This window comes from Methanoculleus horonobensis (genome assembly GCF_001602375.1).
GTDB classification, from domain to species: Archaea; Halobacteriota; Methanomicrobia; order Methanomicrobiales; family Methanoculleaceae; genus Methanoculleus; species Methanoculleus horonobensis.
Map to the genome: position 1 here is coordinate 1 of NZ_BCNY01000013.1, position 55,678 is coordinate 55,678.

60 protein-coding genes and 1 tRNA gene (1 of these 61 cut by a window edge) are annotated in these 55,678 nt (G+C 62.1%); 45 read left to right on the forward strand and 16 right to left on the reverse strand.

What is annotated here, in order from left to right:
• Positions 1–427: 427 nt before the first annotated feature.
• On the reverse strand, positions 428–1,036 hold the full coding sequence (hisH, locus tag MCUHO_RS03050) for an imidazole glycerol phosphate synthase subunit HisH (RefSeq protein ID WP_067073239.1): 609 nt from the start codon (positions 1,034–1,036) through the stop codon (positions 428–430).
• On the reverse strand, positions 1,011–2,420 hold the full coding sequence (locus MCUHO_RS03055) for a phosphoadenosine phosphosulfate reductase domain-containing protein (protein ID WP_067073241.1): 1,410 nt from the start codon (positions 2,418–2,420) through the stop codon (positions 1,011–1,013). The genes hisH and MCUHO_RS03055 overlap by 26 nt, the downstream gene beginning before the upstream one ends.
• A 413-nt stretch (positions 2,421–2,833) precedes the next feature.
• On the opposite strand from MCUHO_RS03055, the gene MCUHO_RS03060 reads away from it, so the two are divergent.
• Positions 2,834–3,154 (forward strand): hypothetical protein, encoded by a 321-nt coding sequence (locus MCUHO_RS03060; RefSeq protein ID WP_153019994.1) that lies wholly within the window; start codon positions 2,834–2,836, stop codon positions 3,152–3,154.
• Positions 3,155–3,501: 347 nt separating this feature from the next.
• On the opposite strand, the gene MCUHO_RS03065 is transcribed toward MCUHO_RS03060, so the two are convergent.
• Positions 3,502–5,013, reverse strand: a complete 1,512-nt coding sequence (locus MCUHO_RS03065) for a TrkH family potassium uptake protein (RefSeq protein WP_067074425.1) — start codon at positions 5,011–5,013, stop codon at positions 3,502–3,504.
• A 325-nt stretch (positions 5,014–5,338) separates the two neighbouring features.
• On the opposite strand from MCUHO_RS03065, the gene MCUHO_RS03070 reads away from it, so the two are divergent.
• The 9 genes from MCUHO_RS03070 to MCUHO_RS03105 all read left to right on the forward strand — a co-directional run bounded on the left by MCUHO_RS03070 (position 5,339) and on the right by MCUHO_RS03105 (position 9,915).
• The gene (locus tag MCUHO_RS03070) at positions 5,339–7,600 is read left to right on the forward strand and encodes a PAS domain-containing protein (protein WP_067073245.1); all 2,262 of its coding nucleotides are present in this window, start codon (positions 5,339–5,341) and stop codon (positions 7,598–7,600) included.
• 141 nt (positions 7,601–7,741) lie between these two features.
• Positions 7,742–7,906 carry a hypothetical protein gene (locus tag MCUHO_RS03075; protein WP_235808142.1) on the forward strand — a complete coding sequence of 55 codons (165 nt, stop codon included), beginning with the start codon at positions 7,742–7,744 and terminating at the stop codon, positions 7,904–7,906.
• 115 nt (positions 7,907–8,021) lie between these two features.
• Entirely contained in the window at positions 8,022–8,186 is a 165-nt protein-coding gene (locus MCUHO_RS12580; protein WP_235808172.1) for a nucleotidyltransferase family protein, read from the forward strand.
• Entirely contained in the window at positions 8,170–8,346 is a 177-nt protein-coding gene (locus MCUHO_RS12290) for a HepT-like ribonuclease domain-containing protein (protein ID WP_235808143.1), read from the forward strand. The genes MCUHO_RS12580 and MCUHO_RS12290 overlap by 17 nt, the downstream gene beginning before the upstream one ends.
• 69 nt (positions 8,347–8,415) lie before the next feature.
• Positions 8,416–8,733, forward strand: a complete 318-nt coding sequence (gene mntA, locus MCUHO_RS03085; protein ID WP_048063764.1) for a type VII toxin-antitoxin system MntA family adenylyltransferase antitoxin — start codon at positions 8,416–8,418, stop codon at positions 8,731–8,733.
• 23 nt (positions 8,734–8,756) lie between these two features.
• Positions 8,757–9,023, forward strand: a complete 267-nt coding sequence (locus tag MCUHO_RS03090) for a HepT-like ribonuclease domain-containing protein (RefSeq protein WP_235808173.1) — start codon at positions 8,757–8,759, stop codon at positions 9,021–9,023.
• A 36-nt stretch (positions 9,024–9,059) separates the two neighbouring features.
• Positions 9,060–9,242, forward strand: a complete 183-nt coding sequence (locus MCUHO_RS03095; RefSeq protein WP_011844008.1) for a hypothetical protein — start codon at positions 9,060–9,062, stop codon at positions 9,240–9,242.
• A 160-nt stretch (positions 9,243–9,402) separates the two neighbouring features.
• Positions 9,403–9,588, forward strand: coding sequence for a Rossmann-fold NAD(P)-binding domain-containing protein (locus tag MCUHO_RS03100; protein ID WP_048063766.1), 186 nt, complete (start codon positions 9,403–9,405; stop codon positions 9,586–9,588).
• A 24-nt stretch (positions 9,589–9,612) separates the two neighbouring features.
• Positions 9,613–9,915, forward strand: a complete 303-nt coding sequence (locus tag MCUHO_RS03105; RefSeq protein WP_067073253.1) for a nucleotidyltransferase family protein — start codon at positions 9,613–9,615, stop codon at positions 9,913–9,915.
• Between the two features lie 88 nt (positions 9,916–10,003).
• Here MCUHO_RS03105 and MCUHO_RS03110 read toward each other — a convergent pair.
• Positions 10,004–10,088: transfer RNA gene (locus MCUHO_RS03110), tRNA-Leu, on the reverse strand.
• 337 nt (positions 10,089–10,425) lie between these two features.
• Between MCUHO_RS03110 and MCUHO_RS03115 the strand changes: the two genes are divergently transcribed.
• The 18 genes from MCUHO_RS03115 to MCUHO_RS03200 are packed head-to-tail and all read left to right on the forward strand — an operon-like array spanning position 10,426 to position 21,292.
• Positions 10,426–10,911: a hypothetical protein gene (locus tag MCUHO_RS03115; RefSeq protein WP_011844014.1), complete on the forward strand. Its 486-nt coding sequence runs from the start codon at positions 10,426–10,428 to the stop codon at positions 10,909–10,911.
• Positions 10,908–11,150, forward strand: a complete 243-nt coding sequence (locus MCUHO_RS03120; RefSeq protein WP_067073255.1) for a DUF2109 domain-containing protein — start codon at positions 10,908–10,910, stop codon at positions 11,148–11,150. The genes MCUHO_RS03115 and MCUHO_RS03120 overlap by 4 nt, the downstream gene beginning before the upstream one ends.
• Positions 11,143–11,379, forward strand: coding sequence for a DUF2108 domain-containing protein (locus tag MCUHO_RS03125; RefSeq protein ID WP_067073257.1), 237 nt, complete (start codon positions 11,143–11,145; stop codon positions 11,377–11,379). The genes MCUHO_RS03120 and MCUHO_RS03125 overlap by 8 nt, the downstream gene beginning before the upstream one ends.
• Complete coding sequence (locus MCUHO_RS03130; protein WP_067073259.1) at positions 11,369–11,608, forward strand: EhaE family protein; 240 nt, start codon at positions 11,369–11,371, stop codon at positions 11,606–11,608. Before MCUHO_RS03125 ends, MCUHO_RS03130 begins: the two co-directional genes overlap by 11 nt.
• Positions 11,605–12,069, forward strand: coding sequence for a DUF2106 family protein (locus MCUHO_RS03135; protein ID WP_067073273.1), 465 nt, complete (start codon positions 11,605–11,607; stop codon positions 12,067–12,069). Before MCUHO_RS03130 ends, MCUHO_RS03135 begins: the two co-directional genes overlap by 4 nt.
• Positions 12,069–12,671 carry an EhaG family protein gene (locus MCUHO_RS03140; protein ID WP_067073275.1) on the forward strand — a complete coding sequence of 201 codons (603 nt, stop codon included), beginning with the start codon at positions 12,069–12,071 and terminating at the stop codon, positions 12,669–12,671. The genes MCUHO_RS03135 and MCUHO_RS03140 overlap by 1 nt, the downstream gene beginning before the upstream one ends.
• Complete coding sequence (locus tag MCUHO_RS03145) at positions 12,664–13,332, forward strand: hypothetical protein (protein WP_067073277.1); 669 nt, start codon at positions 12,664–12,666, stop codon at positions 13,330–13,332. Before MCUHO_RS03140 ends, MCUHO_RS03145 begins: the two co-directional genes overlap by 8 nt.
• A 5-nt stretch (positions 13,333–13,337) precedes the next feature.
• Complete coding sequence (locus MCUHO_RS03150) at positions 13,338–13,541, forward strand: hypothetical protein (protein ID WP_067074429.1); 204 nt, start codon at positions 13,338–13,340, stop codon at positions 13,539–13,541.
• Position 13,542: 1 nt separating this feature from the next.
• Entirely contained in the window at positions 13,543–14,388 is an 846-nt protein-coding gene (locus MCUHO_RS03155) for a respiratory chain complex I subunit 1 family protein (RefSeq protein ID WP_067073279.1), read from the forward strand.
• Positions 14,385–14,636, forward strand: coding sequence for a hypothetical protein (locus MCUHO_RS03160; RefSeq protein ID WP_067073282.1), 252 nt, complete (start codon positions 14,385–14,387; stop codon positions 14,634–14,636). The genes MCUHO_RS03155 and MCUHO_RS03160 overlap by 4 nt, the downstream gene beginning before the upstream one ends.
• On the forward strand, positions 14,633–15,016 hold the full coding sequence (locus MCUHO_RS03165) for a DUF1959 family protein (protein WP_067073283.1): 384 nt from the start codon (positions 14,633–14,635) through the stop codon (positions 15,014–15,016). Before MCUHO_RS03160 ends, MCUHO_RS03165 begins: the two co-directional genes overlap by 4 nt.
• On the forward strand, positions 15,013–15,468 hold the full coding sequence (locus MCUHO_RS03170; RefSeq protein WP_067073284.1) for an NADH-quinone oxidoreductase subunit B family protein: 456 nt from the start codon (positions 15,013–15,015) through the stop codon (positions 15,466–15,468). The genes MCUHO_RS03165 and MCUHO_RS03170 overlap by 4 nt, the downstream gene beginning before the upstream one ends.
• Entirely contained in the window at positions 15,465–16,553 is a 1,089-nt protein-coding gene (locus MCUHO_RS03175; protein WP_067073287.1) for a hydrogenase large subunit, read from the forward strand. Before MCUHO_RS03170 ends, MCUHO_RS03175 begins: the two co-directional genes overlap by 4 nt.
• 4 nt (positions 16,554–16,557) lie before the next feature.
• A complete protein-coding gene (locus MCUHO_RS03180) occupies positions 16,558–17,166 on the forward strand; it encodes a 4Fe-4S binding protein (RefSeq protein ID WP_067073289.1) in 609 nt (202 codons plus the stop codon).
• The gene (locus MCUHO_RS03185) at positions 17,163–17,552 is read left to right on the forward strand and encodes a molybdopterin dinucleotide binding domain-containing protein (protein ID WP_067073291.1); all 390 of its coding nucleotides are present in this window, start codon (positions 17,163–17,165) and stop codon (positions 17,550–17,552) included. Before MCUHO_RS03180 ends, MCUHO_RS03185 begins: the two co-directional genes overlap by 4 nt.
• Complete coding sequence (locus MCUHO_RS03190) at positions 17,542–18,831, forward strand: formylmethanofuran dehydrogenase subunit B (protein WP_067073292.1); 1,290 nt, start codon at positions 17,542–17,544, stop codon at positions 18,829–18,831. The genes MCUHO_RS03185 and MCUHO_RS03190 overlap by 11 nt, the downstream gene beginning before the upstream one ends.
• Complete coding sequence (locus tag MCUHO_RS03195) at positions 18,828–20,528, forward strand: formylmethanofuran dehydrogenase subunit A (protein ID WP_067073294.1); 1,701 nt, start codon at positions 18,828–18,830, stop codon at positions 20,526–20,528. Before MCUHO_RS03190 ends, MCUHO_RS03195 begins: the two co-directional genes overlap by 4 nt.
• On the forward strand, positions 20,525–21,292 hold the full coding sequence (locus MCUHO_RS03200; protein WP_067073297.1) for a formylmethanofuran dehydrogenase subunit C: 768 nt from the start codon (positions 20,525–20,527) through the stop codon (positions 21,290–21,292). The genes MCUHO_RS03195 and MCUHO_RS03200 overlap by 4 nt, the downstream gene beginning before the upstream one ends.
• 153 nt (positions 21,293–21,445) lie before the next feature.
• Here the strand turns inward: MCUHO_RS03200 and MCUHO_RS03205 are convergent, their stop codons facing one another.
• Positions 21,446–21,712 (reverse strand): DUF1922 domain-containing protein, encoded by a 267-nt coding sequence (locus MCUHO_RS03205; RefSeq protein WP_067073299.1) that lies wholly within the window; start codon positions 21,710–21,712, stop codon positions 21,446–21,448.
• 382 nt (positions 21,713–22,094) lie between these two features.
• A complete protein-coding gene (locus tag MCUHO_RS03210) occupies positions 22,095–23,633 on the reverse strand; it encodes an FAD-dependent oxidoreductase (protein WP_067073300.1) in 1,539 nt (512 codons plus the stop codon).
• Between the two features lie 203 nt (positions 23,634–23,836).
• On the opposite strand from MCUHO_RS03210, the gene MCUHO_RS03215 reads away from it, so the two are divergent.
• Together MCUHO_RS03215 and MCUHO_RS03220 are read left to right on the forward strand one after the other, a co-directional pair.
• Positions 23,837–25,069: a glycosyltransferase gene (locus MCUHO_RS03215; protein ID WP_067074433.1), complete on the forward strand. Its 1,233-nt coding sequence runs from the start codon at positions 23,837–23,839 to the stop codon at positions 25,067–25,069.
• Positions 25,070–25,809: 740 nt separating this feature from the next.
• Positions 25,810–26,559 carry a coenzyme F420-0:L-glutamate ligase gene (locus tag MCUHO_RS03220; RefSeq protein WP_067073301.1) on the forward strand — a complete coding sequence of 250 codons (750 nt, stop codon included), beginning with the start codon at positions 25,810–25,812 and terminating at the stop codon, positions 26,557–26,559.
• Here MCUHO_RS03220 and MCUHO_RS03225 read toward each other — a convergent pair.
• A complete protein-coding gene (locus MCUHO_RS03225) occupies positions 26,556–26,714 on the reverse strand; it encodes a preprotein translocase subunit Sec61beta (protein WP_067073302.1) in 159 nt (52 codons plus the stop codon). The genes MCUHO_RS03220 and MCUHO_RS03225 overlap by 4 nt on opposite strands.
• Positions 26,715–26,758: 44 nt before the next feature.
• On the opposite strand from MCUHO_RS03225, the gene MCUHO_RS03230 reads away from it, so the two are divergent.
• The 9 genes from MCUHO_RS03230 to MCUHO_RS03270 all read left to right on the forward strand — a co-directional run bounded on the left by MCUHO_RS03230 (position 26,759) and on the right by MCUHO_RS03270 (position 38,484).
• On the forward strand, positions 26,759–27,805 hold the full coding sequence (locus MCUHO_RS03230; protein ID WP_067073303.1) for an amidohydrolase family protein: 1,047 nt from the start codon (positions 26,759–26,761) through the stop codon (positions 27,803–27,805).
• A 36-nt stretch (positions 27,806–27,841) separates the two neighbouring features.
• Positions 27,842–28,270 (forward strand): universal stress protein, encoded by a 429-nt coding sequence (locus MCUHO_RS03235; RefSeq protein ID WP_067073304.1) that lies wholly within the window; start codon positions 27,842–27,844, stop codon positions 28,268–28,270.
• A gap of 14 nt (positions 28,271–28,284) precedes the next feature.
• The gene (locus tag MCUHO_RS03240) at positions 28,285–29,145 is read left to right on the forward strand and encodes a CBS domain-containing protein (protein ID WP_067073306.1); all 861 of its coding nucleotides are present in this window, start codon (positions 28,285–28,287) and stop codon (positions 29,143–29,145) included.
• A gap of 145 nt (positions 29,146–29,290) precedes the next feature.
• A complete protein-coding gene (gene psmB, locus MCUHO_RS03245) occupies positions 29,291–29,935 on the forward strand; it encodes an archaeal proteasome endopeptidase complex subunit beta (protein WP_067073309.1) in 645 nt (214 codons plus the stop codon).
• Between the two features lie 20 nt (positions 29,936–29,955).
• Complete coding sequence (locus MCUHO_RS03250) at positions 29,956–31,848, forward strand: beta-CASP ribonuclease aCPSF1 (RefSeq protein ID WP_067073311.1); 1,893 nt, start codon at positions 29,956–29,958, stop codon at positions 31,846–31,848.
• A 2-nt stretch (positions 31,849–31,850) separates the two neighbouring features.
• Positions 31,851–32,918, forward strand: a complete 1,068-nt coding sequence (locus MCUHO_RS03255) for an MFS transporter (RefSeq protein ID WP_067073314.1) — start codon at positions 31,851–31,853, stop codon at positions 32,916–32,918.
• Positions 32,919–32,956: 38 nt separating this feature from the next.
• Positions 32,957–34,387: an aldehyde dehydrogenase family protein gene (locus MCUHO_RS03260; protein WP_067073316.1), complete on the forward strand. Its 1,431-nt coding sequence runs from the start codon at positions 32,957–32,959 to the stop codon at positions 34,385–34,387.
• Between the two features lie 177 nt (positions 34,388–34,564).
• Positions 34,565–35,395: a fasciclin domain-containing protein gene (locus MCUHO_RS03265; RefSeq protein ID WP_067073319.1), complete on the forward strand. Its 831-nt coding sequence runs from the start codon at positions 34,565–34,567 to the stop codon at positions 35,393–35,395.
• Between the two features lie 488 nt (positions 35,396–35,883).
• Positions 35,884–38,484, forward strand: coding sequence for a fasciclin domain-containing protein (locus tag MCUHO_RS03270; RefSeq protein ID WP_161485876.1), 2,601 nt, complete (start codon positions 35,884–35,886; stop codon positions 38,482–38,484).
• 90 nt (positions 38,485–38,574) lie between these two features.
• On the opposite strand, the gene MCUHO_RS03275 is transcribed toward MCUHO_RS03270, so the two are convergent.
• The 4 genes from MCUHO_RS03275 to MCUHO_RS03290 form a co-directional block, all read right to left on the reverse strand.
• Entirely contained in the window at positions 38,575–38,850 is a 276-nt protein-coding gene (locus MCUHO_RS03275; protein ID WP_067073324.1) for an aldolase, read from the reverse strand.
• A gap of 4 nt (positions 38,851–38,854) precedes the next feature.
• Positions 38,855–39,190 carry a cupin domain-containing protein gene (locus tag MCUHO_RS03280; RefSeq protein WP_067073326.1) on the reverse strand — a complete coding sequence of 112 codons (336 nt, stop codon included), beginning with the start codon at positions 39,188–39,190 and terminating at the stop codon, positions 38,855–38,857.
• A gap of 83 nt (positions 39,191–39,273) precedes the next feature.
• Positions 39,274–39,612, reverse strand: a complete 339-nt coding sequence (locus tag MCUHO_RS03285; protein ID WP_067074438.1) for a cupin domain-containing protein — start codon at positions 39,610–39,612, stop codon at positions 39,274–39,276.
• Between the two features lie 30 nt (positions 39,613–39,642).
• The gene (locus MCUHO_RS03290; RefSeq protein ID WP_235808144.1) at positions 39,643–40,425 is read right to left on the reverse strand and encodes a DUF2115 domain-containing protein; all 783 of its coding nucleotides are present in this window, start codon (positions 40,423–40,425) and stop codon (positions 39,643–39,645) included.
• Positions 40,426–40,494: 69 nt separating this feature from the next.
• Here MCUHO_RS03290 and MCUHO_RS03295 point away from each other — a divergent pair, with 69 nt between their 5' ends.
• Positions 40,495–41,298 carry a TrmB family transcriptional regulator gene (locus MCUHO_RS03295; protein WP_067073329.1) on the forward strand — a complete coding sequence of 268 codons (804 nt, stop codon included), beginning with the start codon at positions 40,495–40,497 and terminating at the stop codon, positions 41,296–41,298.
• Between the two features lie 6 nt (positions 41,299–41,304).
• Here the strand turns inward: MCUHO_RS03295 and MCUHO_RS03300 are convergent, their stop codons facing one another.
• The 3 genes from MCUHO_RS03300 to MCUHO_RS03310 all read right to left on the reverse strand — a co-directional run bounded on the left by MCUHO_RS03300 (position 41,305) and on the right by MCUHO_RS03310 (position 44,445).
• Complete coding sequence (locus MCUHO_RS03300; RefSeq protein ID WP_067073331.1) at positions 41,305–41,991, reverse strand: nitrite/sulfite reductase domain-containing protein; 687 nt, start codon at positions 41,989–41,991, stop codon at positions 41,305–41,307.
• A gap of 153 nt (positions 41,992–42,144) precedes the next feature.
• Positions 42,145–44,055, reverse strand: coding sequence for an anaerobic carbon-monoxide dehydrogenase catalytic subunit (cooS, locus tag MCUHO_RS03305; protein WP_201786415.1), 1,911 nt, complete (start codon positions 44,053–44,055; stop codon positions 42,145–42,147).
• A gap of 45 nt (positions 44,056–44,100) precedes the next feature.
• Positions 44,101–44,445 (reverse strand): DUF488 domain-containing protein, encoded by a 345-nt coding sequence (locus MCUHO_RS03310; protein ID WP_067073333.1) that lies wholly within the window; start codon positions 44,443–44,445, stop codon positions 44,101–44,103.
• A 245-nt stretch (positions 44,446–44,690) separates the two neighbouring features.
• On the opposite strand from MCUHO_RS03310, the gene MCUHO_RS12905 reads away from it, so the two are divergent.
• A complete protein-coding gene (locus MCUHO_RS12905; RefSeq protein WP_067073336.1) occupies positions 44,691–45,032 on the forward strand; it encodes a superantigen-like protein SSL4 in 342 nt (113 codons plus the stop codon).
• A gap of 224 nt (positions 45,033–45,256) precedes the next feature.
• Here the strand turns inward: MCUHO_RS12905 and MCUHO_RS03320 are convergent, their stop codons facing one another.
• The gene (locus tag MCUHO_RS03320; protein WP_067073338.1) at positions 45,257–49,606 is read right to left on the reverse strand and encodes an Ig-like domain-containing protein; all 4,350 of its coding nucleotides are present in this window, start codon (positions 49,604–49,606) and stop codon (positions 45,257–45,259) included.
• A gap of 948 nt (positions 49,607–50,554) precedes the next feature.
• On the opposite strand from MCUHO_RS03320, the gene MCUHO_RS03325 reads away from it, so the two are divergent.
• From MCUHO_RS03325 to MCUHO_RS03340, 4 genes are read left to right on the forward strand one after another with little or no spacing between them, the layout of a single operon-like run.
• Positions 50,555–50,905, forward strand: coding sequence for a hypothetical protein (locus MCUHO_RS03325; RefSeq protein ID WP_067073341.1), 351 nt, complete (start codon positions 50,555–50,557; stop codon positions 50,903–50,905).
• Complete coding sequence (locus MCUHO_RS03330) at positions 50,902–52,077, forward strand: glycosyltransferase family 4 protein (protein ID WP_067073343.1); 1,176 nt, start codon at positions 50,902–50,904, stop codon at positions 52,075–52,077. The genes MCUHO_RS03325 and MCUHO_RS03330 overlap by 4 nt, the downstream gene beginning before the upstream one ends.
• Positions 52,074–53,276, forward strand: coding sequence for a glycosyltransferase family 4 protein (locus tag MCUHO_RS03335; RefSeq protein ID WP_067073345.1), 1,203 nt, complete (start codon positions 52,074–52,076; stop codon positions 53,274–53,276). Before MCUHO_RS03330 ends, MCUHO_RS03335 begins: the two co-directional genes overlap by 4 nt.
• A gap of 8 nt (positions 53,277–53,284) precedes the next feature.
• Positions 53,285–55,540 carry a DUF2206 domain-containing protein gene (locus tag MCUHO_RS03340; protein WP_067073347.1) on the forward strand — a complete coding sequence of 752 codons (2,256 nt, stop codon included), beginning with the start codon at positions 53,285–53,287 and terminating at the stop codon, positions 55,538–55,540.
• A gap of 71 nt (positions 55,541–55,611) precedes the next feature.
• Here MCUHO_RS03340 and MCUHO_RS03345 read toward each other — a convergent pair whose 3' ends face one another.
• Positions 55,612–55,678 carry the final stretch of an oligosaccharide flippase family protein gene (locus MCUHO_RS03345; RefSeq protein ID WP_067074449.1) on the reverse strand. It continues 1,169 nt past the right edge of the window, so 67 of the gene's 1,236 nt are visible here — the last part of the coding sequence; the start codon falls outside the window, past its right edge; its stop codon occupies positions 55,612–55,614.

Genomic DNA, 55,678 nt, shown 5'->3' on the forward strand with positions numbered 1-55,678 from the left:
TTTCGTGCGGATATCGCCACGCACTGCCCCCGCCCCCTGGGGCGGGGAACGACTGCCGGGAGCGGAGCGGACGGCGGGAGTTTGAGCACCGCAGGTGCAGAGGAGGGGGCCGGAGGCCGGGCGGGGTGGGGGTTACACGTCAACTTATGGGGTGGGGACAGGGGAGGGGGGAGTATCCCCCCTCCCCGCGAGCCGCCTCCCCAAATGGCGATAGCCACCTGAAAGCCGTGTTAGCGATGCGATCTCCACAGCAAACCTAAGATTATCAAACCTTGGCCCCCCCGTTCGCTGCACCACTCCCTCAAAAAACGCACCGCCCCAAAGGACTAAGAAACCGGGAGCCAGGCCCCCCTCGCTCGAAGAATTTTGTTCTTCTCACGCTCCCGGCGCGAAGGCCTTCGGCCGGTCGCGTTCAGGAGGTCTCAACTCAGCAGATCCGCTCGATAAAATTCTCAAGAATCTTCAGCCCCACCGCCCCGCTCTTCTCGGGGTGGAACTGGACGCCGTAGGTGAGCCCGTTATTGACCGCCGAGGCGAAGGGGTGGACGTAGGTGGTGCTCGCGATGGTGTTCGCCGGTGCGGCCGCCGCGTAGTAGGAGTGGACGAAGTAGACGTACTCCTCCTCGTGGAGCCCGTCAAAGAGCGGGATCCCGGGATCGATAGTGATGGTGTTCCAGCCCATGTGGGGAACCTTCTCCCCGGCGGCCGGGACGAACCTTTTGACGTCGCCCGCAACAAGGCCGAGCCCCCGGTGGATGCCGTGTTCCTCGCTTCTGTCCATGAGCATCTGCATCCCGAGACAGATCCCGAGGAGCGGCGTCTCGTTCGCGGCGGAAAGGACGGTTTCTGCAAGATCGCCGAGCATCTCCATCCCGTCCCGGAACGCCCCTACGCCGGGGAGGACGATCCCGTCGGCGGACGCTATCGCCTCCGGATCGGCCGTGATCGTCGGCGCCGCTCCCGCCCGCTCGAGGCCGCGGAGCACGCTTCGCAGGTTGCCGAGGCCGTAATCAATTATAACTATCTTCTTCTTCATCCGCGTCTCCCCGTTTCCTCCAGAGTCCGCGCTCGATCCAGTCGTCGGGAAGCCCCCGCTCCTCCTGCCACCGGGCGAGCCTTCGATACCACATCTCCAGGAGTCCGGGGTGGGACTCCCCGATGATTGCAAACGTCGCAAGGTCGCTCGAGGGGCACATGAAACACCCGATGCGGTCGAGCCCCCGCTCGTAGAGGGGGTTGTAGGGCGCCTTCTCGCGGAAGATGTAGAGCCAGACGTGCATCGCCGTCCACTGCTGGATGGGGGCCGCCGAGAGTTGCTGCGGGACATAGGAGTTCTTCCAGACCCGCCTGCTCTGCATCCGCTTCACCGACTCGTACTTCCGCTGCCCTATGAACGAGAGGCATTCTCCCCAGTTCTCGTCGATCAGGCGGCCGACAGGGTGGAGTTTGCAGACCTTGCAGCACCAGCGGTTGTCGACGGCCGGCGGGCCGTTCTCCTCGAACGTCTTCCAGAAGGTCTCGTCGTCGCAGATCTTCAAGACTTCGAGCCCGTAACGTTCCGCCACCGCGTCCACGTTCTCGCAGGTCTCGGGGAACTCGAGCCCCGTGTCCGCAAAGAGGAGCGGCACCGGCCCGAGCGCTTTTAAGACGACGAGCAGGGTCGCGAGGCTGTCCTTGCCGCCGGAGTAGGAGACCGTGGGCCTCTCTGGGTTCTGTTCCGCGACCTCGCGGACGAACCGGATGCTTTTCGACTCGTAGTCCGCGAGAGCCGGTTCGTTGGCCCTGACGGCATCTTCCCACGTCGCTTCGCCGGGAACACAGACCGACTTGACGTTCTTTCGCGTCCTGACGACGACTCCGCGCTCCATCGTCCCGGCGGTTGCGGCATCGACCTTCGCCCTTCCGACGCCGACGCACTCGCCGGCCTTCGTCAGGATGAAGACCTCGTCGCCTTCGGCGACGGCGGGGTCGATCGAGACGAGGCCCGGTGCGAGGACGCTTGCCCCGGACTCGAGGATGGAGGGGATCGCGCCGTCGTCGACGACGACGTAGCGCTTCGTCGGCTTCAGGTACTTCGCGGCGGCCGGGCGTGGGAGGGGTTCCCAGCGGTGCTCGTCGGGGAAGTAGCGGACCGCGCCGACGACCGCCCCGCCGAGGACGATCTCGTCCATCCGGTCGTCGGCGGGAACCTTGTTCAGGAGCGCGATGTGGCCCTCCGGTACCAGCGCCGCTCCGAAGTGCTCGCGGAATATGCGGTTGATCCGCTCGATGTCGTCGGGGAACGCGGGCCGGGCGTCTCCCGGCGGCGTGACGGCTACCGGACGGGTGGGGGCGCCGCATGCGCAGACCCCGGAGAGCACGGGAGCATGGCAGGCGTCGCACCAGCGAAGCAAGATCTTGCCGAGGTAAATGCGGGCCATTCTTATATTCGTTGGGGCGAAACGAATAAAAGTCTTGGTGTATTCTACATCTTTCCCGCAGTACTCTCTCTGACGGCGGTTTTGCCCGGCGAGAGGGTCGCCCCTCCCTGCCGGTGGTTCACCCCGCCGCACCGGCCGCCGGAACCCGGGTTGAGTAGCCCGATTCGCGTGAATCGGGTTCTTTGGGCGTGGTGGAAGGGGCGGGGCAAACTATTAAATACAACTAGTTTCTCATAGTATTGTCATGTTCAATCATGTAGAATTGTGGCCGCCGGTCATCTTTCGGCGCTTCAGCAATTCTACACAGGCAGATGGGGAGAACCCGGACCTACCCGGGTCTCCCGTCATGACAATCGAGAGTATGCCCCTGTCCGGAACCGTAACCACCGGGCGGGGGATGTGGGGTGAAGAAGATGCATGAGAGCAGGGGTGCAAAGATGGTATCGATGCGAGTTGCAGGAAGAACGCTCCGAAAGACCGAGATACTCGGGCTGTTCATCTTCGGACTCATGGCGGTCGTCATGCTTGCGGTCGGCGCAGCGCTCTTCTGCGACTGGCTTGCCGAGCCCGGCTCGGCGCCCGCAGGGACGCCGGCCGATATCGGTCCGTTACCCGGAGGCTTCGCGATTGCCGGCGCGATCCCGGTCGTGCCCCTCGTGATCGGCGTCCAGGTGGTGGGGGCGCTCACGCTCGTCGTACTCTACATGCTCTCCAGTGCCGGGCGCGAAGCATAGGGCGCTCCGGTGCGATCCCCTCTCCCGCTGCAGCCCGGATGCCGGGAAAAACTCCCTTATTTTGTTCTGATTCCGTGTAACACGGCGGACTGTCCGTAATATTTATATCCCGACCGGATGACATCAGATCTATCCCACCTCGGGAGGGAGGTGTGTCATCCATGGCAAAGGACAAGAAGTCCCAGGATAAGAAGCAGGAGAAGAAGGCGGAGAAGGTTCAGGACAAGGCTAAGAAGAACTGAACCACCTGCATACTCTATTCCTTTTTTTCCTTGATTACACTGCTCGGTCTCCTCCCCCCGCTATTGCGAACGCCTGAGGAGGCGGACTGCACGGAACCCCGCGGTCTACAGCCTCCGCGCCGCCCCGAAGACCAGGGCGAGGACCGGCACGATCTCGAGCCTCCCCGCCCACATCACGATGATGAAGAGCCACTTCGCCGCGGGGCAGATCGCGGGGTTGACGAACCCGGTGCTGAGCCCGACGCTGGATGCGGCGGAGACGACCTCGAAGATGATCTCGGCGGAGTCGAAGCCCCCCTGCGGCGCGAGGTGGAGCAGGAGGAGGGTGGCAATGGCGACCATCAGGACGAAGAGGACGACGACGAGCATGCTCTTCGAGACCTCGTATTCCGGGAGGTGTTCGAGGATCGGCCGGCCGTCGTGCCGGAGTGGGGTGATCGCCCGCCAGCCGGTATGGAGCCTCTTAAACCACCACCGGAGCATCTCGAGGGCGAGGATGACCCGGCCGAGTTTGATGCCGCCGGCGGTGCTTCCGGCCGATCCGCCGACGAGCATCAGCGCGGCGAGGACCATCACCGTCGAGCCGTACCAGGTTTTAGGGTCGGCGTTCTGGAACCCGGTGCAGGTGATGCCGCTCACGGTCATGAAGAGCCCCTCCCGGAGGGCCTCGGCAGGGGGGAGGGCCGAGACGGTTGCGAGGTCGAGGGTGATGGCGGCGCACCCGGCAATGATGAGAGCGAAGAGGAGGATTGCCTGCCGGTCGGCAAAGAGCTGGAACCTCTTTTTGTAGTAGAGCAGGAAGTAGAGTTTGAACGGCAGCGCCCCGGCGATCATGATCGGGACAAGGAGCATCTCGAGCAGCGGGCTGTCGTAGTAGAGGATGCCGGCCGAATGCACCGCGAACCCGCCGGTCGATATCGTCGTCATGACGATGTTTACGGCGTCCCAGAGGGGGATCCCCGAGAGGAGGACGAGCCCGACGCCGAGGGCGGTGAGCACCAGGTATATCCGCCACATCTCGACGGCCGTGGTCACGACGCTCGGCATGAACGTCTCCGACCGGCCTTCCGAGCGGTAGAGCCGGAACCGGGTCAGGCCGGATCTTCCCGCGAGAGCGATGGTGAACGCGACGATCCCGAGTCCGCCCATCCACTGGGTCAGCGACCGCCAGAAGAGGATCGTCTTCGGCGTGGCGTCGACCGACGGGAGGAGGGAGAACCCCGTGCCCGTCCAGCCCGACATCGCCTCGAAGACGCTGTCGGTGTAGGGGAGGTTGAGGCCGAACGTGTAGGGGAGTGCGCCGATAAGGGCGGCGGCAAGCCAGATCAGGGCGACCGCCGAGAGGGCGACGGAGAGGCGTGCTTCTCCCTCCACCTTCGGGACGCCGGCAAGCCATACACCGACGATGCCGAATCCCGCCGGCGCCGAGGCCATGGGGAGAAGGATGCCCTCTTCGCCGTACCAGAGGGCGACCAGGAACGGTGAGCAGGAGACCAGCGCGATGAAGAGGAATATGAGCCCGATGTCGGGAGCTATGATCGCGAACTGGCTGTGTGCCGCCGGCAATGCCTTTCTGCCGGGATGCTCCGGGAAGAAGTGGTTTTTGCGATGGTGCATTCTCGCACCCGGTGCGGGGTTCTCCCGCCGCATCACGGAGGTACGCGTATCGGTTATCTACATTGTGGTCGTCTACCGCGGTTGTACTCCACCCGCGCTCAACCCCCGGTTAAGGATTGCGATGCCAACCCCTTTTATCTGATTAAAAATATATTGATGTCTGCATTGTTCGTCCCGGCGGTTGACGGTTCGACGGCTCGTACCCGCGCCGTGCCCATCGAACCCCCCGGCGAAGCCGAAGAAACCTGCAACCGATCGGAGTGCGCCGGGCGGGCACGAAAAGCGGGGAGGTACCTGGATGCCGGAAGAGCTTCTGGGGTGATATATGGAGAAACTGCGAGACGAATTACCGGGGAACCTTCTGGAGATACTGCAGGAAGCCGCTTCTGTCCTCGATTGCCGGTCGCGGGAGAGGCTGGCGGCGGGGATCGAGACCCTGCTCGGCGAAAACCACGATCTGGCCGTCCGTGCCGCCCGCGCAGAGCTGGAGCGCGATGCCCTTCTTGCCGCCGTCGGCAGGCAGGGGATCGTCTACGACGCCGGCGGCGGGGTGGTCGCGGCGGGCCCGGGCGAGGAGGATCGAATTGCCCGGGCGCTCCTCGGGAGGCTGGACGTATCGCTCGGGTACCCCGGCGGCGAACCGGTTCCTCCCGGCGAACTCCCCGGGCACCGGGCGCTCAGGGGAGAGAGGCTTGCATCCTGCCGCTACACCATCCACGATCCCGGCGGGGAAGATCTTCATGCCGTCGTATCCGCCTCGCCGATCATCATGGACGGGGCCGTCTCCGGCGCCACTGTCACCTGGCAGGACGTCACCGGAGAGGAGCAGGCATGCCGCCGCCTCGCGGAGGCGAACACCCTGCTCGAGGGGCTCTTCGAGAACCTCGGCGATATCGTCGGCGTCCAGCGGCCGGACAGGACGATCCTGCGCTACAATCGCGCCGGCTACGAGATGCTCGGGATGACGCCGGAGGAGGTGGCGGGGCGGAAGTGCTACGACCTCCTCGGGAGGACGTCGCCCTGCACGGTCTGTGCGACGGAGCTTGCGGTCGCGAGCAGGAAGCGGGAGGTCGTGGAGAAGTTCGTGCCCGAACTCGGGCGGTACCTGGAGTGCCGCTCAAGCCCGATCCTGGATGAGAAGGGCGAGGTGGCGTTCATCGTCGAGCAGCTCTACGACATCACCGACCGGAGGCGTGCCGAGGACGAACTCCGGGAGAGCGAGGCGACGGCCCGGGCGCTCCTGAACGCCCCGAGCGAGATGATCGTCCTCCTCGACAGGGATGGCAGGCTCCTCGACACCAACGAGATGACGACACGGCGGTTTGCGCGCAGCCGGGAGGATCTCATCGGCCGGAACATACTCCAGTTCTTCGCGCCGGATGCGGCGGCGGTGTACGCGGCACGCCTCAGGGATGTCGTCGCGTCGGGCCGGCCTGCACGGTTCGAGGACGCATGGGATGGGCGGCTGTACGACGTCGTCCTCTACCCGGCCGCCGACGAGCAGGGCAACGTCATCCGGGTTGCGGCGGTTGCACGGGACGTCACCGGGAAGAAGCGGGGGGAGGATGCCCTGCGGAGGCGGACGCACGACCTGAACGAGCGGGTGAAGGAACTCTCGATCCTGTATGAGATATCCCGGATCATCGAACGGCGATCGGAGCCTTCGCTCAACGAGGTCTTCCGTGAAGTCGTCCGGGTTCTCCCCTCCGGCTGGGAGTACCCGGAGGATACCGTCGCGAGGATCACGGTGCACGGGCATCGGTTTGCGACGGAACGCTTCGCGGAGACGCCCTGGCGGCAGGTATCTCCTGTCGTCGTCCGCGGGGAGACGGTCGGGATGGTGGAGGTCTGTTACCTCCACGAGAGGCCGGAGAGGGACGAAGGCCCGTTCCTCGCCGAAGAGCGGGCGCTGCTCGATATCGTTGCCGGACGGCTCGGAAGCATGATTGAGCGGTTCCAGGCATGGGACTCCCTCGAGAAGAGCGAGTCGCAGTTCCGGGAGATCATGCAGCAGAGTTTCGATATGATCTACACCTGCTACAACGAGGGCGGGATCGCCTACATCTCCCCGGCGGTGAACCGCATCCTCGGCTACACGCCCGATGAGATCATCGGCAGGAGGTGCCGGGACTTCGTCGTCCCCGGGTCGCTCCCCGCCTGGGAGGAGGGGCGAACGAAGATTGCCCGGGGCGAGCCGGTCGAGGGGCTCGAGATTGAGTTCCACCGGAAAGACGGATCGGTGGCCTGCCTCGAACTGAACGAGTCGCCGATCGTCCGCGACCGGTCGGTGATCGGGGTGCACGTGGTCGGCAGGGACGTCACCGAGCGGAAACAGAACGAACAACTCCGGCAGCACGCGTTCGATCAGATCGAGCGGAACATCGAGCAGTTCGCGATCCTCGGCGACCATATCCGCCAGCCGCTCCAGGTGATCCTGGGCATGACCGAGCTGATCGACGAAGAGGCGGCTACGGGGAAGATCCGTGAGCAGGTCGACCGGATCAACGGCTACGTCCGGGACCTCGACCGGGGCTGGATCGAGTCGAGGCAGGTTCGGGAGTTTCTGCGGAAGCACGAGCTGGCGTGAGGGGGGATTCTCCCCGAGCCTCCCGGCCGTTGCGATATGTTTCAGCCGGACGGCGCCCTGCACTCTCCCGGCACAACCCTGCGACCGGCAACCCCGGGGGAAAAGCGTTATCCTGATGAGCGGGTAACAGGAGTATAATACATGCTTACGGCTGACGGCATCCTCGGTGCGCTGGCGGAACACCGTGAACGGATCAGGAGCCTGGGCGTCCGGCGGATCGGGGTCTTCGGATCGTTTGCCCTGGGCGAAACGACGCTCTGGAATGCGATGGGCCGAAGGGTGCGACGGACAACGTCCGGAGCTTGAGAAGACGCGAAGCGTCTTCGAGTCCGGAGCATGAGCACCGTCAGGTGCGAAAGAGCGGAGTTCGAGAAACCGAAGGTTTCGAGCAGAGCGCGAAGAGAGCGATATCGATATTCTCATCGAGTTCAAGGAAGGAGGACGTTCTTTTGACACATACATGGACATCAGGTTCTTCCTCGAAGATCTCTTCGGGAGAAAAGTCGACCTCGTCGACCGCGATGCCATAAAACCGGCTCTCGCACCACATATCCTCAGAAGTGTTCGGTATGTCCCGGGAATATAACCTCTATCTCCACGATATCCTTGAGGCTATCAGGAGAATTGACCGATACACCCGGGGAATGGACTACGAGGAGTTCCTGGCGGACGACCTGGTACAGGACGGAGTGATCCGGAACCTCATGGTCTCCCCCGGAGAGCCGCTTTGCCCCTCAAAAGACTGATACGGGTGAGCGTCATACTAACCAGTATAGATACGGGTGGGCAGAGTGGCAGGACGCACATTAACCAGGATGGCACGCGAGACTATCATCGCGATACTCACCCGAAACGATGCCGAGTGGATCGCGGTCTTCGGCTCCTATGCGCGGGGATCCGCCAACCCGTCGAGCGATATCGATATCCTGGTCAGGTTCGCCCGCAAAAAAAGCCTTTTTTCGCTTGTCCGGATCGAGGACGAGCTTGCCCGGGCTCTGTGCATGAAGGTGGATCTCGTCACCGAGAACGCCGTGAGCCCGTACCTTGCCGATGCAATCTACCGTGACGCCGTGGTGATCTATGACGCCGGAGGACTTCCGCATATCTTCACCACATCCTTGATGCCATACTGAGCATCGAGGAGTTCTCCGAAGGCATCGGATCGGCGGAGGATCTCCGGAACCGCCGGCTGGAGCGTGCCGGGATCGAGCGCATGCTGACCATCATCGGCGAGGCGGCAAAGATGGCATCGCCGGAGTTGCGCAGGGAGTACCCGGAGATCCCCTGGAGGGAGGCTGCGGGGATGCGGGATAAGATCGTCCACCATTACTTCGGCGTGGATTACGAAGCGGTGTTCCTGACCCTGCGCGATGATCTTCCGGTCCTTAAGCGAGAAATCCAGTCGATTCTTAACGAAGCCTAACGTTAGTTACGCTGTTTCTCACCCCGTCGTGACCGCATGGTCGCCCTCGTCGAGAAGATGCTCGACCTGAACAGGCGCCTCGCGGCGGCGAAGGCCCCGCATGAGAAGGAGGTGCTCGCCGGGATGATCTATGCGACCGACCGGCAGATCGATAGGCTGGTGTATGAGTTGTACGGGCTCATGGAGGAGGAGATCGCGGTTGTGGAGGGGGCGGCCTGATGCAGGAGCCAGTCCTCCTGCATGAGGAAGTTGGCGCAGGGCTTCACCACGATCGCCACGCATCCATCCATCACCCGTACCGGCCGCATCAATCCCCGCACACAGGAGCGAAGAACCTTTAATTTTCCCGGCGGCAATAGTGATCCATGGAGTGGGGACAATGCCGGTAGAAGTCGACGGAAGACTGATCGACGACACGACAATCCAGCTCGACCGACCCCTGAAACCCGGGGAAGAGCGAGTGGTAGTCAGGTTGAGGAAACACCCTAAAAAAATGACAAAACTCTATGCTCCTGAAGAATACATCCTGAAACTGGCCGAGAAAGACCTCGAAGAATTGTACTGATACATATATCGGAGATGATACGGCATGCTTACGGCTGACGGCATTCTCGGTGCGCTGGCGGAACACCGCGAACGGATCAGGAGCCTGGGCGTTCGGCGGATCGGGGTCTTCGGGTCGTTTGCCCGGGACGAGGGGCATGAAGAGAGCGATATCGATATTCTCATCGAGTTCAAGGAAGGAGGACGTTCTTTTGACACATACATGGACATCAAGTTCTTCCTCGAAGATCTCTTCGGGAGAAAAGTCGACCTCGTCGGCCGCGATGCCATAAAACCGGCTCTCGCACCGCATATCCTCCGGAGCGTTCGGTATGTCCCGGGAATATAACCTCTATCCACGTATGACCGATCCCGTCCTTACCAGGGACGCGCTCCCCCAAAGAAGTGCAGAAAAGAGGTTCAACCCGACGTCAGGATGCGGGGGAAGGGATTCGAACCCTTGAACTCCTTCAAGACTGGACCCTAAATCCAGCGCCTTTGACCTGGCTCGGCAACCCCCGCGTGCATATATGTCGGCGCCGGGAGCATTATATTTGTTCCCCGGCGGCCGGGGGTCGCCGGTGCCCTGCGCTCCGGGTGTCCCGGTACCTGCCTTTCGCAGACTCCCGGCACCCGGAGATCCGGCAGCTATCCGGTATCTGCGGCGCGCAACGGCTCCGGGACGGGCGTGGAAAATTATATTGTTTGCAAAATATAATATATCTTATACAAAATTAACCCGGGGGAGTATTGTGCCCGGGGTGCTCCACCGATGCATTCCGGCTAAATCATGCCCGAAATGGTAACAACAAAACCTTTATTGAATTGATCGACCGTATTTTCCAGTAGTTGAGTGATAATGCTGGGTGAGATCCTCCATATCCTGGCGGCGGCCGCTGTCAGCTGGATTCTCTTCGTTACCGTCGATATTCTCTTCAAATTGCCGGAAGCGGGGGGCGTCAGCGGAGCGTCGGCTATCGCGCGGGATATCGAGGCCGGCGGCGGCGCTCTCGCCGGCGGCACCATGATGGGGAACATCGTCTGCTCCCCCGACGCCTCGGCCGGGACGCTCCTTGCCGCATGCGGCGTCTACGTCGCCGGCATCCCCGGCGGGCTCGTCGCGGCCGCGCTCGTCTTCATCGGCAACCGCATCTGCCACGACCCCGGCTATGCCGGAACCACCGGCGCAGTCCTCGCCACGTTCGTCGTCTACGGCTTCACGCTGGTCGGATTCGCCGCGACGGACTTCATCGCAGGGATGGTCATCGCCATCCTCACCATCCAGGGGCTCTCCCACGCCCATGCGAGCCGGCTCCTTGCACGGCTCTGGAGGGTCAGAGAGTGATCGCGATCTACATCGTCGCCGCGATTGCGCTCTTTGCCGTCATCAGGGCCACCGTCGAGAAGAACACCGGGAGAAAGCTCCCCTACGTCAACGTCATGAACTTCGCCGTCGCCGGGACGATCGTCCTGCTCCTCGACCACCCGCTCGCCCTCGTCGCGGCCGCGGCCTACTTCGTCGGCTCGACGCTCGAGTCGAACGCCATCGCGAGCACCTACGCGGGGGGTGAGCGTCGTGGATGACCTTCTCGTCCTCCTCTTCGCGGCCGTGGCGGTCATCGGGGCGGTGAGCGCCTACCTCCAGCGGGACCGCTTCGGCAAGCTGATCGCCGTCGGTATCGTCTTCGGCGGCATCGCGCCGTTCATCGCCGCCCGCGGCTACCTGGACGTCCTCATCGCCGTCAGCCTGATCGTCCCCATCACCACGATCATCATGCTGCTCGTCTGCAGGAGGGATCCCCGTGACGCCTGAGTTCGTCCTCGGCTGCATCATCCTCATCATCGGGGTGATCGCCGCCGGGTTCCCGCGCGAGAAGACCTACCTCTCACGGCTGATCAACCTCGAGATCCCCGCGTTCGGGCTCCTCCTGATCATGCTCGCCTACGACGAGATGCTCGCCCTGCTGACGTTCATCGGGGTCACGGCGATCTCGACCTTCGTCCTCGTCCGGGCCATCGAGCGCAAGGAGGCAGCAGAATGACGCCGAACCGGTCGATCATCACCCGGATATCGGCGATAATCTCACGGGTCGAGAACCTCACCTCGCTCTATGCACTCCTCGCGATCGTCGTCGTCGCGCTCGGCCTCGTCACCCTGCCGTTCATCGCCTACCACGACGACCAGCTCTACCCGAAAGTCCTCGATCCCGAGAGCACCCTCCACCCCTACGACCGGGGCGGGGTACCGTTCGGGACGACTCCCGTCAAGGCGCAGTATCCCGAGAACTCGCCCTACGCCGGTTACGTGACGGCCTACCTGACCCCGTTCAGCCAGTGGCTCGCCGATACCACCCACCATATGGGAACGACGATCGTCGCCCACCCCGGCGGCATCATCGACGAGATCCTCTACAACACCCGGGGGCTGGATACCGTCGTCGAGACGAGCATCCTCTTCGTGGCGTTCGGGATCGCAAGTTACCTCTTCAGGAGGGATGACTGATGGATATCGCCTATCCGGTCGGCCTCATCGTCGTCGCGGTCGCGATCATCATCGGGTTTGCCGCCCTCGTCCGGGAGAAGGACGACCTGCACCGGATCCTCCTCACCGACCTCGCGGAGATCCTCGCCCTCGTCCTGATCGCGCTCGTCGCCACCGACCTCGCCGAGGCGCTCATCCTCCCCGGGCTCGTCGTCGGGATATCCGAACTGATGGCCGTCTCGGAGGTCTACATCGCGAAGGAAGGGCTCCGGGCGCCGACGGGGCCGCCGTTCCGGATCGAGGTGATGGACAGCGCTCCGGGCATCCTCGCGCTGATCCTGGTCGCCTACGGCATCGTCCTCTCGGGATTCACCGGCGGAGCGATCGCCGCGGTCGGCGCGGTCTTCTACTTCATGTGCCGGGGGCACGCCGAGCAGTTCGAGTTGATCGAGACCGTGAGCGGCTACGCATGGGCGTTCTGGATAGGAGCGTTCTTCATCTTCATGTTCCTCCCCGCGTACTGGTTCTTTGCAGTGATGATCGCCGGAGGAGCGATCCTCATCAAAGTGATGGCGAAGATGTCCCTTGTCGGGACGATGCGGCGGGGTGGTCCGGATGTTTGATCTCCCCACGGCGAACATCGGCGGGCCGGACCTCTTCGTACTGGAGTTCGGCGACATCGTCGCCTACTTCAGCCCCTACACCGCGGCGCTCTTCGTCTTCGCGCTCATCTTCACGGTTCTCGTCATCGTGAGCCGCCCGGAGCGTCAGGTGGACATCGCGTTCGGCGGCGACGCCTACTACACGAAGGTGGTCGACCCGGACCTCCTGCGGTTCCAGCGGTTCATGGCGATCGCCTGCGGGCTCGCCACGCTCGGGGCGATGGTGACCGGGGACGTCTTCAACTTCACCCTCTTCGCCTCGATGGTGGGGATCACGAACATCGGCATCGTCGCGGCCTACCGGAACCGGCACGTCTTAAACGCCGCGTTCCAGTACGGCATCGTCGCGATGCTCGCCACCGTCCCGCTCTTCGGGGGCGCGGCGATCGTCCTTTCCAGCACCGGCACCCTGAGCATGTGGGAACTCTTCACCGCCGCGGTGACGGTCCCCCTCATCGCGAAGGCGTTCCTGGTTCTCGGCGTCATGGGAGAGGGGATGGCGCCGTTCTACATAGCAAAAGCGGAGATCACGAGAGCGCAGGGAGCGCCGTTCATCCTGATGGTGCACGTCAGCTCGCTCCTCCTCTTCCTGCGCGTAACGGAGATCGTCATATCGATGTGATTGCCATGAAGAAACGGACAGCACTGATTGTCGGGGTTGCCGCGGGCGTTATCGCGACGGCGGCCGGGCTCCTTGCCGCTCTCGGCTACCTCCCGGTCATTGCCGCGGAGATCGTCACGGTCGTCACGTTCCCGGCTTTCGTCATCTTCATCGCACTGTGGTGGAACGCAAAATCCGGAGAAGAAGATATCCCGTTCATAGGATACTGACATGATCGAATACCTGCTCTTTGCCACCTTCATCGGCCTGCTCTTCCACGGCATCCACCGGAAAGTCATCGCGAGAGTCCAGGGACGGCCCGGACCGCCGATCTGGCAGGAGATCCTCCATACCCTGAAGTTCTCCTTCAAACAGACCTGGATCCCGAAGACGGCCAGCCAGACGCTCTTTGTGGGGATCGTCTTCGTCGCCATCGGCATCTGGAGCGGAGCGCTCTTCCTCCTCCTCTCGGGAGGGAGCATCCTGCTCCTCTTTGCGGTCTACCTCCTCCACAAGATCGTGGAGCACGGGATGGGGCTCTCGACGGGTTCGCCCTACACGAAGTTCGGGGCGATCCGGTCGGTCATATCGGCGGCATCGGAGCTCCCGCTTCTCGTCACCGTCATCGCGATCTACTTCTTCACCCGCTCGCTCTCGATCGCGGATATCACGGCCTACCAGGAGGCGAACGGCCCGCTCCTCATCCTCGCGTTCCCGGCGGCCGTGGCGATGTATCTCGTGATCCTCTCCAAGATGCACTACGGCCCGTTCTCGATCATCGAGGCGAAGGAGATCGTGAGCGGGAACATGACCGAGCACTTCGGGGTCTGGCGCGCCGGGCTCGAGGTGGCGTACGCCCTCAAGACCTACGTCCTCCTCTACGCGTTCGTCCTCATCTTCATCGGGGCTCTGCCGCTCTGGCTGACGCTGCTCGCGATGCTCATCGTCCTGGTATCGCTCTCGTTCGTCTGCGCCGTCACCCCCATGCTCTCGCCCTACGACACCGTGACGATACAGACCCTGGTGACGGGCGCGCTCGTCATCTACATCGTCATCCTCGGGGTGGTGATGGGATGAACGTGATGCGGCTCCTGATCACGGCGGGAGCGGCTTTCTACGCCGTGGTGTTCCTCGTCCAGGTCGCCCGGAACGCGAGCGTGGCCGGCCAGGCGCTGGCGGGGGTCGTCCTGCTCGCCGTCGTTGCGGGCCTCACCTGGATGCACGACGAACTCGCCCTGAAACGCTACGAGGTAGCTCTGCTCTGGGTGATGGTGCTCGGGTTCCTCGCCTACGCGGCGGCACACGCACTGGGGGTGCTCGTGTGAAGTACCTCTACGAAAAAGACCTTCGCCAGATGAAGTACAACATCCTGACGAGCACGAGACACGACGAGGCCGTCCGGGCGATCGCAGAGCGCCTCGGGATGAGCGATGCGAAACTCCGGATGGTGCTGATCCGGCGGTTCGACATGTCCCTGCTCGAGAACCTCGAATCCCGGTGGCAGATGGGGCAGCGGCACGCGGCCGACGGCGATCCGGTCGCGGAAGAACTCGGCTACGAACTCTTCACCCGGTTCATCCCCCTCATGGATACAGAGACAATGCAGACGATCTACAGCGACACGACAACAATGACCAGAGAGATGCCCTTTGAAGAGGCGATAGCAAGAGGAAAAGAACGGCTCAGGGAGGCGATCCGCTCATGAGCATCCTTCAGAAGATCAAGAACACCGTCCGTTCGAGGTCGATCCACGTCGCTTACGTCGACGTCGGGTCGTGCAACGGCTGCGACATCGAGGTGCTCGCCTGCCTCGCCCCGCGCTACGACATCGAGCAGTACGGGATCTACGTCCACAACAACCCGCGGGAGGCCGACGTCCTCCTGGTGATCGGCTCCGTCACCCCCCAGTGGGTCGACAAACTCCGCGACATCTGGGATAAGATCCCGGAGCCGAAAGTTGCCGTCGCCATCGGCAACTGCCCCATATCGGGATGTGTCTATGCCCGGAGGGGTACCTTGACGAGCCCGCCCGTCGAGAAGTACATACCGATAGCCGCCCAGGTGCCGGGCTGCCCGCCCCGCCCTACGGAGATCTTGAACGCCATACTCTCGGTCGCACCGCTGATATTCAAGGATTACGAGGAGAAACAGCCATGAAGAAGACTGTCGACGTCTCCATCCCGCTCGGCCCGATGCACCCCTGCTGGAAGGAGCCCGTCCGCCTCAAGTGCGAGACGGCGGGCGAGCGGGTGCTCAAGACCGAGGTCGAACTCGGCTACATGAAGAAGGGGATCGAGCGGATCATGCAGGGCCGCCCCTGGCAGGAGGTGATGTTCCTCGCCGAACGGGTCTGCGGCATCTGCTCGGTCATCCACAACATGGTCTTCATCGAGACGATGGAGGAGATCAGCGATATCGCTGTTCCGCCGCGGGCGGCCTATCTCCGGGTCATCGTGAACGAGCTCGACCGAATGGCAAGCCACATCCTGGCGAACTTCTCCTACTGCTACACGATCGAGCACGAGACGCTCGCGATGTACCTCCTGAATACCCGGGAGACGGTGCTCGACAACCTGGAGCGGATCACGGGTTCGAGGATCAACACCGCCTACATGATCCCGGGCGGCGTCCGGTTCGATCTCCTCCCCGAGGACGCCGCGGCGCTGCTCGCCGACCTCGCGAAGGTGGAGGAGGAGATGAGGCGGCACGTCCGGATCTTCGAGACCGGCCCGCTGATTGCGCTCAGGAGCAAGGGGGTCGGGTATATGAGCCGGGAAGACGCGATCCGCGCCTATACCGTCGGCCCCACCGCCCGGGCGAGCGGTGTCGAGGACTCCGACCTCCGCCTCCGCCACCCGACCTACCGAGAACTCGGGTTTACCCAGATAACCCGGACGGAGGGCGACAACTTCGCCCGGATCATGGTCCGGTTCCAGGAGGTCTTCCAGAGCATCGATCTGATCCGGAAGTGTGTGGAGACCCTCCCCGAAGGCCCCATCCGGGGCGGCGGCCTCTGCAAGGCGGGCGAGGCCTCGTATGCCGGCGAGGCCCCGCGGGGCGAGCTCACCTACACCATCAAGACCGACGAATACGGCCGGGTGGTCGATATCGCCATCCGGACGCCGTCGATCATGAACATCGAGGCCTGTGCCCACTTCATGATCGTGGATGCCGCGTCGATCGCCGACGTGACGTCGACGTTCATCAGCAGCGACCCCTGCATCGCGTGCAACGAGAGGTGAAGAGATGCGATCGTTCATCTACTACCTGCGGGAGTTCCTCCGGCCGGAATGGATCCGGAAGTTCTTCTCGGTAAAGACCGCGCCGCTCGAGACCCCCTCCTACTTCAAGGGCTACCCGACCCGGACGGAGAAGGAGTGCACGCATTGCCTCTCCTGCATGATGATCTGCCCTGCACCCGGAGCGATCGCCGTCCTCCGCAAGAAGGACGGGTGGGAGCCGGAGGTCTACCCCGGCCACTGCATCCGGTGCGGCCTCTGCGTCGAGGCGTGCCCTGAAGGAGTTCTCTCGAGCGGCCGGATCCTCGACGTCACCGACCGCGATAAGACGGCGTTCGCCTCGTGGTATCACCTGGATGTCGACGACAATCTCTGCATGCGGTGCGGGAACTGCTGCGTCTCCTGCCCGGTCAACCGGGAGATCGACCCCCAGCTCGCGGGATCCGGGACGTCCGCGAGCGACGAGGTGATCATGCGGGTCGAGGGCGGCCGGGTGCGGATACTCCATCTGGAGAAGTGTACGGGGTGCAAGACCTGCGAGACCCAGTGCCCGAACCGTGCGATCCGCGTCGCCCGCATGGTGGAAGGGGTGCAATTAGGGGAGGCAGAGGCGTGACCTACCTCATGCTCACCGGACGGACGGTGAACCAGGGCGTGACCGTCGAGAACAAGACCTCCGCCGAATACGCGGCCGAGACCTCGACCTGCTTCATGCACGAGTTCGATATGATGGAACTCGGGCTCGACGACAGGGATACCGTCCGGGTGACCGGGCCCTGCGGCGACGTCGTCATGCGTGCGGTGGCGTCGGTCGAGGTGGAGATGGGCACCGTCTTCGTCCCTTACGGGCCCTACGCGAACCACATCGTCGCCGCCGGCACCCGCTCCACCGGGATGCCGGACTTCAAGTCCCACGTGGTGGAGATCGAACCGACCGACGACGAACCAAAGACCGTTCACGAACTGATGGAAGACCTGGGAGGCCTTGCTTATGATCGTTAAGGACGCGGTCTGCCCATTCTGCGGATGCCTCTGCGACGACATCGAGGTCGAAGTCGAGGAGGGCAGGGTGGTCGCCGTGACGAATGCCTGCGAGCTCGGGACGACGAAGTTCATGGGCGAGAAGAGGATGAAGAACCCGATCCGGCGCGTTGGAGACGAGTGGAAGGATATCACTTACGACGAGGCCATCCAGTACGCCGCCGATATGCTTCTATCCGCCGAACGGCCGCTCCTCTACGGGTGGAGCGGCACCCACGGGGAGGCGCAGTGCGTGGGGGTGCATATGGCCGAACTCATCCGCGGCGTCATCGACAACACCTCCTCGGTCTGCCACGGCCCCTCGATCCTCGCCATCCAGGAGGTCGGGCACCCGGGATGCACGCTCGGGGTGGTGAAGAACCGGGCGGATCTCGTCATCTACTGGGGATCGAACCCGATCGACGCCCATCCCCGCCACCTCTCCCGCTACACCCGCTACGCGGAAGGGTTCTTCCTCGAGAACGCCTTCCGCGACCGGAAGGTGATCGTCGTCGACGTCAGGAAGACCGAGAGCGCGAACATCGCCGACGAGTTCGTCCAGATCAGGCCCGGCGGGGACTATGCGGTTCTCTCGGCGCTCCGGGCGATCGTCCAGGGGAAGGCGGACACGATCCCGCGGACGGTCGCGGGCGTCACCCGCGAGCAGCTTATCCGGGTGGCGAACCTCTGCAAATCCGCGAAGTTCGGGGCGGTCTACTTCGGGCTCGGGCTCACGATGACGCAGGGGAAGTACAAGAACATCAGGAACGCCATCGAACTCGTCTCGGAACTGAGCCGGCACACGAAGTTCACCATCTCGGCGATGCGCGGCCACTACAACGTCTACGGCTCGAACGAAGTGAACACCTGGATGACCGGGTATCCCTTCGGGATCGACTTCTCGCGGGGGATCGCCTTCTACAACCCCGGGGAGACGACGGCGGTGGACATCCTGGCCCGGAAAGAGTGCGACGCGGCGCTGGTCGTCGGGAGCGACCCGGCCGCCCACTTCCCGCGGAAGTGCCTCGAACACCTCGCAGAGATCCCGGTCGTTCAGCTCGACCCCTACCCGAACGCCACCACCGCGTTCTGCAACGTCCAGATCCCGGTCGCGGTGACCGGGATCGACGCGGAAGGAACGGCCTACAGGATGGACGGGGTGCCTATCCGGACGCGGAGAGTCCTCTGGACAGACTACCTCTCCGACGAAGAGGTTCTTGCACGGATGTACGCCCTGATGCAGGAGGCGCAACAGCCATGACGGAGCTCCTGGTGAAGAACGCCTGCGTCATCGATCCGCTCCGCGGGATCAATGGCGAAACGATGGATATCGCCATCCTTGATGGGAAGATCGTCGAGGAGGTGAGCGCTGCCGCAGAGGTGATCGACGCTCACGGGATGCTCACCATGCCGGGAGGGGTCGATTCCCACACCCATATCTGCGGAACGAAGGTGAACTTCGGGCGGTACATGAGCCCGGAGGATATGCGGGCAGGGAGGACGCCCCGCCGGGGGGCGATGCACGCCACGTCCGGCTACAGCGTCCCGACGACCTACGGCAACAGTTACCGCTACAGCGTGATGGGCTATACGACCCTGCTCGAGGGCGCGATGGCACCGCTCGAGGCCCGCCACACCCACGAGGAGTTTACCTACACGCCGCTGCAGGACACGATGGCGAACACCCTCTTCGACGGAAACTGGGGGGTCATGGAGGCGATCCGCGACGGCGACATAAAACGGGTCGCCGCGATCATCGCCTGGACGCTTTCGGCCGTGAAGGGGTTCGCCATCAAACTCACGAACCCCGGCGGTACCGAGGCCTGGCAGTGGGGCAAGAACGTCTCCTGCATCCGCGATCCGGTGCCCTACTTCGAGGTGACGCCCGCGGAGATCATCCGGTCGATGGTGGAGGCGAACGAACTCCTCCACCTCCCGCACTCCGTCCACCTCCACTGCAACAACCTGGGCACCCCGGGGAACTACTCCTGCACGCTCGGGTCGTTCGGCCTCATCCCCGACCTGAACGAAAAGAGGCAGACGCTGTATGCAACCCACGTCCAGTTCCACGCCTACGGCGGGTCGGAGTGGAAGGATTTCTGCTCGAAGAGCGAGCCGATCGCGCGGTTCGTCAACATGCGGCCGCAGATCGTCATGGACATGGGGCAGGTGATGTTCGGCCGGACGACGACGATGACCGCCGACGGGCCGATGGAGTTCAACCTCTACCGCCTCCACCACGAGAAGTGGAGCAACCATGACGTGGAGCTCGAGACGGGGTCGGGGATCATCCCGGTCATGTACCGGCGCAAGAACCTGGTCAACTCGATCATGTGGGCGATCGGCCTCGAGCTCGCGCTCCTCACGGAGAGCCCCTGGCAGTGCCTGCTCACGACGGACAACCCGAACGGTGCGCCGTTCGTCAAGTACCCGGAGATCATCGGCCTCCTGATGAGCAAGCGGTACCGCGACGCCGAGTTCGCGACGATCCATCCCGATACCGAAGCACGGGTGCCCCTCCCGGCAATCGAGCGCGAACTGGACTGGTACGAGATCGCGGTGATGACCCGGGCCGGCGCGGCGAAGGCGCTCGGGATCCAGGATCTCGGGAAAGGGCATCTTGCGCCGGGCGCCGATGCGGACGTCGCCATCTATCCTCTCAAGATAGGCGAGGTCGATCCCTCGGCCGAGTACCAGAAAGTCATCGATGGGTTCAGCAAGACAGAATACACGATCAAGCGGGGCAGGGTCGTTGCCCGGCGGGGCGACTGCCTGGTTCACGGAACCAACGCCACGTTCTGGGTCAAACCAAAGGTTCCGGAGAACTACGATATGGGGAAAGATCCGGACTTCATCGAGAAGTTCGACCGCTACTACACCGTCCGGATGAGCAACTACCCGGTCCAGGAGGAGTACCTGGCCCGGAACCGGTGTATCGAGACGGAGGCGGATCTATGAAGGTCACGCTCGCGATGAAGCCCGCGGCGAAGGGATTTATCCCGATCGAGGCGGAGTCGATCGTCCCGAAGAACTTCCTTGCCGGCACCGATCTCCTGGTCTGGCGGGGGAACCGGGAGCTCCGGCTCGACGAGGTCTTCTCGGTCTCGGTGGAGGGCGAGGCCGATCGGGCGGAGGGCGTCGAGGTCGTCCTCTCGGGAGAGACGTTCCGGTTGAAGAGAGTCGGCGAGTACATGGACGGAGGGAAGATCACCGTCCTCGGCGGCATCGGGATGCACTGCGGCAACTTCATGAGCGGCGGGACGATCGAGATCCACGGGAACGCCGACGGCTGGCTCGGCCGGGAGATGGCGGGAGGAACCATCATCTGCCGGGGCGACGCCGCCGACTACTGCGCCTCGGGATACCGCGGCGGCCGGAAGGGCATGAAGGGGGGCACCGTGGAGGTCTTTGGCCGCGCCGGGGATTTCCTCGCGGAGAGCCTCGCGGGCGGGACGGTGATCGTCCACGGCGATGCCGGGGATATGACCGGGGCGGAGATGCGCGGGGGCACGCTCGTCGTCCACGGGAACTGCAGCCGCCCGGCCGCAAACATGAAAGGGGGCTCCTGCTACGTCTACGGCACCGCACGGGGTATGCTCCCCACCTTCAGAAAGATCGGGACGGTACAGCACGATGGGCGCACGCTTATCCAGTTTGCCGGCGATCTCGCGAACCGCGGGAAAGGAAACCTTTTTGTGAAGGGCTACGAATATCTGGACTGATGGTCAGGCACGAGTGTGGGTTCGAGGCCCCGATCCACTGCAAACGGTGTGGGAGGCCGCTGGAGAGCAACGAGCGCACGGGCCTTTACTGCCCGCACTGCGGAAGAAGAGTGAGTATGCTCTGCCCGGGCTGCGGTCGTCTCTGGTGACCGGTCAGACCCGGCTCTTCACCCACCGGGCATACTGCGCCCTGAGCTGGCGGATGTCCTGTTCCGTGAGATCTTTTTTCCCCGTCTGGTGCAGGTAGGACTCGAGCTGCTCCACGACCCGTTCTGCATCTAAAAAGTCGTCGACGTCCAGGTAGACCGGCGCCCGCTGGACGTTGATCACCTCGCCGCACATCGGACAGAGCCTCCAGCGCTGATAGCGGTCGACGTAGTTGAAGGTTTTGCAGCCCGGACAGCGGATGACGAGGTACATGATTAATGGGAGTTGTGCGGGCGGGCGGATTTATAGTTATCCATCTGGAGTTTTTCTGGCACCGGAGATCAGGTAGCGATGATCCTGTAGAGTGGATGTTGAGAAGGCTGAAGATCTTTGAAAAAACGAAGGCAAGACGTTTTGGTTCTAAAACTTGGGCTCAAACTTTCTTCAGTTGAGTTCCTGACACGGATTTCGAGGGGATATCGCGCCTGGGGGGTGGGGACAGGGGAGGGGGGCTCGCCCCCCTCCCCTGCAACCCCTCCCCGCGTGGCGATAGTCACCACGGTCCACTGCATCGGGATTTTACCTCGCGTCGGCTATTTTTGTCTCTCGCGAATTTCTGCTCTTCGTCCACTGTTCTTCAAGCCTTTCAGCTTTCTCACCCCCCTCGCGGCTTGAGATCCCTCACCGCCGGCCCGTGGATCACCTTCCCGTCGGCATCGAACCGGGAACCGTGGCAGGGGCAGTCCCAGGTCTCTTCGGCGCTGTTCCACGCGGCGACGCACCCGAGGTGGGTGCAGGTGGGGTTGACCGCGTGAACCCGCCCTTTCTCGTCCCGGTAGACGCCGGCCTTCTCTCCCTCGATCATCAGGATCCTTCCCTCGCCGGGTGCGACGTCCGCGAGGTCCCCGGCCGGCCGGGATATCGCGCCGCCGATATACTTCTCGGCGACCTCGATGTTGTGGACGAGGAACCGCCGGGCCGATGCCGCCGGCTTGAACCGGTTGGGGGCGTAGACCTCTGTCCAGGGGTTTGAGCCGCCCCGGATCATCTCCGTGATGATCGTCGCGGCCGCGGTGCCGTTGGTCATCCCCCACTTCCTGAATCCGGTCGCGATGTAGACGTTCTCGTGGCCGTCGGCGAGCCGGCCGATGTAGGGGACGCCGTCGACGGTGATGTAGTCCTGCGCCGACCACCGGTAGTCGACGGACCGGAGCGGGTAGATAGACCGGGCGTAGGCCTCGAGGTCGCGGTAGTATCTCCGCGTGTCCACGTCCTCCCCGGTCCGGTGCCCCATGCCGCCGACGATGACGAGTTCGCCGCCGTCGGCGGGCTGCGACCGCCAGGAGTGGGCGGGGCCTTCGGCGTTGATGAACATCCCCTCGGGGAAGGGCTCGTCGATCCGGACGCCGAGCGCGTAGGAGCGCGACGGCTCCATTCGGGCGAAGTAGAACCCCGGCGCATCGTAGAAGGGGTAGTGGGTCGCGAGAACCACGGTGTCTGCCGTGACGACTCCCGACGTCGTCCTGACCGTGCACCGGCCTCCCCCGTCCTGCACCTCGAGCGCCCGGGTCTTCTCGTAGATCCGGCTCCCGTCGCCGGGGATCAGCGACGCCAGGTGCAGGAGGTACTTCACCGGGTGGAACTGCGCCTGGTTCTCGAGGACGACCGCGCCGTAGCTCCGGGCGGGGAGCGCCATCTCCTCCACGAACGCGGCAGGAAGCCCGAGACTCCGTGCCGCGTCCGCCTCGGCCGCGACCTTCTCCCGGGCCTCTTCCGTCTCCGCGTAGGTATAGGCCGGTTTCTGGATGAAGTCGCAGGCGATGCCGTATTCCCTGACGAGGGACGCTATCGTCTCGATCGCCGCCTGGTTCGCTTCGGCATACTGCTGCGCCGGCCTGCCCCCGAACCGGTCGATGAGCTCCTTGTAGATCAGCCGGTGGAGCGCCGTGACCTTCGCCGTCGTGTGCCCGGTCACCCCGTGACAGATCCGGTTCCCCTCGAGCAGGGTGACCGCGTAACCGGCCCGTTTGAGCAGGACGGCGGTGGTGATCCCGGTGATGCCGCCGCCGATCACCACCACATCGGTCTCCAGGTTCCCCGGCAGCGGGGGATGCGGCGTCTCCGCCGCGGTAGTCTCCATCCAGAACGACCCGTGCCTGCCCGGCAGGCCATATGCACCCGGCCCATGCTCCATACGTCCAGCCTCCTTCTGCCCGCCCGGCCTTCTGTTCAGGCGGCGGCGGGCGGTCAGCATTATGCCGGGAGCATATATAGGTATGGAACGCGCCTCCCCTCTGGCACCCGTCCCGCGATTCTGCAGGGCACGGTGCCGGGAGCGCCGGGCCCTCCCCGCCGTTACGCATAAGAACGATCGCGAGCATGGGGGGAGCGATCAGGATGAGCGCAATTCACACCATCGACGACTATGAGCGGTATATCGGCAAAGAGGCCGTGAATCGTATCAAGGCGAAGGCACGGCCGCTCCGTGACATGCACGTCATGCACATGAACTCCACCTACTACGGCGGAGGGGTCTCGCAGATCCTCGCGTCCCTGACCCTCCTGATGAACAGTCTCGGGATACAGACCGGGTGGCGCGTCATCCACGGCCCCCCGGACTTCTTCAGCGTGACGAAGAAGTTCCATAACGCGCTGCAGGGTGGCGAGATCAACATGACCGGCCGCAAGAAGGAGATCTACGAGAGCGTCGTTCACGAGAACGCCATACGAAACCACCTCGATCACGACGTGGTCATCATCCACGACCCGCAGCCGCTCCCGCTGATCACCCATTACCGGAAGAAGAGCCCCTGGATATGGCGCTGCCACCTCGACCTCACCGCACCGAACCGGAAGGTCTGGAACTACCTCGTCCCGTTCATCGAGAAATACGACGCCGTCATCCTCTCCTGCGGGGAGTACCGGCGGGATCTCGGAAGACCGCAGGTCTTCTTCACGCCCGGGATCGATCCCTTCTCCATCGTGAACAAGGACCTCTCCGAGAGCGCCATCGACGAACGCCTCGAGCATTACGGCATCCCGACCGATCTCCCCCTCGTCGTGCAGATCTCCCGGTTCGACCGCTGGAAGGATCCCGAAGGGGTCATCCGGGCGTTCCAGAAGGCCCGGAAGGAGGAGGAGTGCACCCTGGTTCTCGTCGGGAACGTCGCGACCGACGACCCGGAGGGCGCGGAGGTCTACCGGTCGCTCCTCGCCCACAGAAACGAGCGGATCATCGTCAAGAGCGTCCAGGACGGAGCGCTCGTGAACGCGCTTCAGCGCCGGGCCGCGGTCGTTCTCCAGAAGTCCATCCGGGAGGGGTTCGGGCTGACGGTATCGGAGGCGATGTGGAAGGGCGCGGCGGTGATCGGCGGGAACGTCGGCGGCATCCGCCAGCAGATAGAAGACGGGAAGAGCGGGTTCCTGGTCTCGGCCGTCGACGAGGCGGCGGATCGGATCGTCCGGCTGCTCCGCGACCCCGATCTCCGCGACCGTATGGGCAACGCAGCGCGTGAGCGGGTGCGGGAGCACTTCCTCTTCACCCGCACGGTCGAGCAGTACCTCGACCTGATCGGCTCGTTCGAGCCGGAGTTCCGGCTGAGAGAGGACGTGGGGTTGTCGTGCGGGTGAGCGGGGGGCGGTGGGGAGCGGGTCCGGGCTATTGGTGTCGCAGGATGTGGGATTGTCTGCGCACCTTCTGGTGCTCAAACTCATGCCTTATGGGCGGACATTCTTGTCTGATTGTCTGTCACTATGCACGGTTTTCGAGGGGACGTCGCCACGCACTGCCCGCCCCCCCGAAGGGGGCGGAACGACTTCCCCGCAGGGGAAGGAGTTTGAGCACCGTCAGGTGCGAATGAGGAGCGCGAAGCGCGGGCGGTGGGGGTTATGGGTATCTCATTATGGGGTAGAGACAGGGGAGGGGGGCGAGCCCCCCTCCCCGTCAGCCCCTCGCACCTAACGGTGCTCGTGCTCCTGCCCTTCAGCCAGTCGCACTCCCCCAATGGCGATATTCCCACGGTCCACTGCACCGAGCTTGTTCCTCATTTCGGCTGTTTAGTCTGTCGTACAGCAAAGACCTCAGGTCTTCTCACGCTCTGGTTCTTACGAACTACGAACTGTCACACATCAAAGGCCGTCGCCCTTCTCGAACTCCTGCCATCCCATCCTTCACAGCTCGCACCTTTGGTGCTCATGCTCCGTTCTTATCAGGACGTCACAACCCACACCCGCCGGCGCTCAAGTTCCGACCTCCCCCTCCCCCGCACCCACCCGGAACCGGAAATAATCCCCCCTATCCGCCAGAGCCTCTTGCGAGCAAACCCGAGCATTTTTCTGCAATCGGAGACGACCACTTATCCGTGAGTTCAATGGATATCCAGGTAATCGGTGTCCGGAATCTTCCCCTGATCCAGCGAGGAGACGATCTTCCCGCCCTGATCTGCGAACAGATCGCGTTCGAGGACGGGGACATCCTCACCGTCGCCTCGTCCGTCTACTCGAAAGCAAAGGGCTTCACCCGCGAACTCGCCGCCATCGTCCCCGGTGCGGACGCCGTGCGGATCGCGGCAAAGACAAAGGAGGACCCGCGCTTCGTCCAGGCGGTGCTGGACTCGTCCACCGACATCCTGCTCGAATACCCGTTCATCCTCTCTGAGGTGCCGTCCGGCCACATCGGTGTCCGGGCGGGCGTCGACCACAGCAACGTCGAAGACGGCCTGATCATCATCCTCCCGCCCGACCCCATGGACGCCGCCGCCGATCTCCGGGACGCCATCCGCCGCATCACCGGAAAAGACGTCCGGGTGATCGTCACCGACACCTGCGGCCGGGCGTTCCGGCGCGGCCAGACCGGCACCGCCATCGGGTGGGCGGGCATGACGGCCATAGACGACTACCGGGGAGACACCGACCTCTTCGGCCACGTCCTCGAGATCACCGAAGAAGCGGTCGTCGACGAGATTGCGGCCTTCGCAAACTTCGTCATGGGCGAGAGCCACCAGGGCGTGCCCGCGGTGGTCTTCCGGAACTGCCGGGCGTGGAACGGGCACGACAGCGTCTACTTCACGCCGAAGGAAGATATCATCAGGACTGCGCTGAAGGAGAACAAAAAGGATTAGAAGAGGGCATTGAGAACGAAGACTGCCACGCCGATCACGACGGTTATCACGACAACGGATATCGGGCTGATATGGATGGCCCGGTGATCGTCGCTGTCGTAGTAATTGACCAGGCCGGCAGAGGATACCAGTCTTCCGCCAGATTTCTTCGCCATACCAAAATATTCTCCTTTGCAATATATAAAACAGAGGATCAACTATGCGGGAAGTTTCACCTTACGTCGTCACCGGCCGTGCGCTCCTCGGCGCAGACCTCCGGGAAGAAGATGTCACCATCACCGTCTCGGAAGGGATCGTCACCTCGATAGAGGCCGCCTCCCGGACGCCCGAGAGGTGGATCGTGCCCGCCTTCTTCAACGCCCACACGCATCTCGGCGACACCGTCGCGATGGATCTCCCCGCCCGGGGCAGCCTCGCCGACCTCGTCAAACCCCCGGGCGGCTTGAAACACCGGATCCTTGCTGCGACCCCGCGGGCCGAACTCGTCCGGGGGATGCGCTCGAGCATCTCGGCGATGCTCGCGACCGGGACGACCGGGTTCGCCGACTTCCGCGAAGGCGGGATCGAGGGCGTCGCGGCGCTCCGCGAGGCGGCGGCCGGGCTCGACTGCCGCCCGGTCATCCTCGGCCGCGAAGGCGGGGAGGAGATGAGCGACGGCGCGGGCATCAGCAGCGTTCACGACGTGGCAAACGCCGAAGAGATCGTCAGGGAAGCGCGGGCGGGAGGGAAACTCGTCGCCTTCCACGCCGGGGAGAGGAAACCCGACGACATCGACGACGCGCTCGCGTTCGAGCCCGACCTGCTCGTCCACTGCACCCACGCGACGGATGCGCACCTCCGCCGGATCGTCGAGATGGAGATCCCCGTCGTCGTCTGCCCGAGATCGAACTGGCTGCTCGGGGTCGCGGCATCGGCGGCCCACCCGCCCATTGCACGCATCCTCGAACTCGGGGGCACGCTCTACCTCGGAACGGACAACGTGATGTTCGTTCAACCCGACATGCTCAGGGAGATGGCTTTTGCCGCGACCGTGTACCGCGCGCGCCCCGAAGAGATCCTTCGCGCCGCCGTCTCGGGAGCCCGGCTGGCGGGGGTGTCGGGGTACCTTGAGGAAGGGCAGAAAGCGAATTTCCTGGTCGTAAATCCGCTAAAAAACAACATTTCTTTCAGCAAGGATGTCACGGCAACTATCGTGAAACGGCTGGATTCTTCATCTATTTGCCAAACAGTTTTAACCCTGCAATAGAAATCAGATAAAAAGTATCTGTTCTGCGTGGTGTGTATGTTCCGTAAGATACTCGTTGCTATAGACGGCTCCGAACCGGCCAACCGGGCATTCGAGACAGCTCTCGGTGAGGCCGGCATCTGGAAAGCCGAAGTTCACGTTGTATATGTGGTCGAATCCGGGCTATTTTCTTCCCTTCCCATGGACAACACACTCGAGATCATCTACAGTGTTTTGCAGAAAGAGGGAGAGGGTGTTCTTGAAGCAGCTCGTAAGAAAGCGGAAGCGGCGGGAGTTACGCTCGTCACGCATCTCCGGCAGGGACACGCGGGATCCCAGATCATCTCTCTTGCCGAAGAACTGGGTGCCGATCTCATTCTTCTCGGCTCCTACGGTAAGAGCGGTGTCGACCGCCTTCTGCTCGGGAGCGTGACCGACTACGTGGTGCAAAATAGTCCCATCACGACAACGGTGGTGAGATCATAACCTCCCTGCAGCAGATGTTCGTCCGGGACTTCATGATAACCGACGTTGTCTGCGTCGAGATCCCCGGGAACCGGGACGATGTCCTGCGTATCCTGAAGCGCACGGGCATCAGCGGCGTCCCCGTCCTCAAAGACGGCGAGCTCGTCGGCATCATCACCCGTAAGGATCTCCTCCGGAAAGCGGAAGAGACCCAGCTCGGGCTCCTGATGACACCCGACCCGGTCGTCATCCGGCCGGACGCCCCCATCTCGGAGGCGGCCCAGTTGATGGTGCGCCACAACATCAGGAGGCTTCCCGTCATGGAAGACGGGACGATGGTCGGGCTGATCAGCGTGGCCGACCTTATCGGCGCCGTTGCCCAGCTCCGTATCACCCTCCCCATCAAGGAGAACTACGTCAGCAAGACCTACGCCCTCTGGGAGGAGACACCCCTCTCGCTCGTCGGGAGAGTCCTCGAGATCTCCGGCTACGACGCCATCCCCGTCCTTATGGAGGACGGCACGCTCACCGGGATCATATCGGAGCGGGATCTCATCCGGCACTCCCGCATCGAGGACGGTGTCGAGGTCAGTGACTTCTCGAATGGCACGGACGACGACGAATGGACGTGGGAGAGCATCCGGGATATGCACACCATCAGTTACGGCATCTCCAAGATCCAGCTCCTTCCGATTCCCGTGAAGAACGCGATGGTCAAGAACGTCCTTGCCGTCCCCCTGAACGCCGAGGTCGGCGAATGCGCACTGAAGATGCGGCGGGCCCGGGTCGACCAGCTCCCGGTGGTCAACGGGAACAAGCGGCTCGTCGCCATGCTCTTCGACCGTGAGTTGATCAAGGTACTGCTGCCAGACCAGCAGGCCGTGCGAAAGAATTAAGGGACAACATTCATATAATATACAGATGCCTATCCCTGCCGTGCAGTGACCCGGTACGGCGATAAATTTATGTTTTATGATATCGCTATACGCTTAACCGCTTTTGAGCGAGATAAGGCGTTTTAATGGTTTTAGGGGTGCTTCAATGCTTGATACTTCCCAGGAAATTATGAAAGGTACAACTACCGTAGGACTGATCTTCGACGGTGGCGTGGTTCTTGCAACGGAGATGCGAGCGACGATGGGGAACATGATCGCAAGCAAGCGTGCGAAGAAGATCTACCAGATCACGCCGAGAATCGGTCTGACCACCGCCGGCGGCGTCGGCGACGCGCAGCAGCTCGTTCGGATCCTGCAGGTCGAATGCAACCTCTTCGAGATGCGTCGCGGCAAGACGATGTCGGTCGGTGCCGCATCGACCCTGCTCTCGAACTACCTGAACCAGAACCGCTACTATCCCTACTACGTCCAGCTCCTGATGGGCGGGTTCGACGACGAGGGGCCGAGCGTCTACTCCGTCGACGCTATGGGCGGGGCGACCAAGGAAGAGGATATCGTTGCCACCGGCTCGGGATCACCGTTCGCCTACGGTGTGCTCGAGGATCAGTATCGGGCCGGCATGAAGGAAGACGAGGCAAAGGATCTCGCTGCCCGTGCCGTCCGATCGGCGATGCGCCGTGACTCCGCATCCGGCGAGGATATCATGGTGGTCGTGATCACGAAGGACAAATATGAAGAACACATCGAGAGCGGGTTGCAGAGGCCATCGGCAGCCCGCCCAACACCCTGATATTTTTTAGGACGATTTTAATGGTTATCGAAGAGAAACTCCAGGAGCTTAAGGAGCAGATCAATAAGATTGTTCCCGGCGGAATAACGATCTCGAACGTCGAGTTTGAAGGTCCCGAGCTCGTTATCTACACAGACGATCCGAAACTGTTTGCCGATCAGGCAGACCTGATAAAGATACTGGCACGCGATCTGAGGAAGCGGATCGTCGTGCGCCCGAACATTCTTGAAGATCCCGAACGGGCCGCCCAGGAGATCCGTGCGGTCGTTCCGGAGAACGCAGGGATCACCGACCTCTTCTTCGATCCCGAGACCGGCGAAGTCCTGATCGAGGCGGAGAAGCCCGGCGTTGTCATCGGCAAGAACGGGGTGACTCTCCGCGAGATCACGAAGCAGATCGGCTGGACGCCGAAGGTTGTCCGGACGCCTCCCATCGAGAGTTCGACGGTGAAGCAGATCCGCACCTACCTGCGATCGGTCAAAGACGAGCGCAAGGCGTTTCTGCGTACGATCGGCCGCCGTATCCACCGCGAGGTCACGAGCAAGGACCAGTGGCTGCGGGTCACGACGCTCGGGTGCTGCCGCGAGGTCGGCCGCGCCGCGTTCCTGATATCGACGCCGGAGAGCAAGATCCTGGTCGACTGCGGGGAAAAACCGGGCAACATCGCGAACGGGACGCCGTACCTCTACGTGCCCGAGATCTACCCCCTCGACTCGCTCGACGCGGTGGTGCTCACCCACGCGCATCTCGACCACTGCGCTCTCGTCCCGCTCCTCTACAAGTACGGCTACGAAGGCCCGGTCTACTCGACGGCGCCGACGAGGGATCTCTCGACGATGCTCCAGCTCGACTACCTGGACGTCGTCCGGAAGGAGACGGACAGGATCCCCTACACCTCGAACGAGGTGCGGACCTACATGAAGCACTCGATCACCCTCAACTACGGCAGCGTGACCGACATCGCACCCGACGTCAAACTCACCTTCCATAACGCGGGGCATATCCTCGGGTCGGCCATCGCTCACTTCCATATCGGCGAGGGGCTCTACAACATCGCGTTCACCGGCGACTTCAACTACCAGAAGTCACGGCTCTTCTCCCCGGCGGTCTCGTCCTTCCCGCGGCTCGAGGCGCTCTTCATGGAGAGCACCTACGGCGGGGCGAACGACTTCCAGCCCCAGAGGAAGGATGCGGAGGACAAGCTCTACGAGACGGTCTCGGCGACGATCAAGCGCGGCGGCAAGGTGATCATTCCCGCGTTCGCCGTCGGGCGGTCGCAGGAGGTCATGCTCGCCCTCGAGGAGGGTATCCGGCGGCAGAAGATTCCGCCGGTGAAGATCTACCTCGACGGCATGATCAAGGAGGCGACGGCGATCCACACGACCTACCCGGAGTACCTCAACAGCGATCTCCGGAACCAGATCTTCCGCGAAGGGCTGAACCCCTTCCTTGCCGAGGCGTTCGTCCAGGTGGACTCGCCGGCTATCCGGGAGAAGGTGATAACAGGGGATCCCTGCGTCATCGTCACGACGAGCGGTATGTTAAACGGCGGGCCGGTGATGGAGTACCTCAAGGCTCTCGGCCCGGACGAGAGGAACGCGCTCGTCTTCGTCGGTTACCAGGCGGACGGGACGCTCGGTCGGCGCATCCAGAAAGGGTGGCGCGAGATCCCGCTCGGCTGGCGCGAGACGATCGTGATCAACCTCGAGATCGCGACGAGCGACGGGTTCTCCGGTCACTCCGACCGCAAACAGCTGATGAACTACGTCGCCCACCTCCAGCCGCGCCCGGAGAAGATCTTCACCATCCACGGCGACGAGAACAAGACCATCGACCTTGCAAGCTCCATCTACAAGCGGCACCGCATCGAGACGCATTCCCCCATGAACCTTGAGACATACCGTATGATCTAGGGATGTTGCAAAAACTCCCCATTCTCCTCGGGGTATTCGTGGTGATGGCGCTCTCGAACGCCGTCGTCCCGGTGCTTCCCGATTTTGCCGAGGGGGCGGCACTGCAGGGCGTGGTCTACTCCGCATACTTTTTGGGCGCGTTTCTGACGGTGTTGCCGGCGGGGCTTGCAAGCGACCGGATCGGCAGCGTGCCCCTCATCCGCGCCGGGCTTCTCCTGACCCTAGCAAGCGGCATCCTTATCCTGCTCTTTCCATCAGGCCTGCCGCTCCTTGTCTTCCGGGTCGTCGAGGGGATCGGGGCCGGGCTCTTTCTCTCGGCGGCGCTCGCGTGGGCGAACTCCCAGACTCCGGCCGGGCAGCTCAGCGGCTACGTCATGGCGGCCTTGAACCTCGGTCTGGTCGTGGGACTTCTCGCGACGGGCTGGCTCGATGCTCTCTTCGACAGCCATCTTGCGGGGATCGCCCTCTTTACGGTGCTCGCGGCCCCGGCAGCTGCGATGAGTTTCGTCGTCCGGGAGAGCGAGCGCGTGGGTTTTGCAAAGGCGGATTTTGCCGGGATCGTGCGGAACTACTTCTGGCTCTTTGCCGCGGCGGTCGTTCTCGTGGGGATGACCGGGGCGGTGGCGGCCGTCTACCCCGAGTACACCGGGAACGACTCGTCGGTGCTCGCCCTGCAGCTGGCAACAATCAACATCGCGACCGTTATTGCCCTGCTCGTCACTCCCCGTCTCGCCCTCCGTCCTGCCCCGACCATCCGGGCCGCCTCGCTCCTGATGGCGGCGGCGGTTCTGGCGGGCTACTTCACGCCCTATGCCTTCCCCGCCATCGGGGCGCTCTCGGGCGTGTTCATCGTCGCGACTCTCGCCTTCCTCGCGGAGACGAAGATCGAGCAGGGCGTGATGACCGGGCTCTTCAACACCGCGTCCTACGCCGGGTTCACGTTCCTCTCCGCCATTACGGGGCTGGTGGCCGGATGGGTAGGGTTCCTGGCCGCATTCGTCCTGCTGGCCGGGATGGCGGTGGCAGTGGCTATCCCCATCGGCAGGTGCCGGTGCGAGTACCGCGGGTGACGGAGCGCATATTACCCCTCCCGTCCATAGGATCATCCATGAAGATGCTGATCGACGGCGAACGGCGCGATTCGGTCTCGGGGAGGATCTTTCCGGTGCACAACCCCGCGACGGGCGACGTGGTCGATGAAGCGCCGCTCGGCGGCGAGGATGATGTCCTGTCCGCCATCGAAGCCGCCGGAGGGGCGTTTCCCGACTGGGCCGCGAAGAGCCCGCGGGACAGGGCGAAGATCCTCTTCTTTGCGGCAGAAGAGGTCCGGCGCAGGAACACCGATCTTGCGGCGCTCCTGACCGCCGAACAGGGCAAACCCATCCGCGAGGCGGTCGACGAGATCAACGGGTTTGCAAACATCCTCGAGTACTACCACGGCATCTCGGCGGGGCTTCGGGGCGAGTTCGCGAACCTCAAGGGCTATGGCCGGGTTACGGTCATGAGACGGCCGCTCGGCATCTGCGGCGCGATCATCCCCTGGAACATGCCGGCGATCATCATGGGCTGGAAGATAGGCGCGGCTCTCGCGGCAGGGAACACGATGGTTCTGAAACCCGCCCGGACCGCGCCACTGACCTGCATGAGGCTCGCGGAGATCCTCGGGGAGGCGGGTCTCCCGCCGGGGGTCTTGAACGTCGTCACCGGGCCGGGGGAGACGGTCGGCAGGGAGATCGCGAGGAACCCGGCCGTTCGGAAGGTCTCGTTCACCGGGGAGGTCGGGACCGGGCGGCAGGTCGCCCTGGACGCCGCCCCCGCGATGAAGCGGCTGACGCTGGAACTCGGGGGGAGCGATCCGATGATCGTCGCGGGCGACGCCGATATCGGAGCGGCTGTCGAGGGGGTCATCCGGGGACGGTTCTACAACTGCGGCCAGGTCTGCACGGCGGTAAAAAGGCTCTACGTCTTTGACGCGATCGCGGACGAGTTCGTCCGGCGGCTGACGGCGAGGGTCGAGGGGATCGTGGTCGGGAACGGCATGAGCCGCGGTGTCGGGATGGGCCCGCTGAACAACCGGGCGGGCTTAAATCGGGTCGTCGACCTCGTCGATGCCGTCCGGGAGCGGGACGAGGGGGAGATCGTCGCCGGGGGGCAGGTGCCCGAAGGGGAAGAGTACGAACGCGGTCTCTTCTTCCTGCCGACGCTTATTACCGGTGTTCCGCACGACTCCGTCCTCTTCTCCGAGGAGGTCTTCGGCCCGGTGCTGCCGATCGCCGCCGTCTCCGATCTCGACGAGGCGATCGAACTCGCGAACAACTCCCGTTACGGGCTCGGGGCGTCGGTGTGGACCCGGAACGCGGACGCGATCGCCCGGGCGACGGAAGAACTCGAGGCGGGGATCGTCTGGGTCAACCAGCACCTGAAGATTCCGCCGGAGGTGCCGTTTGGGGGGACGAAGGCGAGCGGCATCGGCAGGGAGAACGGCAGCCGGGCGCTCGACGAGTATATGGAGGAGAAGGCCGTGCTGGTGCGGTTGTAGAACCCCGGATCGCCAGGAGATTCCGTTATCGTCCGGGTGGTCGGGGTTGGGATACCTGGTGTCCCGGAAAAATCTGTTTGAGATGCCCGTTTAGCCATCGGAATTCTTATCTTGAATATGGCAAGATTTATATAATTCGGTGCCTATCCTCACCCTCTCCCAAGGGGGGATGGTAGTATGAGACGATGGATAACGCTATGCGCGTGCATTCTTGCTCTTCTTGCGATGCCGTTTGCCGTAACGGCGGCGGTGATCGGGGACGAGAATGAAACGCCGACGCCCATGGGCGAGACCGGGCAGATGGATAACCAGACGGCGAACATGTCGATTGCCGCCTACATCAGCCAGGACGAGAACCTGACACGGCTGGCCGAAGCGGTCAACACCGCGGGGCTCTACGATACCCTGAATGGGGAGGGCCCGTACACGATCTTTGCCCCGAGCAACGAGGCGTTTAATGCTCTCGGGAACGACACTGTGAGCCAGCTCATGGCCGAGCCCGACAACCTGACGATGGTTCTCCAGTACCACGTTGTCGACGGGGAGTACACTGCGGAGAACATCACTGAGATGGCCGGGAACCAGACCGGAGAGCAGAATGAGACCGCCGGAAATGAGTCCGAAGGCGGGGTGCTCGACATCTTCAGCGGGCTTCTCGGCGGCGAAGAAGAGGAGGAGAACATGAGCACGCTCACGACGCTTGCCGGTGAGGACCTGAACGTCTCCGCCACCGACGGCGAGGTCATGGTCGAGAATGCCACCGTCACCATGACGGACATCTACGCGACGAACGGCGTGATTCACATCATCGACCAGGTGCTGGTGCCTCCGGGCGTGAACGTGACGGCGGCCGGGAACGAGACCGTGACCCCGGTAGGCGGGGCGACCCCGATAGGTGAGGCGACCCCGGTAGGTGAGGCGACCCCGATGGGTGAGGCGACCCCGGTGGGTGAGGCGACCCCGGCGATGACCGCGAACCAGAGCGGATTGGTTGGCGTCGTGCAGTGATGCAGGGCACGGCAGGGGCGGCAGGTGCCGCCGGCCTGTCCCCGGAACTCTCCGGGCGGCCGTCGGGTTTCGTCCGGGCTGCATAACACCTCTTCTTTTTTTACCCGCAAGGAGATCCTGCGGAGACTGCCGGGTTGTCTCTCCCGACCGAGCGGTATGCCGGACCCTGGAGCGCCCAGAACGCGAATCGGAACTCTTCCCGATAATTGTCTTCTTCTCCTCCCGGTGATTGGGTGATGCCGTCATGTGACCGATATGTGAGGGGAATTGCCTCAATACAGGGGGTTATTTTTCCAGAATGGCGGTTGAGAGGTATTATAGTAATATTTTTATATTACCGGGCTCATTCCCCCTGCTCGTAAGGGGGGATATGTATGAGACGACCTGTATTGTTCGGTTTATGCATCGTCCTTCTCCTATCAATCCCTGCTGCAAGTGTAGCAGTCTCGATTGGAGGAGGGCCTGTTGAACTGAACCCTGATGAGATTGTGAACATCACACCACTAAACAGCACCGAGACGTACGAGGTGCCGCAGGCCACCGTGCTTGGAGCACTTGACGTCGCCTCGATTCTTGGAGCATTCGATTACCAGGTTATAGAAGACCTGCCTCCAGAGGAGGGAAATCTCAGTATTCTATCGATCGCAGATATCGAGAACGAGTTGATAAACGAGACTCCACATAACTGGACTTACTGGGTGAACGATGAGCAGGGTACGACAGGGGCCGCGGTGACGAACGTCTCCGACGGCGACAACCTGACCTTCTCCTTTGGCTCGCCGTCGCACACCCTGGAGAACGCCACGTATACCCTGACGGTGAACGTGACCGTTCCTGGGGCGGTTGTGACACCCGAGCCGACGGTAAACGTGACTCCCGAGCCGACGGTGAACGTGACTCCTGAGCCGACGGTAAACGTGACTCCTGAGCCGACCGTGAACGTGACTCCCGAGCCGACGGTAAACGTGACTCCTGAACCGACGGTAAACGTGACTCCTGAGCCGACGGTAAACGTGACACCCGAGCCGACGGTAAACGTGACTCCCGAGCCGACGGTAAACGTGACGCCTGAACCGACGGTAAACGTGACTCCCGAGCCGACGGTAAACGTGACGCCTGAACCGACGGTAAACGTGACGCCTGAGCCGACACCTCCGGCGAACGTGACGCCGTCCGTCAACGTCTCCGATCAGCCAATCGAGAACGATTCCGTGATGGTTGACAACGCCACGATCAACCAGACGGGCTGGGCGGACATCCACGCCGACCTGAACGGAACGCCGGGACCGATCATCGGCTACACCCAGATCGACGAAGGCGTGAATGAGAACGTCTCGGTGGAGATCGAGGTCGAGAACGCCACGCCGGTGCTCTACGCCATGCTGCATATCGATGCGGGTGAGCAGGGCGTCCATGAGTTCCCGGGCCCTGACGTGCCGATCCTGGTGAACGGAAGCCCCGTCCAGCAGGCATTCAACGTGACCGGGGGGCTGCCCGAAGAGAATGTGACTCCCGAGCCGACGGTGAACGTGACTCCCGAGCCGACGGTAAACGTGACTCCCGAGCCGACGGTAAACGTGACTCCCGAGCCGACGGTAAACGTGACTCCTGAGCCGACCGTGAACGTGACTCCTGAACCGACCGTGAACGTGACTCCCGAGCCGACCGTGAACGTCACTCCTGAACCGACCGTGAACGTGACTCCCGAGCCGACGGTGAACGTGACTCCCGAGCCGACCGTGAACGTCACTCCCGAGCCGACCGTGAACGTGACTCCTGAACCGACCGTGAACGTGACTCCTGAACCGACCGTGAACGTGACTCCGACACCGGCGCCCGAAGCGAACATCACCGAACTGATCATCACGGAACTTACGGGCGAGGAGAACCTGACGACGTTCGTTGGAGCCGTAAACAACTCCACTATCGGCGAAGAGCTCGATGAAAACGCGAGTTACGCGATATGCGCTCCGACCAACGAGGCATTCGCCGGGCTGGGCAACCAGACGCTCTCGGTGATCATGGGCGATGAGATGCTCCTGAACAGATTCCTCGGCTACCACGTCATCCAGAGCGATTACACGGTTGAAGAACTCGTGCAGCTCTGCGAGGCCTCGGAGAACGGGCAGATCTCCCTGCCGACCGCTGAAGGATCGGAGGTTAATGTCTCGCTCGCCGAAGATGGGCGGTTGACCATCAACAACATCATTGTCATAACCCAGATCCAGATCACGAACAAGATCGTGATCTACGTGATCGGGACTGTCCTGGTTCCACCGGACACCCCGATCCCAACCCCTACACCGACAGTGACTCCCGAGCCGACGGTGAACGTGACTCCTGAACCGACGGTGAACGTGACTCCCGAACCGACGGTGAACGTGACTCCCGAGCCGACGGTGAACGTGACTCCTGAACCGACGGTGAACGTGACTCCCGAACCGACGGTGAACGTGACTCCTGAACCGACGGTGAACGTGACTCCTGAACCGACGGTGAACGTGACTCCCGAACCGACGGTGAACGTGACTCCTGAACCGACGGTGAACGTGACTCCGACACCGACCCCGCCAATGCAGGGCGAGACCACGGATCTCCAGCTCTATGAAGGCTGGAACTTCGTCTCTATCCCGAGACCTCTCTCTGTGGGCAATGACACAGCAGCGGCGGTCTTTGCGGACGTCGACACCGGCGGACGGTCGTTCTACACCTACACCCCGGCTGGCGGCTTCGCGCCCCTGGGCGAGAATGAGACCCTGAGGGTCCTTGAGGGCTACTGGGTCTACTCGACCGAGGAGACCACCGTGGAGTTGATGCTCAGCACCGACCCGGTGAGGGCACCCGCACTGAAGACGCTCAGCCCGGGCTGGAACGCCATCGGCTACTCCGACCTGACTGAACGCAGTGCGGATGAGGCGCTCACCTCGGTGGAAGACATCTGGGTCTACGTCGTCGGTTACGACGCGGAGAGCCAGAGTTACCGGCCGGCGTTCGTCAACAACCAGACCGATGATCAGGAACTCTTCCCGACCGAAGGTTACTGGGTGTTCGTGCGCGAAGATGGCAGACTTGCTGCCATCAGCGCCTGACCTTTTTTTGTGGCCTCCGGAACGAGACCTGTTGAGAAAAGCAAAATCCTGAGAGGTATGGCGCCGGAGAATGTTCCGGTGCCCGACCGCTCACTCCTCTCTTCCCGTATACTCCCGCATCAGGGCGTCGCCGTAGGCTTCCCGCTTCTTTGTCGGGATGTAGTTGAACTCCCCTGCTCTCCTGAGGAGCTCGGCGCGAATCGCGGCATCGTTCTCCAGGTGCAGGCTCCGCACGCCGTCGACGATGAAGTCGAGCTGGTTGACCCCGGTCTCCTTCCCGTCCACGAGGACCGTCTTGATCTTGATCGCGTCCGGCCGAACCCCGCCGCAGACGGTGCAGTAGTCGCCTTCCTTCTCGTTGGTCATCTGCTCACTCCCGTATCATCGTGAGCGACATCTTGAACCGGGTTATGGCCGAGAGGGCGTGGGGGACGTTCGCCGGGAAGATGATCGTCTCGCCCTCGCGCATCTGGTGCGTCTCGCCCGCCACCCAGACCTCGCACTCCCCGTCCAGGATCGTCACCACCGCATCGTAGGGCGCGGTGTGCTCCGAGAGCCCTTCGTCCTCGTCGAACGAGAAGAGGGTGATGCTCCCCACCGGTTTGTTGACGATCATCCTGCTTGCCACGGTTCCGTCCTGGTAGGCGACGAGATCCGCCAGCCGGAGGACCTTCCCCTGCAGTTCCGCACGATTCTCTTTAGCCATCGGTACACCAACTGTTACCGTTACTCTGTCGTTCCTCGCTATCTACCCTTTCCTTTCGCCCGCGTGTGGACGAACGGCCGTGCTTACAACAGCCTTGTCCCGGTTGTCGGTCGCGGGATCTTCACCACCAGCACCCGGAAGGTGCCGTCGCTCTCGTTCATCCAGCGGTGCGGGATCTTTGCCGGGCTCTCGACCAGGTGATCCTTCCCGACCTCGGCGCGCTCGTCGCCGATCTCGACGATCCCCGTGCCTTCGAGGACGTAGAAGAAGACGTCCACCGGGGTGATGTGTTTCTTGAGCGATTCGCCGGGGTTAAGCGTGATCACCACCGCCGTCGCGTGCTCGGTGTCGTAGACCTTCCGGGCATCGACATGGTGCGGGTTCTCGCCGATCGGTTCCTGTGCTACATCGACAATCTTCATACCGTTCATCTCCTTTCATACCCTCGATGATTAACCTTTGTAGTTCGTCCAGTAGTTCGCGAGGCACTCCCGCCGCCTCCGCTCCTGCCGCCGGGCTCGCATCTCCGGGTAGGTGGGCTCCGTGCTCTGGACCGCCGGGCAGTAGGGGCAGAGGGCGAACGGCACGTCGTCGGCCAGGTTCCTGACCGGGCAGAGGTAGGTTCCCTCCCATTCGTCGACGATCTGCCCGCCGGGGAACGGGGTGCCGACGGGATGAGCGGGCTCCTCCACGACGAAGATGGTGAACGCGGAGAGGAGGTACTTCAGGTAGAGGTACTTCGGGTCTTTCTCCCGCGCTTTTGCCGTGCAGGCCTCCGCCACCATCGAGCAGTAGCCGCCGAGCGCCGGGTCCGGCGGGTTCTCCATCTCCGGGCCGCCGCCGTTCCGGGAGAGGAGGATCAGGCGGTGGTGCGCCCCGAAGATCTCTTCCCTGACGCTCGATAGGAGGCGGTCGCGGTAGTCCTCCGGGAGATGGGCGACCTTCCGCTCGAACCGGGCGTTCATCGCCTCGAGATCGCGGAGGTCGAACGCCGCCGCTTCGTCCGCGATGATGCGGAGGAGGTCGCCCTTCGTCTTCGCCTCCTGCATCCGGCGGCACGCCGCCCGGACGGCCGCCGCCGCTACCGTCCCTCCGCGCCCCGCCTCCTCGCCGCCGTCCTCGGCGAAGGTGTCGATGAGGAGGGAGCTGACCTCGTCGGGACTGGTTCCGGAACGGCTGCTGCCTTCCCTGCCGACGAACCGCTTGATACGCTCAAGAATTGCTCGCAGTTGCATGGTCAACAATCTTAACAACCATGGTATTCCCGAAGGTTTAACTCTCGTGTAACTCTCATAGTAACAATTATGGACAACCTGATCCGGAGCCTCACGGCGCTCGGGCTGACGGAGTACGAAGCCCGGGTCTACGCCGCCCTCGTCGGGATCGGCGAGGGGAGCGCCCGCCAGGTTCACGAGGCGAGCGGCGTCCCGCGCCCGAGGGTCTACGACATCGCCGAAGGGCTTGCCGGCCGGGGTTTCATCACCGTCCGGCGGGGGAGCCCGAACGTCTACATCCCGGCCGAGCCCGCCGTCGTCATCCATCACTTAAAGAGCGCCGTGGATGCCGCGGCGACGGCGGCGGTGCAGGGCCTCGACGCCCTCTCGCTCGACGCCCGGTCGAAGAACTCGCCGATCTGGTACGTGCAGGGGGAGTGGAGCATCCGGCGCCACGCGGAGTCGCTTGCCGGGGGCGTCGCCCGCGACCTTGCCGTCGTCTGCCTGGATTACCGGGAGATCGGGGAGTTCGCCCGCCTGATCGCCGATGCGTCGAGAGAGCATCCCGTGAGCGTCCTCCTCCCGAACGGGAAGCGCGGGATCAAGAAGCCGCTCGGGGACGCGTCCCTCTACGTCCCGAAGCCCTTCTGCACCTTCTTTCAGGAGAACATCTTCGAGAAGATCTACTGCGGCCCGATCCCGGTGGACGGGTCGGCGTTCCTGCTCGATTACATCTTCATCGCCGACGACCGCGTCTGCATGATCGTCTACCGCCAGGACGGGGTTCGGAACGCCGTCGTGATCACCCTGCCCTTCATCGCCTGCGTTCAACGGCAGTTCGTCAACCGGATGATCGCGAACGCCGACTGCATCGACGGCCTTCCTTCCGCGTAACCCCGATCAGGCGGAGTCGAGCGGTATGTAGGGGGCGAAGGTCAGGACGTCATTTCTGACGGCATCGAACCCGACCCGCTCGACGAACCGGGCGGTCCGCTCTCCGGATCTGGCGTTCGCCCGGTAATACTCGAGCAGCCGGCGAACGAGGTCGAGGGCCTGATCTTTCGTGAGGTCTTTTGCGGCGACGTCGCCGATCCGGGGGCGGCCGCCGGAGTTGCCCCCGAAGATAACCGTCCAGCCCTTCGCGTTCCCCATGAGCCCGATGTCGCGGAGGTAACTCTCGCCGCAGCACCGGGGGCATCCGGAGACGCCCATCTTGAGTTTCGCCGGCAGGTTCATCTCCTGGTAGAGTTCCTCGACCTCGAGCCCGAGGCCCAGCGAGTCCTGTTTGCCGTACTTGCAGGTCACTGTTCCCGGGCATGCCTGGACGTAGTGGACGCAGGGCGCGGTCGCCTGCCCGACGGTCATCCCGAGTTCGTTCCAGATGCTCTCGACGTCCTCTTCTTTGATCCCGACGAGCACCATCCGCTGCCCCGACGTCATCTTGATGACGGGGATCTCATAGCGCCTGACGACCTTGACGATGTTCTCCAGGTGCTCCGGGCTGACGATCCCCGCGGGCGTTCTCGGCACGATCGCGTATGACGTTTTGTCTCTCTGGAGGATTGCTCCTCTGGGTCCGTTTTCCATGCTCGTTTTCACCTCTCCGGCAGGGATGCGCCGGATACAATCCATCCGTTGCCGTCGGGAGGGAAAAGGGTGGTGTCACTCTGCGGGGTACACCCGTTCAGGCACTCCCGTAGCCCCGCGAACGCAGGCGCCGGAGCAGAAGATATCGGGGCTTTACAGCCCCAGTTTCGCCCGCTTCCCCTCGATGTGCGCTAAGATTCCGTCCGTCGCTGCTTTTGCGTCCGTCTCGACGTGGAGCACTCCGCCCGTGATGCCGGGGAGGTCCTCGGTGAGGAGTTTGACGAGGTCCGGCCCCCCGGTCACGGTCGGGATCGGGTTGACGTAGGTGTAGAGGCCGAGCGCGAGCGCGAAGAGGGCGTCGATCGTCGCCTTCTGCTCCATGTACTCGGGAGCCGCGACGGCGACCGGAAGGTCGGGGAGGGGAACGCCGCCGAGGGCCTCGGAGACCGCGAGGAGGAGGTCGGCGCACCTGCCGGTGTCGGTGCAGGTTCCAAACCCGAGCACCGGCGGCACGCCGAGCGCCGTGCAGAGGCCCGCGAGCCCCGGCCCGGCCTTCTCCTTCGCTTCAGGCGAGCAGAGCCCGGCGACCTGGAGGGCCGCGACCCCGCAGCCCATCCCGAGCACCAGGACGTCGCGGGCGATCAGGTTCTCAGCGACCGCGACGGTCTGGACGTCCTGCCCGGAGTCCCGGAGGGTGGTGCAGGAGACGAGCCCCACGACGCCCCGGATGGTTCCGTCCTTGATAGCACCGAGCAGCGGGTCGAGGCTCCCCCCGAGCGCATCGACGATGCTCTCCGTGGAGAACCCGACCACCGCCTCCCGCACGGGAAGACCCCGGATCGGCTCCACCTTCGCGCGCCGCTCCTTGAAGTTCTCGATCCCCATATCGATAAGAGCCGCCGCCTGCTCTTTTGCCTCCTCCGGGACGTAATCGAGCCGGTCGGTTCCGCCCTCGAAGACCACGACCTCGCTGACCGGGATCAGTTTGAAGTGGTACTTCTCGGCGTAGAGGGGGTCGAGCGGGAGAGAGCAGTTCATGTCGGCGGCAAAGACGTCAACCGCCCCGGTGGCAAGGACCGCCTCCTGCATGATCCAGTTGCCCGTGTAGCCGTAGAAGACGTCGTCCATCTCCCTCCTCTGGATCAGTTCCTGCCCGGTCTCGATGTTCGCGATGACTCTGAGGCCCTTTGCCCCCGCATTCTTCGCCTTCTGCTGCCATTCATCGGTACGCGCGAGGTCGATGAGGGCGAACCCGAGGAAGGGTTCGTGGCCGTTCGGGAGGATGTTGACGTAGTCGGGGTCGAGCACTCCGAGGTCGACCCGCATCGGGTGCGGGCGGGGGATGCCGTAGAGGATGTCCTGGATGTACTCGAGCACGATCTGGCTCTGGTAGGCCATCGCGACACCGAGGCGCATCGCCCGCATGGCGTGGCTCGCGAACCAGCCGTCGACGTTCGTGAGGGTGGAAGCCGTATCGACGATCGCCTCCCCGTAGATCCCGCCCGGGAAGAGGTTGAGCCGCTTCCAGGTCTCTTTCCGCTCCTTAGGCGCGAGCCGCTCCACGATCCGGCTCGGCTCGTGGGTGAACCGGTGGAAGTCCTCCTCCACGAAGTCGCAGAGCCGGAGCGCGACCTCGGCGTCGCTCCCGCCCGTATCGATGCCGAGCCGCCCGGCAAACGTCCGGAGTTTCTCCGGCTCCGCGATCGAGAACGGGGTCTTTCCCTCCGCGGTCGCCCGGAGGGTGCGGACGGCCTGCGCCGCGTGGAAGTGGTAGTTCGACGCACCCATGACGTTCCGGAGAAGCATCATCCGCATCGCCATGCCGTCGGCATTGATCCCGCAGACGCCCCGCCAGTTCCGGGAGGCGTCCGCCCGGCAGGGGCCGTTCGAACAGAAGTCGCACCGTGCTCCCGCCTGGCAGTAGGCGCACCGCTTGTCGGGATCTCTTCCGAGACCCTGCGCCTCGTAGCGGTCCCAGACGTTCGACATGCCGTCCGCTTTGAGCCGCTCGTAGACGGTTCTCACCGAGTCGTGGTAGGATATCCTGTCGCTCTCCATGGTCATGGGGAGAGGAACCGGATCGAGGCATAAAGAAGGTATCGGTGCGGGTTATTCCTCCTCGATATACCGTTTCAGGGCCGCGGCGTTGTTGTGGGTCTCGTCTCTCGCGGCGTAGAGGAGCGTGACGGTCTCCTCCACCGCCTCCTGCCTGAGCCGGGCGAGTTCCTCCTCTTTTCCCGCGAGTTCTGCCCGGTAGCGCCGGAGAAACTCCTCCCACTTCGCCGGGTCGTGCCCGAACCATCGCCGCAGTTCGCCCGACGGTGCGAGTTCCTTCTCCCACCGGTCGAGCGACGCCTTCTCTTTCGAGATGCCCCTCGGCCATATCCGGTCGACGAGAACCCGGGTGCCGTCGTTGTTCGAGGGTTCTGCATAGATCCTCTTTATGCGTATCATGGGCGGGGATACGGCGCCCTCTCACTTAACCCTGTTCCCGGGGCGCAAGGGGCGGGGAGTATGATGGAGATGAGTTCCCCGCCGTGAGGCCCGGCGCAGCCCTTCTTATGACGCTGCTCCCCGTCCGCCCCGGTTCGCTTGCGGCGGGATGGAGGGCGGGCCGCTGCCCGGAAGGGGGGCTCTGACGGCACCGGCCTGGACGGGTGGACAAGGTATAAGTAAGATGTGCGTGATGGCCCCCCTCTATGAGGTATATCACAGTCCTTCTGGCGGTGCTCCTCATCCTTGGCGCGGGCATACTGGCCGCAGGATGCACCATGCCGGAGGGAGACGGCACCCAGCAGACCCCGATGGAGACTCCGATGGAGACCCCGATGGAGACCCCGATGGAGACCCCGATGGAGACCCCGATGGAGACCCCGATGGAGACCCCGATGGAGACCCCGATGGAGACCCCGATGGAGACCCCGATGGAGACCCCGATGGAGACTCCGATGGAGACTCCGATGGAGACTCCGATGGAGACTCCGATGATGACCGAGACCCCACCGGGTGGCCCGGTGGACATGACCCCGCTGGGAAGCTAGACCCCGACGGGCTGTCTGGCAGGGTACTGGCGTAGAAAAGACTGTTGAACACGTTATGAAGGGCTTCAACCCCTTCCTCTCTTCTACAGAACTCCGCCGAAGGCACCTGTACGACCGTACCGAACGCTGCCGGCATCACGCGGGAGAGAACCCTGTATGCACGTCATCCGGGGTTCCGACACCCCGGGCAAAAGTCTGCGAAAAGGCGCCAAAAAAAAGTTGGGTTAGTTCTTCTTTCTTCCCCAGAGGAGGAAGGCCAGCGGTGCGAGGAAGGGCGCGTAGACGAGCGGTGCCGCAGGCGTCGTCGTTGCTGCGACGGTCGGCTCGGTCGTCATCGTCTCCGTCCCTTCGGGCGTCGCGGTAGCCTCTGTCGTGACGTTCGTCTCCGCCGTCACGGTCACGTTCTCCGGCATCGCGGCGATGGCGAAGGTGGAGAATCCGGGGGTGGTCGCCCGGAAGCGGTATAACCCGTTCTCTTCATCGACGACCTCGGTCTCCAGGATCTGCCAGCCGCCGTTGACGTAGCGCATGAGCCTGACGTCCTCCGGGAGCATCTCGTGCTCCTCGAGCCACTTCGCCGGGATGGTGAAGGTCAACGTCGCGCCGCCGACCTGGTTCGGGTTCGCCCACGAGACGGCGATCTCGACGTACTCGTAGGTGCTGCTGCCGGGAGGCGCCGCCAGGTTGGGGCACCCTGTCTCCTTCACGGTCATCAGCAGTTTCGGGATGTTGTCGGACGCCGTGATGGCGACGCTGCCGATCGACGTGACGTCGATGCCCGAGAACGTGTGCGTCTCGCCGCCCTTCAGGTTCTCGCAGATCCCTGCGAAGAAACTGGGGCCGGAGTCGCCGCCGCCGTCACTATAGGCGCGGTAGGTCGATCCGCCGTTGTTGGGGTTGGGGGTGGGATCCGGCGTGGGATCGGTCGTGGGCGCCGCCGTGACGGTGACCGACGCCGTTTCTTCAACGCCGCCGGCACACGCCGTCACGTCCGTGAAGCCCTCCAAGAACGCTGCGAAGAGGCCTGAGCGGTCGATCGTGCCGACATCGCCGTCGGAGCACGACCAGGCCACCCTGACCCAGTCCATCTCGTTCTCGCACTGGTCGTATACCGTGGCCGTGAACTCCCGGGTTCCTCCGGGCGCGAGCGTGGTTTCAGACGGTTCGACCTCGATGCAGGCCGGAACCGGGAGCGAGGGGTCGACGGTCACGCACGCGGAGCCACAGACTCCGTCAGCCGATGCGATGACCTGCACCTCGCCGTCGCAGAGAGCGGTAAAGACGCCGCACTCGTCGATGGTGCCGGCGCACGGGTTGCTGCTCTCCCAGTCGATTATGACGTCGGGCATTTCGTAGCCATACTGGTCGAATGCGGTTGCGGTGAGCGCCAGGCTGTTCCCGGCGGGGATGCAGAAGTTGGACGGGCTGACCTCGATCCGCGCAAGTTCCGGCGCCCTCGACCGGACGGTCACCGTCGCGGTTCCGGTCGCGGTCTCGTTCTCTCCGGCAACCGTTGCGGTGACGGTCGTGCTGCCTCCGCAGACTGCGGTGAAGAGACCACCGTCTGCGGTGATCGTGCCGACACCTTCGTCGTCGCACGACCAGGACACTATGGAACCTGCGTTGTCCTGCAGGTCATACACGTCCGCGTTGAACTGCCATGTCTCGCCGACGTCGAGGATGATCGACGACGGGGAGACCACGACACCTGCGGATTCATCGGTGACCTCTATCTCCGCCGTCCCGGTGACGCCGTCGGCCGATGCGGTGACGGTCGCCGTGCCCGCGGCGAGAGCCGCGAAGAATCCGGTGCCGTCGACTTCGCCGACGGTATCATCGCTGCAGCACCAGTCGATCTCGACATCAGGCATCTCGCAGCCGTCCTGGTCGAACGCTGTCGCGGTGAACGCCGCGGTGTCGTTCCTGGCGAGCGTGACTGCCGACGGGGTGACGACGATGCAGGTGAGGACCGGGTCGTTGCAGTTCACGGTGACGGTTGCGGTTCCTTCAGCGCCGTCTCCGCACGCGGTGATGGTCACCGTGCCGCTGTCGAGTGCGGTGAAGACACCGCTGCAGGGATCGATGGTGCCGACGCACGGGTCGCAGCACTCCCAGGATACTCCTGCGTCCTCAACGACGTTGCCGAACCGGTCGAACGCGACGGCGTCGAACTGCAGGTCGTCGTCGACCTCGAGCGTTGCCGCGGACGGCACGACCGCGATCTTCGCGAGCAGAGGCCATTCATCGACGGTGACGGTCGCGATTCCGATGAGGCCGTCCGCCGTTCCGGTGACGGTCGTCGTGCCTGCGGCGAGAGCGGTGAAGATTCCGCTGGACTCATCGATGGTGCCGACGGTTCCATTGCTGCTCGACCAGGCGGTCTCCCCGGCGGGCATGACGTTGCCGTTCTGGTCATAGACCGTCACGATGAACTTCTGGATGTCCTCGACGTCCAGGGTGGCCGTGGCGGGTGTAACCGCGATCTCTGTCGCGACCGGGTCTTCGTCCATGACGGTGACGGTCGCGGTTGCGGATCTGCCGTCTGCCGTTGCGGTTACGGTCGCCGTGCCTGCGGCGTGGGCCGTGAAGAGGCCGGTATCGTCGATCTCGCCGACGGTCTCGTCGCTACACGACCAGGTGATGTTAACGCCGGTCATCTCTTCTTCGAACTGGTCGAAGGCGGTCGCCGAGAACTGCTGTGTGCCGTTGCGATCGAGCGTGACCGTGGGCGGGGCGATCTCGATACGCGTCACGACCGGTTCTACCGGTTCGTCGGCATTGACGGTGACGGTCGCGGTTCCGGTGAGGCCGTCGGCCGTTCCGGTGACGGTCGTTGTGCCTGCAGCGAGAGCGGTGAAGATTCCGCTGGACACATTGATGGTGCCGACGGTCGTGTTGCCGCTCGCCCACGTGACCTCAACACCGGTCATCTCGCCGTCGAACCGGTCGCGGACGGTTGCCGTGAACTGCTCGGTGTCGTCGACATCGAGCGTGGCTGCGGTCGGTGTGACCACGATCTCGGTTGCGACCGGCTCTTCGTCCGTGACGGTGACGGTCGCGGTTGCGGATCTGTCTTCTGCCGACGCGGTGACGATCGCCGTGCCCGCGGCCTTCGCGGTGAAGAGACCGGTATCGTCGATCTCGCCGATGGTTCCATCGCTGCACGACCAGTTGAACTCAACGCCGGTCATCTCTTCATCGTTCTGGTCGAAGGCGGTTGCGGTGAACTGCTTCGTCGCGTTGAGATCGAGTGTGAACGTGGACGGGTCGATCGCGATGCGCGTCACGACCGGTTCTACCGGCTCGTCGGCGTTGACGGTGACGGTCGCGGCTCCGGTGATGCCGCCAGCCGACGCGACGACGGTTGTCGTGCCTGCTTCGTAAGCGGTGAAGTAGCCGCCGGAATCGACGTATCCGACGGTTCCGTTGCTGTACGACCAGGAGACCTTCAGGTCGGGTATGACTTCGTCGTTCTCGTCGTAACAGGTGGCGTTGAACTTGAGCTGGTCACTGACGTTCATCGTAGCCGTGGGAGGTTCAACATCGATCCTGGTGACCACGTCCGGTTCTCCCTCGGGATCGTACATGAACATGTAGAGATCCGAGTAGCCATCGCGGGCTTTCTGCCAGACGATCATGTTACCGCTGGCGGCGGGGTAGAGCTGTTCGCCGCCGGCGGTGGGCACGGCCATCTCTTCACCGTTGTTGCGGTCGTACATGTAGATGATTCTCGGCGCATCCCGCTTGTCCTCCCATGCGAGGATCTGTCCGGTGAGCACCGGCGAGACCTGATCGGCGCCGTCGGAGGTGATCCGCTGCTCCCCGCCGGACGGGTTGTCGAGATCGGTCATGTAGATGTCGGGGTTCCCGTGCCGGTTATCCTCCCAGGCTACGACGCTCCCGTAGAGCGAGGGCCAGGACTGAATCGCCGTGCTCGCGGATACCGCCCCTTTCATCTCGCCGTCATCGATGGAGTAGTACCGGATCCTCTCGTCGGCCTCTTCGACCCAGGCGACGTACTTCTCCGAGAGTGCGGGTTTGAACTCGGTGCTCCCGCCGGGGATCGTCGTCTTTGCGTCGCACTCGATGACGTCTTTCACGCTGCCGGCGGCGATGTCGTAGAGGACGATGTTGTTATCGCCGCTGCTGCTATCATACCAGGCAACGTAGTTCCCGCGGACGATGGGCAGCCACTGCTTGCCCGTGTCGTTGGTGAGCTGGGTTGTCTCGTCTGTCGAGCGCTTATAGAGGTAGATATCCCAGTTTCCGTTCCGGTAGTCCTGCCAGACGATGTAGTTGCCAGAGATGGACGGCCTCTCCTGCGAGGCAGGATCGTTTGTTATCCTGGTGCCGGAGGTGCCCGGACTGTTTGAGAAGTAGATCTCTTTGTTCCCGTTCCGGCCGTCTTCCCAGACGACCATATCTCCGTCGACGTCGGGGAACTCCTGCGACCCGGGGAAGACGGCAAATGGTACCAGATCTCCCGGAGCAATCTCTGCCGCCGCAACCGGCGGCGCCAGCAGCCCGACGATGACGACTGCACATAACAGTGTCAGATACGTGAGTTTTTTCATTTTTTCCCCCTTGACATTCGCTCCCTGTCCGCGGGACGGCGGCGGATACCTGCCGGTAGCACAAACAGGCTGGCTAAAGCAGGTGCTCGCCGGGGCGTCCGGCAGACGGAGAGCGAATTCCGATTTAAGACCCGGTCATATGGTAGCCGGTGAATGGGTGGATAGCGGTATAAATATATATCTTTTACGGTGATTTATTCTTAAAATTTTATAATAAAAACAGGGATCTCTTATGCGCCCGTAAGGGCAGAGGGGGATCCGGACGGGGCTTCTTCAAACTGCTTCCTGTCGGCGGGGAAGGAGGCTGGTGACTGCGTATATTCTTCCCCGGACAATTCCTGCCGCGAATTTTCCGCTAAATCTCTTGCAGAATGACCGGGTGCGCGGCCGGGTAGCGCATCGCCGCAAGGTCCCGCCGGTTCCTCAGCCTGGCGACCCACACCGCGGCGTCGTCGCGGGTTTGTCGGGGCGTTCGCGTACGTAGCGGGCGGATGCATCAAGCCTGCCCGGCTCCTTTTCCCGGTCAAGGTGCGAGTGGGGGAGCAGAGTCATTTTTATTCCGACAATATTTTCGGCAGTCTCTGCAGAAATGCTGCTGATCGTCTACGGATCTCTTCTCATACGGGTAAGACGGTCAGCAATCGACCGGGGCACACCCTACCAGGATAAAGGTCGATCTTGGTCTCTGTCGCAGGCCGTTCCGTTTACCAATCAAACCCTCAGGAAGTTGCATATATCCATACTTCTATATTAATGGTTGAATATCGCGAGCAAAGTATTATATGATATGAGTTCCATGCTGGAACTCAACACCCAGGGGGGAGTGATATTCGGCGCTACGCTCACCTGATGGAGTTTTGCTCGATCGATACGGCGTGTAAGCCTCCCTTGGCATTCAGGTATAGGGTGCCGGCGGTTGAGCATTGTCTACCCTACAGAGGATGTCGGATGAGGTCGGTACGGCTGCAGGACATTGGGGATATCCCTCTCATGACTAAAAACGGGAAAAATCCGTTTGAGAAGGGGCGGCAGGAAGTTCACCGGAGCGATCGGCTTTCCGGGAACCAGGAGACGGTCTTCTCCGACGCCGGCAGCCGGAACCGGAAACACCGGCTTACTACAGACGGTGAGGAGGAACTCACCTGCACCCTTGCAGCCTGCCCGTACCGCATCGGAGAGCATGGGTCCGCATCGCTCGCCGAATGCGGGATCCGGCTTCTCACCCCATTCCGCCGGAACAGGTGCGCGGGAATAATCAGACGACGGCTCAAGCAGCAGCAGGCTTGTGATCGCTTATGAAGATCCTCCAGGTGACGCAGTTCTTCAAGCCGAGCTGGGAGTCCGGAGGCGTGACACGTGCGGCGTATGAGATCTCAAGGCGTCTCCAGATGGCAGGCCACGACGTCACGATATATACGACGAATCGGAACAAATACCCGACAGGGCTTCCCACGAACAGACCCCTCAATGTCGATGGGATGAAGGTTTACTATTTTGAGAATTTACGGAAGTATTTTCCGGGCGCAGCACTGCCCATAGTCCCGTACTACTTACCGTTTGTTGCACACCGCGATCTGCGGAATTATGATATAATTCACATCCACGAGCACAGGACACTCCTTGCGGCCATGGTGAGTTATTATGCCAGGGAGTACGGCATTCCATACGTCCTGCAGCCGCACGGTTCGCTTCCTAAAGACCGGGCCCTGGGCAAGGCAAAGATGAAAAACCTCTTTGATTTCATCTCCGGATCTGCCATTTTAGATGCCGCATCAAGGCTGATCGTCATGAACAGCATTGAAAAAGAACAGATTAGAATGATGGGTACTCGCGAGGATAAGATCGCCGTTATTCCCAACGGCATCAGTCTTGAGCGGTGCGCTACAACCAGGAGCAAAGGGGAATTCCGGAAATTCTGCGGAATCGAGAACGGAAGCAGTCTCATCCTGTACCTGGGCAGACTCGCTAGAATCAAGGGGATCGATTTTCTGATAGAAGCGTTTTCCCGGCTGGTGCAAGAGGAAAAAGACGCCGTTCTGGTCATTGCCGGGCCGGAATGGAATTATAAACGGGAACTCGAGGAGAAAGTACGGACTCTCGGAATTCAGGATCGAGTCCGTTTTGTCGGCTACCTGGACGACGTCGGTTTTGCCTATCAGGATGCCGATCTGCTCGTCTATCCAGGAATGTATGAGATATTCGGGCTTGTCCCATTCGAGGCGATCATGAGCGGAACCCCGGTGATTGTCACAGACAGCAACGGCAGCGGAGAACTCATCAGGAAGGGCAACTGCGGTCTGGCTGTACAGTATGGAGACTGTGCGGAGTTAGCGGAAAAAATGGCATTTTGCCTTGAAAATCCCGGGGAAGGAAGAAAGATGGTTCGGCGGGGGCAGGAGTTCGTTCGAGAAAATCTGACATGGAACCGGGTCGTGGACAGACTCGAGCAGGAATACAGGAGGTGCCTATGAACATACTGGCAATCCCGACAACCGTCGGGTTGTCAAAACCGCAGAGCGGGGGCCAGAACCGGTTCTGCAACCTCGTCAAGTGCCAGGCCGCAAATAACCGTATCGTCGTACTCGAACCGGATCACCTTCACGCCGAGAGCGACGATGATGTCGCACGGGTCTACACCTATCGTGATATCGAGGCGCTCCGTAGGAAACTATCCATATTCAGGGATATCAATCCCGATTTCATCCGTAAGACGGCACGGATCATCAGAGACGAAGAGATCGATCTCGTCCAGATCACCCACCCCAGCGGAGCAATGGTGGCCAGGATGCTCGGTCTCCTTACGCGCAGGAAGATAACGATAGTCTACGACGCTCACAACGTCGAATCCGAGTTCATTCAACAGACCTTTGCGAACCGCGGCCACCACTCCCCGCTGGAGCGAAAACTCATACCCGCCTATACGAATCTCCTGGAGCGGGTCTCCTGTAAATACCTCTTCGACCACATCACTGCCGTGAGCGAAAATGATGCGGACACGTTCAGGAGGAAGTATCGTATCAAAGACGGGACGATCAGCGTCATTTCTTCGGGATGCAGTATCCGTCCGCAGATATCTGATGAAGCGAGGAATAAGATTCGTGAAGAGATGGGGCTCTCTCCCGGGGATATTGCCGTGTTCTTCCACGGCCTCTACGGGCACCCGCCGAACCGGGAAGCGTTCGATCTTATTCAGACCTATATCGCCCCCCATTTTGCCGATACAGACCCGAATGTATCCTTTGTCGTCGGTGGGACGCAGGTCCCGGAGTTTGAAGAAGCTAACGTCAGATCGCTTGGATTCATCGCCGACATCCAGAATATCGCCGGTGCCGATATCGCCATTGTACCTCTGAGAAGCGGAGGGGGAACAAAACTGAAGATCTTCGATTATATGAGCGCCGGCCTCCCGATCGTGACCACAAAGAAAGGCATCGAAGGGATCGATGCTGAACATTACGAGCATGCAATCATCGTCGACGACATCGACGAAGAGTTCATAGCGGGGATCAGGTATCTGATCGAAAATAAAGACGAACGGAAGAGAATTGGAGATAATGCTCGAGCACTGGCCGAAGCGAAATATGACTGGCGAATAATCGGAGGGAAACTGGAAGACCTGTACCGGACGCTGGTTTCGAAGTCAGGTGCCCGTCATACCGGCTTCGCATAGATGATGCCATGCAGATCCGAAACCCCATTACGTTAAACGACTGGAGGATCCGGAGTTATCTCATTGCGATCCTGGTGTTCCAGCTGGGGCTGCTGGTTATTCAACTCCTCGGGAGCACGAACTCGCATATCCTGGTTCTGCAGGCGATCCTGGGATTTGCCTTTTTCTCATTCATTCCGGGTATAATCGTCCTCAGAATCATGAGGGTACATCATCTGAGCACCCTTGAGACGCTTCTCTATGCAGTTGGATTGAGTATAGCAATCCTCATGCTCACCGGATTGCTCATGAGTGTGCTTTATCCCCTGGTTGGGCTATCCCGGCCGCTGTCGCCTACCTCGACCCTGCTGACAGTCAACATCACGACATTGATTCTGCTCTTACTCAGCCTCGCCGGGGATCAAAAGTCCCCCGAACCGGATTATATCGATACTGGGGCGTTTCTCTCGAGACCTGCGCTTCTCCTGTATCTGGTGCCGCTACTGACAATTATCGGGACATACTTTGTAAACCAGTATCACAACAACGGAATCCTCATGCTGGTGATCGCGGCTATAGCGGTTATCCCTGTACTGATTGGATTTGACCGGGTGATCCCGGAAGCGCTATACCCTCTGGCGATCTTATCCATCTCCGTCTCGCTATTGCTTCACACATCGCTCGTATCCCCGTATCTCTGGGGCTATGATATCCACTATGAGACGTTCCTTGCAAACCTCGTCATGGACAACGCATTCTGGGACTCCACCAGTCCCGGCAACGTGAACGCAATGCTCTCCGTCGTCTTACTGGCTCCGATCTACTCGTATATCACGGGGCTGGACCTGACATGGGTGTTCAAATTAGTCTATCCGCTTATTTTCGCCCTTGTGCCCCTGGGACTGTATCATGTTTTCCGCAGGCAGGTGGAGGCAAAGAGCGCTTTTCTCGCATGCTTCTTCTTCGTCTCGTTCATCATATTTTACGCAGAGATGGCCTCTCTGGCGCGCCAGGAGATTGCAGAACTCTTTCTCGTCCTGCTCATCATGCTCATGGTCGCGAGGAATATGCCAAAAACAATGAATTTTGTGTTGTTTGCCATATTCGGTGCCTCTCTGGTTGTCTCGCATTACGGAACATCGTATATCTACCTGCTCGCCCTCGTCGCGGTCTGGCTATCTATGACGCTCTCTTCATTTGCCGCAACCCATGGATATGATATTCTCAAACATTTGCGAAAAGCGGCAGGGGAGAGATCGTCAGGCGAAGACTCCGTGAACAGAGACAGCGGCAGGACGATAACACTCGCCCACGTCCTCTTCTTCACCGGATTCACGCTCGGGTGGTATATACTCGTTGCAGGAGGGACGTCCTTCGACACAATCGTATCGATCATCGATCATATCGGCAATACGATCTTTGTGGACCTGCTGAATCCCGAGGCAACCGAAGGACTGGACCTTCTCATCAGTACTCCTCAATCGTTCCTGCATACTTTCGCCAAGGGTCTCCACCTCATAACTCTGGCACTCATCGTCGTTGGGTTCATCGCCATATGTTTCTGGCACGCCGGTACCAACGTTTCACGAGAATACGTTGCGTTTTCTTTTATTGCGCTCCTTTTTGGAGTTGCGGGTGTCCTTGTACCGAATTTTTCCAGCACACTCAACACCTCAAGACTGTACCAGATTATGCTCATCTTCCTTTCCCCGCTCTGTGTTATCGGCGGCATCAGCATACTTACAGCACCAGCATATATCAGTAAACTCCAGAACGGATGGCTTGCGGGACGGACGCCGCTGGTACTGATCTCGGTTTTCTTCTCACTGCTGTTCCTCTTCAGTACGGGATGGATCTATGAGTATGCCAGCGATCAGCCGTCATCCATCGCGCTGAGCCAGGATTCAATCAAGAGTTACGGAGGCGGTACACCGAAAAATGTCTTCTATGGAACGTTCATACCGGAGCACGACGTTTTTGGGGCCCGCTGGCTGGGTGAATACATGAAGGACGGTTCGATCGTCTATGCCGATAGAACACGGAAAGATAATGTATTGACTTCCTACGGCAACCTCGCGAGGACCCCTCCGTTCTTGCCCAAAACGGATTTCAAGCCGGTTTTTGGCGCATATGTGTATCTGGGGACATATAATGTCGTCGAGCGCTCCGCGAGCGGTCCGGAGGAGTATTCTGATTACTGGAGCATCGAAGATGTATATCCTGCGATCTGCCGTAACAACAAGGTGTATTCAAACCATCAGAGCGAGATCTATCAAAACGCGTGATGCTTTCTCCATGCTGCTTTTCGGGATCGGCGCTCACTCCTGACGCCCGAAAACATGCGTGGGAGAGTGAATCACAGAACGTACCGTCTGGCCATGGACAGCACGACAACAATGCCGATCGACGCGTATGTCACGATC

Coding starts and splice junctions, on each gene's coding strand:
- hisH (WP_067073239.1), bottom strand. CDS start 1,036: ATGAAGAAGAAGATAGTTATAATTGATTACGGCCTCGGCAACCTGCGA.
- MCUHO_RS03055 (WP_067073241.1), bottom strand. CDS start 2,420: ATGGCCCGCATTTACCTCGGCAAGATCTTGCTTCGCTGGTGCGACGCC.
- MCUHO_RS03060 (WP_153019994.1), top strand. CDS start 2,834: ATGCATGAGAGCAGGGGTGCAAAGATGGTATCGATGCGAGTTGCAGGA.
- MCUHO_RS03065 (WP_067074425.1), bottom strand. CDS start 5,013: ATGCACCATCGCAAAAACCACTTCTTCCCGGAGCATCCCGGCAGAAAG.
- MCUHO_RS03070 (WP_067073245.1), top strand. CDS start 5,339: ATGGAGAAACTGCGAGACGAATTACCGGGGAACCTTCTGGAGATACTG.
- MCUHO_RS03075 (WP_235808142.1), top strand. CDS start 7,742: ATGCTTACGGCTGACGGCATCCTCGGTGCGCTGGCGGAACACCGTGAA.
- MCUHO_RS12290 (WP_235808143.1), top strand. CDS start 8,170: ATGTCCCGGGAATATAACCTCTATCTCCACGATATCCTTGAGGCTATC.
- mntA (WP_048063764.1), top strand. CDS start 8,416: ATGGCACGCGAGACTATCATCGCGATACTCACCCGAAACGATGCCGAG.
- MCUHO_RS03095 (WP_011844008.1), top strand. CDS start 9,060: ATGGTCGCCCTCGTCGAGAAGATGCTCGACCTGAACAGGCGCCTCGCG.
- MCUHO_RS03100 (WP_048063766.1), top strand. CDS start 9,403: ATGCCGGTAGAAGTCGACGGAAGACTGATCGACGACACGACAATCCAG.
- MCUHO_RS03105 (WP_067073253.1), top strand. CDS start 9,613: ATGCTTACGGCTGACGGCATTCTCGGTGCGCTGGCGGAACACCGCGAA.
- MCUHO_RS03115 (WP_011844014.1), top strand. CDS start 10,426: ATGCTGGGTGAGATCCTCCATATCCTGGCGGCGGCCGCTGTCAGCTGG.
- MCUHO_RS03135 (WP_067073273.1), top strand. CDS start 11,605: ATGACGCCGAACCGGTCGATCATCACCCGGATATCGGCGATAATCTCA.
- MCUHO_RS03140 (WP_067073275.1), top strand. CDS start 12,069: ATGGATATCGCCTATCCGGTCGGCCTCATCGTCGTCGCGGTCGCGATC.
- MCUHO_RS03145 (WP_067073277.1), top strand. CDS start 12,664: ATGTTTGATCTCCCCACGGCGAACATCGGCGGGCCGGACCTCTTCGTA.
- MCUHO_RS03150 (WP_067074429.1), top strand. CDS start 13,338: ATGAAGAAACGGACAGCACTGATTGTCGGGGTTGCCGCGGGCGTTATC.
- MCUHO_RS03155 (WP_067073279.1), top strand. CDS start 13,543: ATGATCGAATACCTGCTCTTTGCCACCTTCATCGGCCTGCTCTTCCAC.
- MCUHO_RS03160 (WP_067073282.1), top strand. CDS start 14,385: ATGAACGTGATGCGGCTCCTGATCACGGCGGGAGCGGCTTTCTACGCC.
- MCUHO_RS03170 (WP_067073284.1), top strand. CDS start 15,013: ATGAGCATCCTTCAGAAGATCAAGAACACCGTCCGTTCGAGGTCGATC.
- MCUHO_RS03175 (WP_067073287.1), top strand. CDS start 15,465: ATGAAGAAGACTGTCGACGTCTCCATCCCGCTCGGCCCGATGCACCCC.
- MCUHO_RS03180 (WP_067073289.1), top strand. CDS start 16,558: ATGCGATCGTTCATCTACTACCTGCGGGAGTTCCTCCGGCCGGAATGG.
- MCUHO_RS03190 (WP_067073292.1), top strand. CDS start 17,542: ATGATCGTTAAGGACGCGGTCTGCCCATTCTGCGGATGCCTCTGCGAC.
- MCUHO_RS03195 (WP_067073294.1), top strand. CDS start 18,828: ATGACGGAGCTCCTGGTGAAGAACGCCTGCGTCATCGATCCGCTCCGC.
- MCUHO_RS03200 (WP_067073297.1), top strand. CDS start 20,525: ATGAAGGTCACGCTCGCGATGAAGCCCGCGGCGAAGGGATTTATCCCG.
- MCUHO_RS03205 (WP_067073299.1), bottom strand. CDS start 21,712: ATGTACCTCGTCATCCGCTGTCCGGGCTGCAAAACCTTCAACTACGTC.
- MCUHO_RS03210 (WP_067073300.1), bottom strand. CDS start 23,633: ATGGAGCATGGGCCGGGTGCATATGGCCTGCCGGGCAGGCACGGGTCG.
- MCUHO_RS03215 (WP_067074433.1), top strand. CDS start 23,837: ATGAGCGCAATTCACACCATCGACGACTATGAGCGGTATATCGGCAAA.
- MCUHO_RS03220 (WP_067073301.1), top strand. CDS start 25,810: ATGGATATCCAGGTAATCGGTGTCCGGAATCTTCCCCTGATCCAGCGA.
- MCUHO_RS03225 (WP_067073302.1), bottom strand. CDS start 26,714: ATGGCGAAGAAATCTGGCGGAAGACTGGTATCCTCTGCCGGCCTGGTC.
- MCUHO_RS03230 (WP_067073303.1), top strand. CDS start 26,759: ATGCGGGAAGTTTCACCTTACGTCGTCACCGGCCGTGCGCTCCTCGGC.
- MCUHO_RS03235 (WP_067073304.1), top strand. CDS start 27,842: ATGTTCCGTAAGATACTCGTTGCTATAGACGGCTCCGAACCGGCCAAC.
- MCUHO_RS03240 (WP_067073306.1), top strand. CDS start 28,285: ATGTTCGTCCGGGACTTCATGATAACCGACGTTGTCTGCGTCGAGATC.
- psmB (WP_067073309.1), top strand. CDS start 29,291: ATGCTTGATACTTCCCAGGAAATTATGAAAGGTACAACTACCGTAGGA.
- MCUHO_RS03250 (WP_067073311.1), top strand. CDS start 29,956: ATGGTTATCGAAGAGAAACTCCAGGAGCTTAAGGAGCAGATCAATAAG.
- MCUHO_RS03255 (WP_067073314.1), top strand. CDS start 31,851: ATGTTGCAAAAACTCCCCATTCTCCTCGGGGTATTCGTGGTGATGGCG.
- MCUHO_RS03260 (WP_067073316.1), top strand. CDS start 32,957: ATGAAGATGCTGATCGACGGCGAACGGCGCGATTCGGTCTCGGGGAGG.
- MCUHO_RS03265 (WP_067073319.1), top strand. CDS start 34,565: ATGAGACGATGGATAACGCTATGCGCGTGCATTCTTGCTCTTCTTGCG.
- MCUHO_RS03275 (WP_067073324.1), bottom strand. CDS start 38,850: ATGACCAACGAGAAGGAAGGCGACTACTGCACCGTCTGCGGCGGGGTT.
- MCUHO_RS03280 (WP_067073326.1), bottom strand. CDS start 39,190: ATGGCTAAAGAGAATCGTGCGGAACTGCAGGGGAAGGTCCTCCGGCTG.
- MCUHO_RS03285 (WP_067074438.1), bottom strand. CDS start 39,612: ATGAAGATTGTCGATGTAGCACAGGAACCGATCGGCGAGAACCCGCAC.
- MCUHO_RS03290 (WP_235808144.1), bottom strand. CDS start 40,425: ATGCAACTGCGAGCAATTCTTGAGCGTATCAAGCGGTTCGTCGGCAGG.
- MCUHO_RS03295 (WP_067073329.1), top strand. CDS start 40,495: ATGGACAACCTGATCCGGAGCCTCACGGCGCTCGGGCTGACGGAGTAC.
- MCUHO_RS03300 (WP_067073331.1), bottom strand. CDS start 41,991: ATGGAAAACGGACCCAGAGGAGCAATCCTCCAGAGAGACAAAACGTCA.
- cooS (WP_201786415.1), bottom strand. CDS start 44,055: ATGACCATGGAGAGCGACAGGATATCCTACCACGACTCGGTGAGAACC.
- MCUHO_RS03310 (WP_067073333.1), bottom strand. CDS start 44,445: ATGATACGCATAAAGAGGATCTATGCAGAACCCTCGAACAACGACGGC.
- MCUHO_RS12905 (WP_067073336.1), top strand. CDS start 44,691: ATGAGGTATATCACAGTCCTTCTGGCGGTGCTCCTCATCCTTGGCGCG.
- MCUHO_RS03320 (WP_067073338.1), bottom strand. CDS start 49,606: ATGAAAAAACTCACGTATCTGACACTGTTATGTGCAGTCGTCATCGTC.
- MCUHO_RS03325 (WP_067073341.1), top strand. CDS start 50,555: ATGAGGTCGGTACGGCTGCAGGACATTGGGGATATCCCTCTCATGACT.
- MCUHO_RS03330 (WP_067073343.1), top strand. CDS start 50,902: ATGAAGATCCTCCAGGTGACGCAGTTCTTCAAGCCGAGCTGGGAGTCC.
- MCUHO_RS03335 (WP_067073345.1), top strand. CDS start 52,074: ATGAACATACTGGCAATCCCGACAACCGTCGGGTTGTCAAAACCGCAG.
- MCUHO_RS03340 (WP_067073347.1), top strand. CDS start 53,285: ATGCAGATCCGAAACCCCATTACGTTAAACGACTGGAGGATCCGGAGT.